57 protein-coding genes (2 of these 57 cut by a window edge) are annotated in these 55,343 nt (G+C 68.6%); 38 read left to right on the top strand and 19 right to left on the bottom strand.

Annotated elements, in window-relative coordinates; genetic code table 11:
• Both ACFWUU_RS39620 and ACFWUU_RS39615 read right to left on the bottom strand, forming a co-directional pair.
• Positions 1-27 carry the start of a GNAT family N-acetyltransferase gene (locus ACFWUU_RS39620; RefSeq protein WP_380183721.1) on the bottom strand. 555 nt of this gene lie to the left of the window's left edge, so the window shows 27 of its 582 coding nt (coding positions 1-27); the start codon lies at positions 25-27; its stop codon lies off the left edge, out of view.
• A gap of 4 nt (positions 28-31) precedes the next feature.
• Positions 32-1,051, bottom strand: coding sequence for an SIS domain-containing protein (locus ACFWUU_RS39615; protein WP_137256266.1), 1,020 nt, complete (start codon positions 1,049-1,051; stop codon positions 32-34).
• Between the two features lie 139 nt (positions 1,052-1,190).
• Between ACFWUU_RS39615 and ACFWUU_RS39610 the strand changes: the two genes are divergently transcribed.
• Positions 1,191-1,910 carry a GntR family transcriptional regulator gene (locus ACFWUU_RS39610; protein WP_130388014.1) on the top strand — a complete coding sequence of 240 codons (720 nt, stop codon included), beginning with the start codon at positions 1,191-1,193 and terminating at the stop codon, positions 1,908-1,910.
• A 207-nt stretch (positions 1,911-2,117) separates the two neighbouring features.
• Positions 2,118-3,143 carry a class II fructose-bisphosphate aldolase gene (gene fbaA / locus ACFWUU_RS39605; RefSeq protein WP_380183719.1) on the top strand — a complete coding sequence of 342 codons (1,026 nt, stop codon included), beginning with the start codon at positions 2,118-2,120 and terminating at the stop codon, positions 3,141-3,143.
• Positions 3,144-3,223: 80 nt separating this feature from the next.
• On the opposite strand, the gene ACFWUU_RS39600 is transcribed toward fbaA, so the two are convergent.
• The 3 genes from ACFWUU_RS39600 to ACFWUU_RS39590 are packed head-to-tail and all read right to left on the bottom strand — an operon-like array spanning position 3,224 to position 5,437.
• On the bottom strand, positions 3,224-4,195 hold the full coding sequence (locus ACFWUU_RS39600) for a type IV toxin-antitoxin system AbiEi family antitoxin domain-containing protein (protein ID WP_380183717.1): 972 nt from the start codon (positions 4,193-4,195) through the stop codon (positions 3,224-3,226).
• Positions 4,196-4,240: 45 nt separating this feature from the next.
• Positions 4,241-4,975 (bottom strand): N-acetyltransferase, encoded by a 735-nt coding sequence (locus tag ACFWUU_RS39595; RefSeq protein ID WP_380183715.1) that lies wholly within the window; start codon positions 4,973-4,975, stop codon positions 4,241-4,243.
• 12 nt (positions 4,976-4,987) lie between these two features.
• Positions 4,988-5,437, bottom strand: coding sequence for an HNH endonuclease (locus ACFWUU_RS39590; RefSeq protein ID WP_130442568.1), 450 nt, complete (start codon positions 5,435-5,437; stop codon positions 4,988-4,990).
• A gap of 144 nt (positions 5,438-5,581) precedes the next feature.
• On the opposite strand from ACFWUU_RS39590, the gene ACFWUU_RS39585 reads away from it, so the two are divergent.
• The 3 genes from ACFWUU_RS39585 to ACFWUU_RS39575 all read left to right on the top strand — a co-directional run bounded on the left by ACFWUU_RS39585 (position 5,582) and on the right by ACFWUU_RS39575 (position 8,116).
• On the top strand, positions 5,582-5,989 hold the full coding sequence (locus ACFWUU_RS39585) for a DUF3151 domain-containing protein (protein ID WP_380183713.1): 408 nt from the start codon (positions 5,582-5,584) through the stop codon (positions 5,987-5,989).
• 43 nt (positions 5,990-6,032) lie between these two features.
• Entirely contained in the window at positions 6,033-6,764 is a 732-nt protein-coding gene (locus ACFWUU_RS39580; RefSeq protein ID WP_380183711.1) for a 2-phosphosulfolactate phosphatase, read from the top strand.
• 152 nt (positions 6,765-6,916) lie between these two features.
• A complete protein-coding gene (locus tag ACFWUU_RS39575) occupies positions 6,917-8,116 on the top strand; it encodes an MFS transporter (protein WP_380183709.1) in 1,200 nt (399 codons plus the stop codon).
• On the opposite strand, the gene ACFWUU_RS39570 is transcribed toward ACFWUU_RS39575, so the two are convergent.
• On the bottom strand, positions 8,103-8,921 hold the full coding sequence (locus tag ACFWUU_RS39570) for a helix-turn-helix transcriptional regulator (protein ID WP_137256271.1): 819 nt from the start codon (positions 8,919-8,921) through the stop codon (positions 8,103-8,105). The two genes, ACFWUU_RS39575 and ACFWUU_RS39570, sit on opposite strands and share 14 nt — an antisense overlap.
• 57 nt (positions 8,922-8,978) lie before the next feature.
• Here ACFWUU_RS39570 and ACFWUU_RS39565 point away from each other — a divergent pair, with 57 nt between their 5' ends.
• On the top strand, positions 8,979-9,455 hold the full coding sequence (locus ACFWUU_RS39565) for a VOC family protein (RefSeq protein ID WP_137256272.1): 477 nt from the start codon (positions 8,979-8,981) through the stop codon (positions 9,453-9,455).
• 296 nt (positions 9,456-9,751) lie between these two features.
• Positions 9,752-11,032 carry an adenylosuccinate synthase gene (locus ACFWUU_RS39560; protein WP_137256273.1) on the top strand — a complete coding sequence of 427 codons (1,281 nt, stop codon included), beginning with the start codon at positions 9,752-9,754 and terminating at the stop codon, positions 11,030-11,032.
• A 24-nt stretch (positions 11,033-11,056) separates the two neighbouring features.
• On the opposite strand, the gene ACFWUU_RS39555 is transcribed toward ACFWUU_RS39560, so the two are convergent.
• Positions 11,057-12,934, bottom strand: a complete 1,878-nt coding sequence (locus ACFWUU_RS39555; protein WP_380183707.1) for a protein kinase — start codon at positions 12,932-12,934, stop codon at positions 11,057-11,059.
• Positions 12,935-13,024: 90 nt separating this feature from the next.
• On the opposite strand from ACFWUU_RS39555, the gene ACFWUU_RS39550 reads away from it, so the two are divergent.
• Together ACFWUU_RS39550 and ACFWUU_RS39545 are read left to right on the top strand one after the other, a co-directional pair.
• Positions 13,025-13,357, top strand: a complete 333-nt coding sequence (locus tag ACFWUU_RS39550) for a DUF1330 domain-containing protein (protein ID WP_380183705.1) — start codon at positions 13,025-13,027, stop codon at positions 13,355-13,357.
• Positions 13,358-13,434: 77 nt separating this feature from the next.
• Complete coding sequence (locus ACFWUU_RS39545) at positions 13,435-14,031, top strand: DJ-1/PfpI family protein (protein WP_380183703.1); 597 nt, start codon at positions 13,435-13,437, stop codon at positions 14,029-14,031.
• On the opposite strand, the gene ACFWUU_RS39540 is transcribed toward ACFWUU_RS39545, so the two are convergent.
• A complete protein-coding gene (locus ACFWUU_RS39540; RefSeq protein WP_137256276.1) occupies positions 14,020-14,721 on the bottom strand; it encodes an SDR family oxidoreductase in 702 nt (233 codons plus the stop codon). The genes ACFWUU_RS39545 and ACFWUU_RS39540 overlap by 12 nt on opposite strands.
• 89 nt (positions 14,722-14,810) lie before the next feature.
• On the opposite strand from ACFWUU_RS39540, the gene ACFWUU_RS39535 reads away from it, so the two are divergent.
• The 3 genes from ACFWUU_RS39535 to ACFWUU_RS39525 all read left to right on the top strand — a co-directional run bounded on the left by ACFWUU_RS39535 (position 14,811) and on the right by ACFWUU_RS39525 (position 17,174).
• A complete protein-coding gene (locus tag ACFWUU_RS39535; protein ID WP_380183701.1) occupies positions 14,811-15,395 on the top strand; it encodes a TetR/AcrR family transcriptional regulator in 585 nt (194 codons plus the stop codon).
• Between the two features lie 16 nt (positions 15,396-15,411).
• Complete coding sequence (locus ACFWUU_RS39530; protein WP_380183699.1) at positions 15,412-15,807, top strand: PPOX class F420-dependent oxidoreductase; 396 nt, start codon at positions 15,412-15,414, stop codon at positions 15,805-15,807.
• 170 nt (positions 15,808-15,977) lie between these two features.
• Entirely contained in the window at positions 15,978-17,174 is a 1,197-nt protein-coding gene (locus ACFWUU_RS39525; protein WP_380183697.1) for an alginate lyase family protein, read from the top strand.
• A gap of 51 nt (positions 17,175-17,225) precedes the next feature.
• Here ACFWUU_RS39525 and ACFWUU_RS39520 read toward each other — a convergent pair whose 3' ends face one another.
• A complete protein-coding gene (locus tag ACFWUU_RS39520; protein WP_380183695.1) occupies positions 17,226-18,032 on the bottom strand; it encodes a siderophore-interacting protein in 807 nt (268 codons plus the stop codon).
• Between the two features lie 115 nt (positions 18,033-18,147).
• Here ACFWUU_RS39520 and ACFWUU_RS39515 point away from each other — a divergent pair, with 115 nt between their 5' ends.
• From ACFWUU_RS39515 to ACFWUU_RS39480, 8 genes are read left to right on the top strand one after another with little or no spacing between them, the layout of a single operon-like run.
• Positions 18,148-19,221 carry a FecCD family ABC transporter permease gene (locus ACFWUU_RS39515; RefSeq protein ID WP_380183693.1) on the top strand — a complete coding sequence of 358 codons (1,074 nt, stop codon included), beginning with the start codon at positions 18,148-18,150 and terminating at the stop codon, positions 19,219-19,221.
• Entirely contained in the window at positions 19,218-20,255 is a 1,038-nt protein-coding gene (locus ACFWUU_RS39510) for a FecCD family ABC transporter permease (protein ID WP_380183691.1), read from the top strand. Before ACFWUU_RS39515 ends, ACFWUU_RS39510 begins: the two co-directional genes overlap by 4 nt.
• Positions 20,256-20,258: 3 nt before the next feature.
• Positions 20,259-21,158 carry an ABC transporter ATP-binding protein gene (locus ACFWUU_RS39505; RefSeq protein ID WP_380183689.1) on the top strand — a complete coding sequence of 300 codons (900 nt, stop codon included), beginning with the start codon at positions 20,259-20,261 and terminating at the stop codon, positions 21,156-21,158.
• Between the two features lie 13 nt (positions 21,159-21,171).
• A complete protein-coding gene (locus ACFWUU_RS39500; RefSeq protein WP_380183687.1) occupies positions 21,172-22,206 on the top strand; it encodes an ABC transporter substrate-binding protein in 1,035 nt (344 codons plus the stop codon).
• Entirely contained in the window at positions 22,203-23,192 is a 990-nt protein-coding gene (locus ACFWUU_RS39495) for a FecCD family ABC transporter permease (protein ID WP_380183685.1), read from the top strand. The genes ACFWUU_RS39500 and ACFWUU_RS39495 overlap by 4 nt, the downstream gene beginning before the upstream one ends.
• Positions 23,189-24,229, top strand: a complete 1,041-nt coding sequence (locus ACFWUU_RS39490; protein ID WP_380183683.1) for a FecCD family ABC transporter permease — start codon at positions 23,189-23,191, stop codon at positions 24,227-24,229. Before ACFWUU_RS39495 ends, ACFWUU_RS39490 begins: the two co-directional genes overlap by 4 nt.
• A 31-nt stretch (positions 24,230-24,260) precedes the next feature.
• Positions 24,261-25,412 (top strand): M48 family metalloprotease, encoded by a 1,152-nt coding sequence (locus ACFWUU_RS39485; protein ID WP_380183680.1) that lies wholly within the window; start codon positions 24,261-24,263, stop codon positions 25,410-25,412.
• A complete protein-coding gene (locus tag ACFWUU_RS39480) occupies positions 25,409-30,601 on the top strand; it encodes an AAA domain-containing protein (RefSeq protein ID WP_380183678.1) in 5,193 nt (1,730 codons plus the stop codon). Before ACFWUU_RS39485 ends, ACFWUU_RS39480 begins: the two co-directional genes overlap by 4 nt.
• On the opposite strand, the gene ACFWUU_RS39475 is transcribed toward ACFWUU_RS39480, so the two are convergent.
• The 4 genes from ACFWUU_RS39475 to ACFWUU_RS39460 all read right to left on the bottom strand — a co-directional run bounded on the left by ACFWUU_RS39475 (position 30,598) and on the right by ACFWUU_RS39460 (position 33,886).
• Complete coding sequence (locus ACFWUU_RS39475) at positions 30,598-31,803, bottom strand: glycosyltransferase (protein ID WP_380183676.1); 1,206 nt, start codon at positions 31,801-31,803, stop codon at positions 30,598-30,600. The two genes, ACFWUU_RS39480 and ACFWUU_RS39475, sit on opposite strands and share 4 nt — an antisense overlap.
• 90 nt (positions 31,804-31,893) lie before the next feature.
• A complete protein-coding gene (locus ACFWUU_RS39470; RefSeq protein WP_380183674.1) occupies positions 31,894-32,520 on the bottom strand; it encodes a hypothetical protein in 627 nt (208 codons plus the stop codon).
• Between the two features lie 112 nt (positions 32,521-32,632).
• Positions 32,633-33,004, bottom strand: a complete 372-nt coding sequence (locus ACFWUU_RS39465; protein ID WP_137256290.1) for an FKBP-type peptidyl-prolyl cis-trans isomerase — start codon at positions 33,002-33,004, stop codon at positions 32,633-32,635.
• A 21-nt stretch (positions 33,005-33,025) separates the two neighbouring features.
• On the bottom strand, positions 33,026-33,886 hold the full coding sequence (locus ACFWUU_RS39460) for an alpha/beta fold hydrolase (protein ID WP_380183672.1): 861 nt from the start codon (positions 33,884-33,886) through the stop codon (positions 33,026-33,028).
• Between the two features lie 94 nt (positions 33,887-33,980).
• Here ACFWUU_RS39460 and ACFWUU_RS39455 point away from each other — a divergent pair, with 94 nt between their 5' ends.
• The 11 genes from ACFWUU_RS39455 (at position 33,981) to ACFWUU_RS39405 (ending at position 43,669) form a co-directional block, all read left to right on the top strand.
• On the top strand, positions 33,981-34,688 hold the full coding sequence (locus ACFWUU_RS39455) for a hypothetical protein (protein WP_380183670.1): 708 nt from the start codon (positions 33,981-33,983) through the stop codon (positions 34,686-34,688).
• A gap of 48 nt (positions 34,689-34,736) precedes the next feature.
• On the top strand, positions 34,737-36,014 hold the full coding sequence (gene purD, locus ACFWUU_RS39450) for a phosphoribosylamine--glycine ligase (RefSeq protein WP_380183668.1): 1,278 nt from the start codon (positions 34,737-34,739) through the stop codon (positions 36,012-36,014).
• Positions 36,015-36,094: 80 nt separating this feature from the next.
• A complete protein-coding gene (locus tag ACFWUU_RS39445) occupies positions 36,095-36,583 on the top strand; it encodes a SigE family RNA polymerase sigma factor (RefSeq protein WP_130442519.1) in 489 nt (162 codons plus the stop codon).
• On the top strand, positions 36,576-37,190 hold the full coding sequence (locus ACFWUU_RS39440; protein ID WP_137256294.1) for a hypothetical protein: 615 nt from the start codon (positions 36,576-36,578) through the stop codon (positions 37,188-37,190). The genes ACFWUU_RS39445 and ACFWUU_RS39440 overlap by 8 nt, the downstream gene beginning before the upstream one ends.
• 15 nt (positions 37,191-37,205) lie before the next feature.
• The gene (gene purB / locus ACFWUU_RS39435; protein ID WP_380183666.1) at positions 37,206-38,642 is read left to right on the top strand and encodes an adenylosuccinate lyase; all 1,437 of its coding nucleotides are present in this window, start codon (positions 37,206-37,208) and stop codon (positions 38,640-38,642) included.
• 3 nt (positions 38,643-38,645) lie between these two features.
• Positions 38,646-39,002: a hypothetical protein gene (locus ACFWUU_RS39430; protein WP_380183664.1), complete on the top strand. Its 357-nt coding sequence runs from the start codon at positions 38,646-38,648 to the stop codon at positions 39,000-39,002.
• Position 39,003: 1 nt separating this feature from the next.
• Positions 39,004-39,396 carry a hypothetical protein gene (locus ACFWUU_RS39425; protein WP_380183662.1) on the top strand — a complete coding sequence of 131 codons (393 nt, stop codon included), beginning with the start codon at positions 39,004-39,006 and terminating at the stop codon, positions 39,394-39,396.
• Between the two features lie 63 nt (positions 39,397-39,459).
• On the top strand, positions 39,460-40,680 hold the full coding sequence (locus ACFWUU_RS39420; RefSeq protein ID WP_380183660.1) for a glycosyltransferase: 1,221 nt from the start codon (positions 39,460-39,462) through the stop codon (positions 40,678-40,680).
• The gene (locus ACFWUU_RS39415; RefSeq protein ID WP_380183658.1) at positions 40,680-42,674 is read left to right on the top strand and encodes a glycosyltransferase family 39 protein; all 1,995 of its coding nucleotides are present in this window, start codon (positions 40,680-40,682) and stop codon (positions 42,672-42,674) included. The genes ACFWUU_RS39420 and ACFWUU_RS39415 overlap by 1 nt, the downstream gene beginning before the upstream one ends.
• A gap of 2 nt (positions 42,675-42,676) precedes the next feature.
• Positions 42,677-43,108, top strand: a complete 432-nt coding sequence (locus ACFWUU_RS39410) for a hypothetical protein (RefSeq protein WP_380183656.1) — start codon at positions 42,677-42,679, stop codon at positions 43,106-43,108.
• Between the two features lie 138 nt (positions 43,109-43,246).
• Positions 43,247-43,669 carry a hypothetical protein gene (locus tag ACFWUU_RS39405; protein ID WP_137256301.1) on the top strand — a complete coding sequence of 141 codons (423 nt, stop codon included), beginning with the start codon at positions 43,247-43,249 and terminating at the stop codon, positions 43,667-43,669.
• Here the strand turns inward: ACFWUU_RS39405 and ACFWUU_RS39400 are convergent.
• Positions 43,653-44,231, bottom strand: coding sequence for a TetR/AcrR family transcriptional regulator (locus ACFWUU_RS39400; RefSeq protein WP_380183654.1), 579 nt, complete (start codon positions 44,229-44,231; stop codon positions 43,653-43,655). The two genes, ACFWUU_RS39405 and ACFWUU_RS39400, sit on opposite strands and share 17 nt — an antisense overlap.
• A 53-nt stretch (positions 44,232-44,284) precedes the next feature.
• Between ACFWUU_RS39400 and ACFWUU_RS39395 the strand changes: the two genes are divergently transcribed.
• The gene (locus tag ACFWUU_RS39395; protein ID WP_380183652.1) at positions 44,285-45,343 is read left to right on the top strand and encodes an FAD-dependent monooxygenase; all 1,059 of its coding nucleotides are present in this window, start codon (positions 44,285-44,287) and stop codon (positions 45,341-45,343) included.
• Positions 45,344-45,353: 10 nt separating this feature from the next.
• Complete coding sequence (locus ACFWUU_RS39390; protein ID WP_137256304.1) at positions 45,354-46,229, top strand: phosphoribosylaminoimidazolesuccinocarboxamide synthase; 876 nt, start codon at positions 45,354-45,356, stop codon at positions 46,227-46,229.
• On the opposite strand, the gene ACFWUU_RS39385 is transcribed toward ACFWUU_RS39390, so the two are convergent.
• From ACFWUU_RS39385 to ACFWUU_RS39365, 5 genes are all read right to left on the bottom strand, one after another.
• Complete coding sequence (locus ACFWUU_RS39385) at positions 46,226-46,714, bottom strand: hypothetical protein (RefSeq protein WP_380183650.1); 489 nt, start codon at positions 46,712-46,714, stop codon at positions 46,226-46,228. The genes ACFWUU_RS39390 and ACFWUU_RS39385 overlap by 4 nt on opposite strands.
• A 79-nt stretch (positions 46,715-46,793) precedes the next feature.
• Positions 46,794-47,414 (bottom strand): CDP-alcohol phosphatidyltransferase family protein, encoded by a 621-nt coding sequence (locus ACFWUU_RS39380; RefSeq protein WP_380183648.1) that lies wholly within the window; start codon positions 47,412-47,414, stop codon positions 46,794-46,796.
• Positions 47,411-48,736, bottom strand: a complete 1,326-nt coding sequence (locus ACFWUU_RS39375; RefSeq protein WP_380183646.1) for an FtsX-like permease family protein — start codon at positions 48,734-48,736, stop codon at positions 47,411-47,413. The genes ACFWUU_RS39380 and ACFWUU_RS39375 overlap by 4 nt, the downstream gene beginning before the upstream one ends.
• Positions 48,733-49,416 (bottom strand): ABC transporter ATP-binding protein, encoded by a 684-nt coding sequence (locus ACFWUU_RS39370; RefSeq protein ID WP_380183644.1) that lies wholly within the window; start codon positions 49,414-49,416, stop codon positions 48,733-48,735. The genes ACFWUU_RS39375 and ACFWUU_RS39370 overlap by 4 nt, the downstream gene beginning before the upstream one ends.
• The gene (locus ACFWUU_RS39365) at positions 49,413-49,934 is read right to left on the bottom strand and encodes a PadR family transcriptional regulator (protein WP_137256309.1); all 522 of its coding nucleotides are present in this window, start codon (positions 49,932-49,934) and stop codon (positions 49,413-49,415) included. The genes ACFWUU_RS39370 and ACFWUU_RS39365 overlap by 4 nt, the downstream gene beginning before the upstream one ends.
• A gap of 112 nt (positions 49,935-50,046) precedes the next feature.
• On the opposite strand from ACFWUU_RS39365, the gene purS reads away from it, so the two are divergent.
• The 5 genes in view from purS to ACFWUU_RS39340 are tightly spaced (at most 57 nt apart) and all read left to right on the top strand, a layout consistent with a single transcriptional unit that may run on beyond the window.
• The gene (gene purS / locus ACFWUU_RS39360; RefSeq protein ID WP_380183642.1) at positions 50,047-50,298 is read left to right on the top strand and encodes a phosphoribosylformylglycinamidine synthase subunit PurS; all 252 of its coding nucleotides are present in this window, start codon (positions 50,047-50,049) and stop codon (positions 50,296-50,298) included.
• Positions 50,295-50,966, top strand: coding sequence for a phosphoribosylformylglycinamidine synthase subunit PurQ (gene purQ, locus ACFWUU_RS39355; RefSeq protein WP_137256310.1), 672 nt, complete (start codon positions 50,295-50,297; stop codon positions 50,964-50,966). The genes purS and purQ overlap by 4 nt, the downstream gene beginning before the upstream one ends.
• 14 nt (positions 50,967-50,980) lie before the next feature.
• On the top strand, positions 50,981-53,020 hold the full coding sequence (locus ACFWUU_RS39350) for a hypothetical protein (protein ID WP_380183640.1): 2,040 nt from the start codon (positions 50,981-50,983) through the stop codon (positions 53,018-53,020).
• 1 nt (position 53,021) lies between these two features.
• A complete protein-coding gene (gene purL, locus ACFWUU_RS39345; RefSeq protein WP_380183638.1) occupies positions 53,022-55,283 on the top strand; it encodes a phosphoribosylformylglycinamidine synthase subunit PurL in 2,262 nt (753 codons plus the stop codon).
• A 57-nt stretch (positions 55,284-55,340) separates the two neighbouring features.
• Positions 55,341-55,343 carry the start of a DUF1707 domain-containing protein gene (locus ACFWUU_RS39340; RefSeq protein WP_380183636.1) on the top strand. The gene runs 492 nt beyond the window's last position, so only the first 3 of its 495 coding nucleotides appear in the window; the start codon lies at positions 55,341-55,343; its stop codon lies off the right edge, out of view.

Here is a 55,343-nt window from a genome sequence, read left to right as displayed (position 1 = left end):
TAGGGCCGGCTCGACCAGCAGCGGCACGGATTCAGTCCGTCTGGGTGACCTTGCGGAGGCCGCGCGGAGCGTCAGGGTCCAGGCCGAGCTTGCGGGCCAGCAGTTCGATGGCTCGCTGGGCAGGGATGACGAGGGCGAGCGGAGCGAGGGTCTCAGGGAGGTCGGGGCCGGCAAGGTTCACGTCGCAGCGGGAACCGAACGTGGGGTCGCCGCCGATGCCCAGGATCTTGCTGCCCTTCTCGCGGACAAGGCCGGCCAGCTCGGTCATCCCGGGGAGCGCGGGGCCGTCGCCCGCGGCGACCAGGATCGTGACCAGGTCGGCGTCGACGACGGCGATCGGGCCGTGCTTCAGGTCGGCGTACGAGAGTCCGCGCACCGGCTGCAGACAGGTCTCCTCGAGCTTCAGCGCAACCTCGAGCGTGGTGCCGAAGGTCAGGCCCCGGCCGCTGGCGAGCACGTCGTGCGCGCCGGCGAGCAGGTCCGCCGCAGCCTCGACCGACCCCGACAGCATCTTGGCCGCCGCGTCCGGCACCCGCGCGATGTCCGCGTCGAGCGTCCCCGGCCGCTGCGCGAGCGCGTCCACGGCAACCGTGATCGCGGCCAGCTGTGTCGTGTAGGTCTTGGTGGCCGGTACGGCGAGCTCCTTGCCGGCCTGCGTGATCAGGGCGACGTCGGCTGTCGACGCCAGCGGGCTGTTGCCGTCGTTCGTGATGCCGACGATCGCGGCGCCGTTCCGCTTCGCCCACTCCGCCGTGTCGACGATCTCCTGGGTCGCACCGGACTGGCTGACCGCGACGACCAGCGAGTTCGAGAGGTCGAGGTTCGCGCCGTACAGCGTGGCGACCGACGGAGCTGCCAGGGATGCCTGCCGCCCGGCGTGGATCTCGGTCAGGTAGCGGCCGTAGACCCCCGCGTTGTCCGACGATCCGCGGGCCACGAAGATCACGTTCCGGCGTCCGGCGGCCAGCCTGGTGATGTCGTGCCGCAGCGGCAGAACATGCTCGAACGTCGCCGCGAGCGCGGCCGGCTGCTCGGCGATCTCGCGCGCCATCTGGGTTTCGTTGGCGGGGACAGACACCACTGGGATCACTGGTCCTATCTGGTCTTAACAGGTATGCTGCGCACGATAGCAGTGAGCGGCGTCCCGGGGCACCCCCGAGATCCGCCCAGGTCTGGAGGATCGAGATTCCATGGTGGCGACGAAGCGGGCCCAGGTCCGATCGGTGCTGGAACGGCTGATCGATGTCGAGCTGCATCCCGGCGACCCGATCCCGTCCGAGCGGGCCCTGGTGGACAAGCTGAACGTCTCCCGGGTGACCGTCCGGCAGGCGATCAGCGACCTGGTCGAGTCCGGTGCGCTGGAGCGGGTGCACGGCAAGGGCACCTTCGTCACCGGCCCCCAGGTCGACTCCCAGCTGCACCTCACCTCGTTCTCCCGGGAGATGCGGGCCCGTGGCCTCGAGCCCGGGACCGTGGTGCTGTCGGCCAGCGAGATCGAGGCCTCCGACGAGACCGCCAAGGGCCTGCGGGTCGCCAAGGGCACCAAGGTGATCCGGGTCGAGCGGCTCCGCACGGCCGACGCGTCGCCGATGGCCTACGAGGTCGGCTATTACCCGTCCGCGCTCTTCCCCGGCCTGCTCGGCCGCGAGCTCGGCACCCTCTACGACGTCTTTGCCAGTGAGTACGACGTCGTCGTCACCTCCGGTGAGCAGACCGTCCGGGCGGACAACGCCGACGGTCATGTCGCCCGGGTGCTCGGCGTGGCCAGGCGGGCACCCCTGCTGGTCCTCGAGCGCACCACGTTCGCCGGCCGCAAGGTCGTCGAGCTGTCCTGGTCGGCCTACCGCGCCGACCGCTACCGGCTGCACATGGCCCTCACCCCCCGCGGCCCGCGAACCGGGTCCGCCTGACCGTCCCGGGAGCGACGTCTGCTCCCGGAGGACATCCGGACGCAACGAACTGGATCGGTCCTGTTCATCAACTGGTCTACATCCCTGCCGATCGCTCCCCGGCCACCGGGCCGGTCCGGCAGGCAGGCCGCTGGTCACGACGAAGTGCCGGGCGGCAATACTGGAGCCGAACCCACAAGAACTGTGTTGTGAGGAGTACCGCGAGACATGCCTATTGCAACCCCTGAGGTCTACGCCCAGATGCTGGACAAGGCCAAGCAGAACCGCTTCGCCTACCCGGCCATCAATGTCAGCTCCTCGCAGACGCTGAACGCCGCGATCCGCGGTTTCGCCGAGGCGGGCTCGGACGGCATCATCCAGGTCTCCACCGGCGGTGCGGAGTACCTGTCCGGTCCGACCGTGAAGAACATGGTGACCGGTGCGGTCGCGCTGGCGGCGTACGCGCACGAGGTCGCCAAGAACTACCCGGTGAACATCGCGCTGCACACCGACCACTGCCCGAAGGACAAGCTCGAGGGCTTCGTCCGGCCGCTGCTGGAGATCTCCGCCGAGCGCGTCGCGCGCGGTGAGAACCCGCTGTTCCAGTCGCACATGTGGGACGGCTCGGCGGTGCCGCTGACCGAGAACCTGGAGATCGCCAAGGAGCTGCTGGCCAAGACGGCCGCGGCGAAGATCGTCCTGGAGATCGAGGTCGGCGTCGTCGGTGGCGAGGAGGACGGCGTCGCCAACGAGATCAACGAGAAGCTCTACACGACGGTCGAGGACGGCCTGGCCACGGTCGAGGCGCTCGGCACGGGTGAGAACGGCCGCTACCTGACCGCGCTGACCTTCGGCAACGTGCACGGCGTCTACAAGCCGGGCGCGGTCAAGCTGCGGCCGGAGATCCTGGCGGAGATCCAGGAGGCGGTCGGCGCCAAGGTCGGCAAGGAGCGTCCGTTCGACCTGGTGTTCCACGGTGGCTCCGGCTCGACGCTCGAGGAGATCCGGGCCGCGGTCGACCACGGTGTCATCAAGATGAACGTCGACACCGACACGCAGTACGCGTTCACCCGGCCGGTGGCCGCGCACATGTTCAAGAACTACGACGGCGTGCTGAAGGTGGACGGCGAGGTCGGCAACAAGAAGGCCTACGACCCGCGCGCCTGGGGCAAGGCGGGCGAAGAGGGTATGGCGAACCGCGTCGGCGAGGCCTGCGAAAGCCTCCGCTCGACGGGCACGTCGCTGAACGGCTGACATCATCTGGGGTCCTCCTCAAAAGGGATCTCTTCGAAGGGCTCGCCACCGCGTGGACAGCGCGGCGGTGAGCCCTTCTGTCACATCCGGGCTCGGGCAAGGTCGAAGTGGCGGATGCCGGTGCGGCGGGCTGCTCGGGTGAACGTGGTTCGGATGCGGTCGGCCACGGTCGGTGGGTCGTCGAGGTCTGTCCAGGAGATCCGGCAGTGCTCGACTGGTTGCGGTCCATCGGGATCGGCTGCGGGTGGCTCGGGGAGTGGTTCTTCGACCGAGGGTTCGAATTCCTCGCACCAGAAGGGGAAACGGGCCTCGAACTCGACGACTGTGCGGTCGTCGGGGAACCAGAGTCCTTCGGTCGGGAAGTCCGGGTCGTCGGCTTCTGGGGGTGGTGTTGGGCTGGGTGTGGGCAGGCCTGCGGTCGCGAGGATCAGGCGGAGACGGGACTCGGCGATCGAGGCCGCGCCGGTGAGGTGATCCAGGACCGCGAGCGCACGCTTGTTGCCGTGGTCGAGCGAGGAGACCGCGTGTTTGAGCGTGCGCTTGCTGACGAGACCGGCGTACATGGCGGCGTCGGCGAGCACGACCGCTGAGGCAGGTGGTGCGGTGGCGGCCACCTCGGCGATCGCGCGGGCGGGTGAGGACATGCGCAGCCCGTTCCACAGTTGAAGGCCGGTGCCGACCGGATCGCGGATGTGGCGATGGACGCCGCCGCGTATTCGGCCGGATCGACCGTCGGGCGCTGTCACGTGGACACGGGTCAGGTCGAGACCCCAGACAGGTAAGGCATGTAGGGCAGCGGCGGATTGGTGGCTCGCGTAGAGGTTGGGTCCGCCGGCGCGGAGGACGCGGTACAGCTTGCGCAGGTGGAGGACCTCGTCGGTGACGAGCATGAGCGAGCGTTGGGCGGCATACGTCCCGCGCCGGATCCGGCGCCAGCCGCCGGTGGCCAGCAGGGTGTCGATGTCAGCGTCGGGGTAACCACAGGCACGCGCGTCGGCCCGGGTGAACACGCCACCACGGATCGACGCCATCACAGCAAGTTGAGGATTCATGCCCTAGAACTTGCCGCGATCCAACCTCGCTCGGACCGATGAGTTTCAAGCTGTGGAGAACTTGTGTCGCACCCAAACGTTGGGCTCGACGTAAACGGCCCGGTCGGCGGCAACATCGCAGTCCACGGGGACGAGGCCACCCGCGACCTCGACCGGACCGCTGCGATCGAACGAAAGCCCGGTCCACGAACGCCACTCGGCCAACGACCCTGCGATCACCCAGGACGCGGGCGCCACGCCGGCGATCTCCCCGCCGGCGCGGACGTGGGTGCGCAGCCACGGATCGCATGGCAGGCCGTCAGCGCGCGTCCTGGCGACGTACTCGGCCATTGAGGTCCGAGGGTCCAGGTGCTTGTGCGTCGGCCGCACCGGGGCATCCAGGACCTCTAGCCCGGCATCAGCGGCCGCCTCCCGCAGGGCAGTCAGCATGAGTCCCGCGATGCCCTCGTTCTGCCAGTCGTGCGCGACGCTGATGTTGAGGGCGCAAGCCGTGTCAGGTCGCACGCCGCGGCGTACGTCGGTGAAGGCCCAGACGACTGCCTGCTCCCATCCGCCAGCCGGGAAGTCCGAGCGACGGGCGAACTGGACGGCGTGGGCGTCGGCGACGACGCGGTCGCCCACAGTGGCGATCAGGCAGGTTGCGGGGAACGTCGCAGGGACCTGGCCGAAGTACGCCTCGGATACGCGGTTGTGGCGCATGAACTCGGGCCAGCCGCGTACGTCGATCTCCGCGTTCGCGAGCCCGGGGCGATCAGCGACGGTGGTGATCTCCACAGGCATGAAAAAAGCTCGTCATCTGTCTATGACGAGCTCGGCGCGGGTTGGAACCCAGGGTTGCCAAAGGAGCGGCATGTCGGCCTCGGACGGAGTGCGGTTGCCTTTCCGCTCGTTGCACGAGGCATGGGCGGCCACGGCATTCAGCCACTCGGTGCGGCCGCCCCTGGATCTGGGTTGGACATGGTCCATGGTGTCGGCGTTCTCGAGACCGCAGTACGCGCAACGGAACTTGTCCCGGCGGAGGACACCGTGCTTGCTGTACTTCATCCGGCCGGCTGCGTAGCGCCAATGCGTGACGACGTACCGGACCAGGCGCAGGACGCGAGGGACCGGGAAAGGGCCGATAGTTCGCTCTCCGTGCGCCTCTTCCACCACTGCGACCTCCCGCACCAGCATCCGGATGGCGTGCTGGATCGAGACGGTGTGCAGCGGTTCGTACGACGCGTTCAGGACTATGACGCTCATCCGGTGCCTCCTTCCGGCCGTAGCTGGGAACCACGGCGGTTTGACGCAGGGTCTCAAGCATCCGTGGCCGGTGGGTGAACGGTCAACGGATTTCGTCAGACGGTCACGTGCCGGTACGGCTGCGTGATCGGCGAAGATGTGCTTATGGAATTGAACAATCTGCTCTCAGGCCCACCCGAGACACTACTACCGGTCGACCCGGCCGCGGCGGAACTCGCCGACGGGGTCGCTCCGGCCGACGTCGCGGCCAAGTACCCGACGTCGTCGCTGGCCTGGGCCGTGCTTGCCGAGGGCGCCTTGGCGAACGGCCGGACCATCGAGGGTTACGCGTACGCGCGGACCGGATACCACCGTGCACTGGACCTGCTCCGGCGCAACGGCTGGAAGGGCCACGGACCTGTGCCGTGGGAGCACGAGCCGAACCGCGGGTTCCTGCGCGCACTGGCGGCGCTGGGCAAGGCGGCTGCGCTCATCGACGAGAAGGACGAGGCGGAGCGCTGCGCCACGTTCCTGCGCGACTCGTCGCCGGCTGCTGCCGACGCCCTGAGCTGAAACCTGGTTGTCGGGTTGGTTGCTCGGCGGGATGATCTGCCGGGTGATCAGCCCTTATGAGCAGGCCGGGTTCGGCGTCGGGTTCGACTGGGGTCCGGTCGGTGCCGAGGTCGTTGCCGGGGACATCGTCGCTGTGGTGGACGTGTTGTCGTTCACGACTGCGGTGACGGTGGCGGTCGACCTCGGGATCGACGTCTATCCCTATCGGTGGCGGGACGAGACGGCTGTTGCCTATGCCGAGCAGTGGGGCGCGAAGCTGGCGGTCGGGCGGTCCGAGGCCGGGCCGGGTGACGTGAGTTTGTCGCCCGCGACGATTCGGCAGGCGGAGGGCGTCCGCAGGTTGGTGCTGCCGTCGCCGAACGGATCGACGATCGCGAAGCAGCTCAGTGACGGTGGCGCGACGGTGATCGCTGTGTCGTTGCGTAACCGCCGAGCAGCGGCGGACTGGGTCAGGGAGCAGGACAAACGAGTTGTCGCGATCGCAGCAGGGGAGCGGTGGAAGGACGGGTCGCTTCGGCCGGCTGTCGAGGATCTGTGGGGAGCCGGTGGGTTCCTGAGCGCGCTCGACCAGGACGACCTGTCCCCGGAGGCGCGCGCGGCGGTTGCGGCGTACGACGCGGTGGCCGGTGAACTGCCGGAGCTCTTGCACGAATGCGCCGGCGGGCGCGAGCTGACGCAGTACGGGTATCCGGAGGACGTCGCGATCGCGGGCGAGGTGGACGCGAGTACGAGCGTGCCGGTGCTCGTGGACGGTACGATGTTCCGGTCAACCTGAATCAAGAACGAATGCCCGTTGACAGTGCCGGCAGGTGGCGAGCGTCCCCGCTTCTTGCCGAACATGGACGGTTCTAGGCGGACGGACAGACCGGCGAAGCTGGACGCCCACGGTCGGGTCCCACGCCCCTCCGGGCAGCGGAAGGTCACACCGTGCCGGCTCTCACCGGACGGATAGCCGCGCCCACCTACGCAGCGGTACTGCGTACTCCTGGCGCGTGGAAGTTCTACCTCGCAGCGGCCCCGGCACGGATCGGGATCGCGATGACCGGCCTCGGCATCGTCTGGCTGGTCCACGGATCGACCGGCTCGTACGCCGCGGCAGGAAGCGTCACCGGCGGGTTCGCCGTGGCCGAAGCGGTCGCCGGACCGCAGGTCGCCCGGCTCATCGACCGTTTCGGTCAGACCCGGATGTTGCCGGTCACGCTCCTCGCCCACGCGACGGCGATGGCGCTGCTCATCAGCCTCACCGTCTCCGACGCGCCGCTCTGGTCGCTCGTTGTAGCCGGTGTCCTCGCCGGCGGATCACTTCCGCAGGTGAGTGCACAGACGGCGGCCCGGTGGTCGTACGCGCTCCGCGACACCCCACTGCTCTCGTCGGCGTTCGCGCTGGAGGCGTTGAGCGTCGGCATCGCGTTCATGGTCGGTCCAGGGCTGGTCGGCATCGTCAGCTCGTCGACCAGCCCGGCAGCAGGTTCGATCCTCGCGACGAGCCTCCTACTGGCCGGCGGCTTCCTGCTCGCGATGCAGCGCCGTACGGCGCCACCGCCAACCGTGGCCGGCGAACATAGCAGCGCGAAACACCTACTGCACAAGCGATTCGCCGGCCTCGTCGGCACGAACATCGGCATCGGACTGTTCTTCGGCAGCATGCAGGTCTCCGTCACGGCCTTCGCGGTCTCGAGAGGTACGCCGGGCCTCGCCGGACCGCTCTACAGCATCACCAGCCTGGTGAGCCTGTTCGCCGGACTCGTGTACGGCGCACGCCGCTGGCGGACTGCTCCGGAGACCCAGTTCGTCATCGCCTTCGTCTGGCTGACGATCAGCTGCGTACCTCTGCTCGCCGCGCACACCCCACTGGTCGCAGCTGTCGCGTTAGCCCTTCCTGGCTTGGCGATTGCGCCGTTCCAGACCCTGTCCGCGGTGCTGGCCGAGTCGACCGTCCACCCTGCGATCCTGACTCAGGCATTCACCTGGCTGAACTCAGGCGGCGCCGCAGGTATCGCACTGGGCTCCGCCTTCGCCGGCTGGGTCGTCGACGGACACACCGCGCAGACCGGCTTCGTGGTCGCGCTGGCTGCTGCCGTGATGGCAACGATGATGGCGGTGACGGTGAAGCTCAGCGGTAGGTGATCTGGCGTTCGGCGGCGGCTCGGGTCGCGTACTCCAAAGGCGTCAGGCCGATCTGCTGCTTGAACTCCTTCGAGAAGTGGGCCTGGTCGAAGTAGCCGAGGGACGCGGAGAGTTCCGCCAGCTCGGTCACTTCGCCCTGGGCCAGCAGCTCGGCGCCGTCGTGCAGGCGGTAGCGCCGTAGGACCCATTTCGGGCCGACGCCGACGTACCGGCGGAAGAGTCGTTGCAGAGTGCGGATCGGGACGTCGAAGCGCTCGGTGATCTCGTCGACGCGGGCCACCGAGCGGTCGGCCGCCATCGTGGCGACGATCTCCCGGACCAGCTCGTACGACGGGTCCGGCGGTGCGAGGTGGTCGTGCAGGAACGCCTCGAACACCGCACGGCGGCGTCCGTCGGACTCGGCGGCGAATATCAGGTCGGCGAGACGGTCGCCATCGGGGAAGACATCTGTCAACGGCAGCACGAGGTCGCAGAGGGAACCCACATCGAGCCCGGTGATCGCGCCGAACCCGCCGGCCCAGAACTTCACCCCGAACGCCCGGCCGCGTCCGACGAGTTCGCGCTCGAACTTACGCGTGCAGACCCCGTTCACGAACGCGCCGCCCGGCTGCTCGAAGGTCACGTTCACACTCGGGAACGGCAGCACCTCGGCCGTGTACGGCTCGTCCAGATCCCACTCGACGATCCAGTACCACTCCACGAACCGGCCGGCGTCCGGGCCGGGTGCGAGGCGGTGCAGCGAACGGTGCCGGGCCTGCTCCCGTGGGTGCAGGATGCCTCGCTCGCTGTCCGCTGGCTGGGTCAAGGCTGGCTGTCGCTTTCTTACAAGACCGCTACGGCCCCCGGCGACTTCACTGGAGGCATGACGACGAACACGGTAAACCCCACCCCCGACGGTTATCACTCGCTGACCCCGTACCTCGCCGTCCCGGACGGTCCGAAGGCGATCGAGTTCTACCGGTCGGTGTTCGGGGCGGAGGTGATCAGCCGGCAGGACCTGCCGGACGGGCGGGTCGCGCACGCCGAGCTGAAGTTCGGCAACTCGATGCTGCAGCTGAGCGACGCGATGCCGGAGATCGGCCTGCGGGCGCCGACCGGCGAGTGGGTGCATTCCTCGCTGGTGCACTACGTGCCGGACGTGGACGCGACGTACGCGAAGGCGATCGAGGCCGGCGCGAAATCCGTCGAAGAGGTGCAGACGTTCCTGACCGGTGACCGCTTCGGCACCGTGATCGATCCGTTCGGGCATCGCTGGGCGATCATGACGCGGGTCGAGGACGTGTCCCGCGAGGAGGCCGAGCGGCGGATCAACGAGTGGCTGGCGACCCAGGCCCAGTAAATGAGGAAGCGGCCCGCCGGAACCGTCCCCTGCGGCAGTTTCGGCGGGCCGCTGACTAAGAGTGTGCACGCGATCACGCTAAATGGCAACCCATCGCTTGATGAAACAGCTACTTGAAACGTCTGCTTGAGGATTGTGGACAGGCCCGAAACGGTGGCGCCCGGTTCCGGTAAGCTTTGGTCGCAAGAGCCTGGATGCGTTGCCGGATGAATGTCTGGTGAACGTCTCCGGGCTTCACCGTTTCCAGCACCGACCGCCACGGGGTGTGAAGTTGGTGCGTGAAGAGGAGGGCTGAGATGCCCGCAATCGTGCTCGTCGGCGCCCAGTGGGGCGATGAGGGCAAAGGCAAGGCGACCGATCTGCTCGGCAACACGGGCGAGGTCATCGACTACGTGGTGAAGTTCAACGGCGGTAACAACGCCGGCCACACGGTCGTGATCGGATCCGAGAAGTACGCGCTGCACCTGCTCCCGAGCGGCATCCTCACACCGGGTGTGACCCCGGTGATCGGCAACGGGGTCGTGGTCGACCTCAGCGTGCTGTTCGAGGAGCTCGACGCGCTGCAGGCGCGCGGGGTGGACACGTCGCGACTCGTGGTCAGTGCGAGCGCGCACGTCATCCCGCCGTACAACCGGACTCTCGACAAGGTCACCGAGCGGTTCCTCGGCAGCCGGAAGATCGGGACCACGGGCCGCGGTATCGGTCCGACGTACGCCGACAAGATGAACCGGGTCGGCATCCGGATCCAGGACCTGTACGACGAGAAGATCCTCGAGCAGAAGGTCACCGGTGCGCTGGAGCAGAAGAACCAGCTGCTGGTGAAGGTGTACAACCGGCGCGCGGTCGAGATCCGCGAGGTGCTGGACGAACTGCTCGCGTACGCCGACCGCCTGCGGCCGATGGTCGCGGACACCAGCCTCCTGCTGAACAAGGCTCTGGACGACGGCAAGACCGTGCTGATGGAGGCCGGTCAGGCCACGCTGCTCGACGTCGACCACGGCACGTACCCGTTCGTCACCTCGTCCAACGCGATCTCCGCGGGCGCCTGCACCGGCACCGGCATCCCGCCGACCCGGATCGACCGCGTGATGGCGGTTGTGAAGGCCTACACGACCCGTGTCGGCGAAGGCCCGTTCCCGACCGAGCTGCTGGACGCCGACGGCGAGTGGCTCCGACAGCAGGGCTTCGAGTTCGGTACGACGACCGGCCGCCCGCGCCGCTGCGGCTGGTACGACTCGGTCATCGCCCGGTACGCCGCCCGCGTGAACGGCGTCTCGGACTTCGTGCTCACCAAGCTCGACACCCTGACCGGCCGCGAGAAGATCCCGGTCTGCGTCGCGTACGACGTGAACGGCGTCCGGTACGACGAGATGCCGATGACCCAGACCGACTTCCATCACTCGGTCCCGGTCTACGAGGAGTTCGACGGCTGGTCCGACGACATCACCGGCTGCCGCACGTTCGAGGACCTGCCGAAGGAAGCGCAGTCCTACGTCCGCGCGGTCGAGTCGCTCAGCGGCGCGCGCATTTCCGCCATCGGCGTCGGCCCGGAGCGCAGCCAGATCGTCCAGCTGTAAGCAGGACGTCCGGACTCCCCGTCGTCAGTTACCGATGATGGGGAGGTCCCGGATGAACGGCGCGTTGCGCAGGTCGCCGAGGGTCGGCCGCTCGATGTTCGGCGTCTGGATCGGAGTGCGCGCCCAGTCTGCGCCCGCGCCCTGCGTGGCCTGGTAGAACGTGATGCCGCCGATCGCCAGCAGTACGACGGCGATCAGCGCGGACAGCCAGTGCGCGCGGAACGTGTTGCGCGCTGTGATGTGGGCGCCTCGACGCAGCGAACTGCCGCCGGGGCCCCACCACGAGAAGAAGAGCGCAGTCAGCGCGGCGCTGCCGAAACCGACGGCCGACAACGGCTGCCAGTTCAGGTCGTACGTCGTGGCGGCGACCGCGGTGACGATGCCGCCGACAACAACCGCCGAGATCAGCGGCAGGATCAGGCACGGCAGCGTGATCAGGAAAGCCATCACCAGTTGCAGCGGGCTGGCGGCCGCGGCGACGACGCCGTCCGACTTGCCGGACCGTCCGCGGACCTGACGGCGGCGCATCAGCGCCGTACTCGAGCGGTCGACGGTCCGTGCGAGCACGAGCAGGATGACGGCGACGGCTGAGCCGATCACCGGGGTCAGCGCGATCAGTCCGGTCAGCGCGACCATGAAGCCGACGACGACCGCAGTACGTCGACCGGTCGGCGGGGCTTTGGTGGGTTGCGCAGGTTGAGCAGGCTGCACGGGAGCCGGCGGACCGGCCTGCTGGTACGGCTGCGGGTAAGGCTGTGAGTACGGCGCCGGCGGACCGCTCTGGTACGGCAGCGGCATCCCGGCCGGAGCAGCCGCGTTGGGAGCCGGGCTGTAGGTCGCGGGGTGCTGTGGGACCTCGGCGACCTGCTTCTTGGCAGCAGCCGCGTCCCGGATCTTGTCCCGGATCGGCGTGAACGCCGACAGCGGCGGGATGACCGGCGGCACCAGCCCTGCGACCTCAGTCGGAGTCGGGCCGTCAGGTTCTTCCTCCGTCGGCATGACCTTGGTCACGAGCCGAGTCGGCGGTACGGCGGCCACGGTCGGCGTCTCGCGCGGGGCGAGCGCGTCGCGGCCCTCGGAGTACCGGGTCAGACCGTCCATGATCTCGTCCTGCGTCGGCCGGTCGGCCTTGCTCGGTGAGAGCGCCGCGGCGAGCAGCGGCTTCAGTCGCGGGTCCAAACCCTCCAGGTCAGCGTGACCGGAATGCACGCGCGCCAGCACGGCCTCGAACGGTCCCTTACCGAAAGGCCGGCGTCCGGTCGCGGCGAAGGACACAGTGGCGGCCCAGCCCCACCAGTCAGCCGACTGCGACACCATCTCGCCCTCGATGAGCTCGGGCGCCAGGTATCCCGGCGTACCGATCACCAGGCCGGTCTGGGTGAGCCGGAGGTCGTCGGCGGCCTGCGCGATGCCGAAGTCGATCATCACCGGCTTGCCGTTGAACATCATCACGTTGCCGGGCTTCAGGTCGCGGTGGATCACGCCGACCGCGTGGATCGCCTGCAGCGATTCGGCCAGGCAGCCGGCCAGCGGCAGCCACTTGCGTGGGGTCAGCGGGCCGCGCTCGTCCACCTGCTCGTCCAACGGTCTGCCCGGGACGAACCGGGTCACCAGGTACGGCCGGTCGGCCTCCAGGTCGTGGTCGAGGATGCCGGCCACACCGGGGTGGTCCACCTTCTGGAGCGTGGTCGCTTCGCGCTGCAAGCGGGCCCGCGCGATCGGGTCGTGGGCGACGTGCGGCCGCAGTACCTTGACGGCGACCTCCTGGTGCTCAGGGCCTTCGGCGAGGTAGACGACTCCCATGCCGCCCTGGCCGAGCCGCCGGATCAACCGGTACGGCCCGAGCCGCTCGTCCTCCACCTCCTCCGCATGGGTGGAAGGCGGTCCCCCTGTGACTGACATGGCATCTACGGTACGTCGGGAGCAGACCAAGCCGTCGCGATGACGTCAGAGGTAATCGTGCGAATTCTCCCCGTGGTCAAGGCTGGAGCCATGACACAGAGAATGAAGGCCTACGCGATCGCCTACCTGCGCAACGTCCGGATGGGCGCCGACATCGTCGAGTACCTCGAGCGGATCGACGAGACGCTCGCGCCGTACGACGGTCACTTCCTCGTGCACGGCGCCAAGCCCGAGCAGATCGAGGGTGAGTGGGAGGGGGCGCCGATCGTGATCGAGTTCCCCGACTACGACCATCTGCGGGACTGGTACGAGTCGCCGGACTACCTCGAGATCCTGCCGCTGCGGACCGAGAACTCCGACGGCGTGGTGATCTTCGTCGAGGGTGTCGACCGCAAGCACAAGGCCACCGACGTACTGGTCTGAGACGACTGGCCAGATCCTTGCGAACATGGGCTTTGTGGCCACTGGCTGCCTTCGACCCGTCCCGGTTGGGTGGAGGTATGCGAATCGAGATCCTGGTGTTCGACGGTGTGGACGAGATGGACGTGATGGGACCGTTCGAGGTCTGGAGTCACGCGGCCCGGCGGCCCGAGTTCGAGCTGGCGCTCGTCGGGCTGGACGGGCCGGCCGAGGTGACCGGCCTGCATGGCCTGCAGTTCAAGGCACCAGAGGGCCTGGGGCAGCCGGATGCCCTGTTCGTCCCGGGCGGTGGGTGGATGAACCGCGCGGACAAGGGCTCGTGGGCGGAGGCTCGGCGAGGTGTGATGACGGCCCGGATCGCCGAGCTGGCACCGTCGCTGCAGTGGATCGGCTCGGTGTGCACCGGGTCGATGCTGCTCGCCGAGGCCGGGGTGGTGAAGGGTCGCCCGGCCACGACGAACCGTGGCGCCTGGGCCGAGCTGGAGACATTCGGCGCTGACCTGAAGACCAACCGGGTCGTCGACGACGGCACGCTGATCACCGCCGGCGGAATCACCTGTGGGATCGATCTTGCGCTGCATGTCGTCGAGCGCGAACTCGGTGCGGACGTCGCCGACGGGATCGCGGGTGCGATGGAGTACACCCGCGATCGCGACGTCTACATCTCAGCCGACTAGCTCGGGGTACAGCGCGGTCAGGTCGCCGGAGATCGCGGCCTTGGCGCCGCGGGCGGTGTCGTCGGCCAGGACCTCGTGCGCGCCGGACTCGATGCCGTCCAGGGCCTGCTTGGCGATGTCCTCGGGGCGCGACTTCGGGGCGGTGACCTGAGTCGTCATGTCGGTGTCGACGTACCCCATGTGCAGACCGGTGACGCCGATGCCGCGGTTGAGCAGCTCGACCCGGATCGCGTTGGTCTGCAGCCAGAACGCCGCCTTGGTCGCGGAGTACGCGCCGTGCCGGGCGACCCAGGACAGGGCCGAGTGGGCGTTCAGGATGTGGCCGCCGCCGTTGCGCTCGATGATCGGGACGAAGGCCCGGGTCAGCTGCAGCGGTCCGAAGAAGTTCGCGTCGAAGACGGCGCGGACGTCCTCGATCGAGCTGTCCAGGTAGGTGTCCGGCGAGCTGGCGCCGGCGTTGTTGATCAGGATCGTGACGTCCGGAGCAGCCTCTGCCAGGGCGTCGATCGAGGCCTGGTCGGTGATCTCGAGCGGCAGCGGTACGACGCGCGGATCGGTGCTCGGCTTCGGAGTACGGGCGGTGGCGTAGACCTTGGCCGCGCCGCGGCTCAGCAGGTCGTCGACGATCGCCTTGCCGATACCGCGCTGGCCGCCGGTGACGAGGACGACGGCGCCATCGAGTGTGGTCATCTTGAAACTCCCTTGGAGGAAACCGATCTGTTTCAATCACAGTAAACCGATCGGTTTCCGTTTTCAAATCCAACCGGTACCCTCGTTCCATGAGCACTTCGGCGACACCCCGTGAGCGACTGCTGGACGCCGCGGGGGAACTCTTCTACCGCGACGGCGTCAACATCGGAGTGGACGCGCTCTGCAAGGCGGCCGGGGTGTCGAAGAAGTCGATGTACCAGCTGTTCCGGTCGAAGGACGAGTTGATCGCGGAGAGCCTGGCCAGCCGTGGCCCGGCGTACCAGGCGCTGCTGCATCCGGGCGCCGAGGACGACCGGTCGCCGCGGGAGCGGATCCTGACCGTGTTCGAGCGCCAGGACGAGCTGGTTGCTTCCGGCAATTACCTCGGCTGCCCCTACGTGAGTACGGCGGTGGAGCTGAAGAACCCGGAGCACCCGGGGTCGGTGGTGGCGCGGCACTTCAAGCAGCAGCTGACCGACTTCTTCCACCGCGAGCTGGTGAAGGCCGGCGCCGAGGACCCGTCGACGCTGGCGATCCAGCTCACGATGGTCTTCGACGGCGCGAGCGCGCGGGCCGTCGTCCGCGCTCAGCCGCTGGGCGGTATCGGCGCTGTCACGGCCGCGGCTCTGCTGGACGCGGCCGGTGTGCACGTGGGCGAGCTTGCCCTCAGTTGAGCCTATTCTCGGCGGGGTGGAGATTCCTGCCGAGTTTCATGACCTGCTGTCCTCGAAGGCGATCGCGATGGTCGGGACGATCGGTCGGCGCGGCGAACCGCAGGTGACGCCGCTGTGGTTCCTCTGGGACGGCGAACGGGTACGCATCAGTCTGGTCGACGGACGGCAGAAGCTGCGCAACCTGCAGCGGAATCCGGCGATCTCGCTGGTCGTCGTCGACCCGGCCCGGCCGACGTACTACGTCGAGCTGCGGGGCCGGATCGACGACCTGGTGCCTGACCCGGAGCTGGCGCTCGAGCAGGCGGTCGCGACGAAGTACACCGGCAGCTGGACCGACGTCGAGCCGACCGGTACAACGCGGTACGCGACGAGCATCGTGGTCGAGAAGATCACCAGCCAACTGGGTCACTGACGGTGGGACAAACTCTCACTTTGTTCCGCTGACCTGGGAAAAGCCGGTCACCTGTTCCGTTCGGGCTGGAGTGTTGACGCCGTTACTTCACGTCGTCAACACTTTCGCAAAGACCCTGCGCTAGTGGGGGAAGCGCACGTGTCCACCGCCCCGAAAGACAGGACACCGCCATGAGAAAGAAATCTCTGGTTCTGGCTGCAGCCTGTGCTGCGTTGGTTGCCGGGACGCTCAGTAGCCCGGCTGTTGCCGCCTCGAACGCTCCGGCGAAGGTAGATGCGCCGGCTACGTTCACGCATCCCGGTGTTGGCGTGAGTCGGGCGCAGCTCGACTTCGTCAAGGCCAAGGTGCAGGCCGGCGCGCAGCCCTGGACGAACGCGTTCAACCAGGCGAAGAACAGCGCGTACGGTTCGCTGTCCCGGACGCCCACGCCGCGCGCGGTCGTGGAGTGCGGCCCGTACTCGAACCCGAACCTCGGCTGCACGAACGAGCGCGAGGACGCCATCGCGGCGTACACCGACGCCCTGCTCTGGTACCTGACCGGCAACACCGCGTACGCGCAGAAGTCGATCCAGCTGATGGATGCGTGGTCGGCGACCATCCAGGACCACACCAACAGCAACGCACCGCTGCAGACGGCCTGGTCCGCGTCCTCGTGGCCGAAGGCCGCGGAGATCATCAAGTACCTGTACGGCAACTGGCCGAACTCGGGCCGGTTCGCGACCATGCTGCGCAACGTCTACGTGCCGGAGATGATCAACGGCTCGAACTCCAACGGGAACTGGGAGTTGAGCATGACCGAGGCCCTCCAGGGCATCGGCGTGTTCCTCGAGGACAAGACCATCTACGACAAGGCGATCTCGCTGTACCGGCTGCGGGTTCCGGCGTACGTGTATCTGGAGTCCGACGGCGCGCTGCCGAAGACGGTGCCGAGCCAGAACCTCAACACCCGCGACAAGATCGTCAGCTACTGGCAGGGCCAGGGGACGTTCGTGACAGGCTTGACTCAGGAGACCTGCCGCGACTTCACCCACACCGGCTACGGCATCTCGTCGATCTCACACGTGCTGGAGACGGCCCGGATCCAGGGCATCGACATGTACCCGGAGTTCGGTGAACGGCTCCGCCAGGCGCTCGGGTTCCAGTCCCGCTGGGAGCGCAACCTCGAGCCGGTGCCGTCCTGGCTGTGTGGAGGCACGGTGAACCGCGGCCTCGGCCCGATCACCGAGGTCGGCTACAACGCGCTGCACACCCGGCTCGGGATCGCGATGTCGAACACCCAGGCACTGACCGAGTCCCGCCGTCCGGCGGGTTCGAACAACCTGTTCGTCGCGTGGGAGACGCTGACCCACGCGGAGAACCCGTCCTAGTTGAAGACCTCCGGGAGGGCTGAACCTCTGCCCTTCAGCCTTCCCGGATCCTCAGCAGTGCGCTTCGCCGCGCTTCCAGTAGCCCTGGAAGGAGATCGCGGCCTTCGGCATCCCGACGACGTTGACCAGGTGGCGGCGGACCGACTTGATCATCGAGGACTCGCCGGCGACCCAAGCGTAGTCCGGATCGAACGGCAGCTCCGCCGATTTGAGTGCCTCGAGCAACGATCCGTCGGTGACCCAGGTGACGTCGGCGTTCCCGGGCAGCGCCCGCACGTCAGCAGCATCCGGTACGGCGATGAAGACGGCGGCATGTACGTCGGCCGGCAGCTCCTCGAGGATGCCCGCCAGCGCCGGAAGCGCGGTCTCGTCCGCGACCAGGATCCGGCGCACGCTGCTCGCCGGCGGCACATAGTCGACGCCGGAGTGCAGCAGGCCCTTGATGCTCGTGGTGTCGACCGCGAACGGCAACAGCAGACCGATCGCGTCACCGACCTGAGCCTCGCTGACCCACGCCGACGCCGGTCCGTTGACCCCGTGCAGGACGAACTCGACGTCGAGCTCGGCGACCTCCGGCCGGAGCGCGCGCACGGTGTACGTCCGCATGATGAAACGCTCGTCGACCGGCTGCGCGCACCATTCGGCGTACCACTCGGGGCCGGACGGCAGCTTGATCGCGGTGCCGTTCGGCGGGGCGAGCAGGACCTTGATCCGCTGGTCCGGTCCGGCCGTCACCGCCTCCGCGATCCGCGGTGCGACGAACGTCACGCGACGCAGGTGCGGGCTCAGGTCATCGACGGCCGCCACGGTGGCCAGGAGCGAGTCGAACTCGATCGGTCGCTCGAGCACAGTCGTCATACTGTGGTTTCTCCATAAACTTCGCAGGGGAGACGCAGGGTGCGGACCCGAGGGCGGCCGGGTTATGGTGAGGCGTCTAGAGGTTAGCCTTACCTAAGAGGATCCCGAAAGTCCAATGCCCCCGCCTAGTGCTGTCGCCTCCGCCGACCCCGACCTGGCAGCCGCTCCCGCGCGTCCTCGACGCCGGGCCCGGCGGACCACGCTTGTCCTCGGACTGATCGGCTGCGTCGTGCTGCTGATCCTGGTGATGCTGCTCAGCATCGCGATCGGGTCGAAGCAGATCCCGCTGCCGACGGTGATCGATGCCCTGCGCCACTACAACGAGTCGAACACCGACCACGTGATCGTGCGGTCGCTGCGGGTGCCGCGGACGCTGATCGGGCTGATGGTCGGCGCCGCGCTCGGGCTGTCGGGTGCGTTGATGCAGGGCGTGACCCGCAACCCGCTGGCCGATCCGGGCATCCTCGGCGTCAACGGTGGCGCCGCGCTGTTCGTTGTCGGGGGCATCTACTGGTTCGGGTTGAGCACGCTGACGGCGTACGTCTGGCTTGCGTTCGCCGGCGCGGCGGCCGCGTCGGTGGCCGTGTACTTCCTCGGATCGCTCGGGCGGGAGGGCGCTACGCCGGTGAAGCTCGCGCTTGCCGGTGCGGCGCTGACCGCGATGCTCGGTTCGCTGACGACGGCTCTGCTGATCGGTGACGTCGACACGTTCGACCAGTTCCGGTTCTGGTCGGTCGGCTCGTTCGCCGGTCGCGGTTCGGATGTGGCGGCGCAGGTGGCGCCGTTCATCCTGGTCGGGATCGGGCTGTCGCTGTTCTGCGGGCGGGTGCTGAACGCGATGTCGCTGGGGGATGACGTGGCGAAGTCGCTCGGCCAGCGCGTCGGTCTGGCCCGGTTGTTCGTCGCGGTGGTCGTCGTACTCCTGTGTGGCGCGGCGACCGCGGCGGCCGGCCCGATCGGCTTTATCGGGTTGACCATCCCGCACGTGGCGCGGCTGGTGACCGGTCCGGACTACCGATGGATCCTGCCGTACTCGATGCTGCTCGCGCCGATCCTGCTGCTGGGTTCGGACGTGATCGGCCGGGTCGTCGCGCTGCCCGGCGAACTGCAGGTCGGGATCGTGACCGCGGTCCTCGGCGCGCCCTTCTTCATCATCCTGGTACGACGGCGGAAGCTGGCGGACCTGTGACGGCCGAGGCAGTTCACGTCATTGCCCGGGCGCGCGCCGCCCGGCAGACCCGCTCACTCGTCGTGATTGTCGGGCTGGCGGTCGTGGTGTTCGCGACCTTCTGCGTCTCGTTGTCGCTGGGTGACTTCAAGATCCCGGTGCTCGACGTGGTGAAGACGCTGTTCGGCGGCGGCGACCATGCGACCGAGTTCATCGTCAACACCCTTCGGTTGCCCAGGGCACTCACCGGCCTGCTCGTCGGTACGGCGCTGGGCCTGTCCGGCGCGATCTTCCAGAGCATCGCCCGGAACCCGCTGGCCAGCCCGGACATCATCGGCGTGACGTACGGCGCGAGCGCGTTCGCGGTCTTCGCGATCGTGACGCTCGGCCTGACCGGGGTCGCGGTGTCGGCGTTCGCGATCGTCGGTGCGGTGCTGACCGCGTTCCTGATGTACGTGCTGGCGTGGCGGCATGGGGTGTCGAGTTACCGGTTGATCCTGATCGGCATCGGGATCGGTGCGATCGCGACCAGCATCACGTCGTACCTGTTGACGAAGGCGCGGGTGGAGATCGCACAGCAGGCGCTCATCTGGCTGACCGGGAGTCTGAACGGGCGGGACTGGTCGAACGTACGGTCGCTGGCGATCACGTTGGTCGTACTGCTGCCGTTCATGGTGTTCCTCGTGCATCAGCTGCGGATCCTGCAGCTGGGCGACGAGACGGCGTACGGGCTGGGGTTGCGGGTGGAGGTGTCGCGGCTCGGGTTGATCGTGATCGCCGTACTGCTGGCCGCCGTGGCGACTGCCGCGGCAGGGCCGATCGGGTTCGTTGCGTTTGTCGCGCCGCCGATCGCGCGGCGGCTGACCCGGTCGCCGGGGCCGGCGATGATCGCGTCCGGGTTGCTCGGGGCGCTGGTGGTGGGGTTGTCGGATCTGATTGCACAGCACGCGTTCGGGGACACGCAGTTGCCGGTCGGTGTCGTGACCGGCGTGGTGGGTGCGCCGTACCTGATGTTCCTGCTGGCCCGGGCCAACAGTGTCGGAAGTGGTGGCTGAGAGATGGAGAACGTGGTGGAACACAGCTTGGCTGCCGACGGTCTTGCGGTCGGGTACGACCAGCGGGAGATCATCCACGACCTGTCGGTGCGGATCCCGACCGGGAAGATCACGGTCATCGTCGGAGCCAATGCGTGCGGCAAGTCGACACTGCTGAAGACGCTGGCGCGGCTACTGAAGCCGTCGCGCGGGACGGTGCTGCTGGACGGCAAGAGCATCCAGCAGATCCCGACACGCGAGGTCGCGACCAAGCTCGGTCTGCTGCCGCAGTCGCCGACCGCGCCGGAGGGGATCACGGTTGCGGACCTGGTCGGGCGTGGACGCTACCCGCGGACGCGGTGGATCCGGCAGTGGTCGAAGTCCGACGACGAGGCGGTCGCGGAGGCGATGACGTCGACCGACGTACTGTCGATCGCGGACCGGCCGATCGACGAGCTGTCCGGTGGCCAGCGGCAGCGGGTCTGGATCGCGATGGCGCTGGCGCAGGAGACCGACATCCTGCTGCTCGACGAGCCGACGACGTTCCTCGACCTGACGCACCAGTTCGAAGTACTCGATCTGCTCGTCGATCTGAACAAGTCCGACGACCGCACGATCGTGCTCGTACTGCACGACCTCAACCAGGCCTGCCGGTTCGGCGACCACCTGATCGCGATGAAGGACGGCGCGATCGTTGCGGAGGGCAACCCGACGGAGGTGATCACCGAGGACGTCGTGCAGGACGTGTTCGGGCTGGCCGTCAAGGTGATTCCCGACCCGGTCGCCGGTACGCCGATGGTCGTCCCGATCGGGCGCCACACGAGCCGGACCGACCGCGCCGAGCAACCGGCCGGAAGCACCGCCGCCCAGGCGTTGGCGGCTTCCGCGGCGGCCAACGGCGTCTGCCGCCCCATCGACCGCTGACCCAGGAGCCAGAGTGCCCAAGCTGAAGGCTGTACTGACCCTTGCCCTGATCGGCGGATTGGTCGCCGGCTGTTCTTCGGCCGCCGGCGAGACCGGCGGGACCCGCAACCCTGTGCTGGGCGCGTCCAAGGGTTCCGACGACGGGCCGACCGCTGCGCCGAGTGCGCTGGCCGACGGCATGGGCTCCGATGTCGGGAAGGACGGCGTCTTCCCGCGGACCGTCAAACACTTCAAGGGCAGTACGACGCTCAAGGCCGCGCCGACGCGCATCGCTGTACTGAGCACCGGGCAGCTCGACGACCTGCTCTCGCTCGGCATCGTGCCGACCGCAACCACGCGGGCCACGAACGCGGGGCTGGTGCCGACGTACCTGGGGACGGCGTTCCCGCAGCACAAGGCGAAGCTCGCGGCGATGACCGATGCGGGAACGCGGCAGGCTCCGAACCTGGAGACGCTTGCCGCCGCGAAGCCCGACCTGATCCTCGCCAACGACTCGCTCGGCGAGCTCTACCCGAAGCTGGCGAAGATCGCGCCGACGGTGGTGACGGCCGGCAACGGCATCAACTGGAAGCGCGACCTGTTGCTGGTCGGCGACGCCGTCGGCAAGGGGCAGGCCGCGAAGCAGCTGGTCGACAGCATCGCGGCCGATGCCGTCGCGCGCGGCAAGGGCTTCAGCGGGACCAGCATCTCGATGGTGCGGTTCACGCCCGACCGGACCCGGATGTTCGGCGTCTCGTCGTTCACCGGTTCGATCGCTGTCGACATGGGGCTGGGGCGGCCGGAGTCGCAGCAGTTCCGGGCGATCTCGGAGGACGTCGGCGCGGAGAGCATCGACGTCGCTGACGGCGACTGGATCTTCTACTCGGTCCAGGGAGACGCGGCCAAGACGGATGCGGCGAGTGTGCTGGCCGGACCGTTGTGGCAGTCGATGAAGGCGGTCAAGGCGGGTCATGCGGTCAACGTCGACGACGATCCCTGGTACCTGAACGCGGGGCCGGCCGCGGCGCGTCTCGTCGTACAACAGCTCGCCGAGCACCTCGGCAAGTGAGGTCACGCGTCGCCTGGCCGCTGGTAGCGGTGGTGCTGGTGGCCGGAGTCGCAGTACTCAGCCTTGCTGTTGGGACTCGGCCGGTGCCGCTGTCCGCCGTGGTCGATGCGCTCTTCCATGGTGGCGGCAGCCGGGACGCGCTGGTTGTTCGGTCGCTGCGGATTCCCCGGACCGAGGTCGGGCTGACTGCGGGTGCTGCACTGGGACTTGCCGGGGCGGCGTTGCAGGCGGTGACGCGTAACCCGCTGGCTGATCCGGGGATTCTCGGATTGAGTCAGGGCGCGGCGGCCGGCGTGGTGTTCGCGATCGCTTTCGGGCTGGCCAACGGGTTCAGCGGGTATGTCTGGTTCGCGTTTGTGGGTGCCGTTGTCGCTGCGTGTCTCGTGTACGCGATCTCGGTGCGGGGGCGGGGTGGTGCGTCGCCGGTGAAGCTCGCGCTGGCCGGTACTGCGCTGTCGGCGATGGCTGCCGGGGCTACGACCGTCGTACTTACGTCCAGCTCGGCCACGCTCGACCAGTTTCGGTTCTGGCAGGTGGGGGCGTTGAGCGGGCGCGATGCGGGGACTGTGGGACGGATGCTGCCGTTCCTCGTGGTCGGGGCTCTGCTTGTGCTGCTCTGCGCGCGTGGTCTGGATGCGCTTGAGCTGGGCGATGACACCGCGCGGGCGCTGGGGCATCGGGTGCAGGTCGTGCGTGGATGTGCCGCGCTGGGTGCGACTCTGCTGACGGCCGCGGCAGTTGCGGCTGCCGGTCCGATCGCGTTTGTGGGGCTGGCCGTGCCGCATCTGGCTCGTCGTCTGGTCCCGAGCGGCCACCGGCACATGCTCCCGTTGTCTGCCTGCCTCGGAGCTGCATTGCTGCTGGCCGCGGACGTCGCCGGACGAGTCGTCCGCGCTCCGGCGGAGGTTCCAGCTGGAGTCATGACGGCTCTGGTCGGCGTACCGGTGCTGGTGTTCCTCGTACGCCGGAAGGTGGCCGGCGCGTGAGCACTCTGCCCGGTGGGGTCGCTGTGCTGCGACCTCGACCTCACCTGTCGTTTCTGCTGCACCGCCGTTCTGCTGTGGTCGCTGTGGTTCTCCTGGTACTGCTCGTTGTGGTGATGGTTGTCGCGGTGTGTGTCGGGCAGACGTTCATCTCGCCTGGTGAGGTGTGGCGGACTGTGCACAGCGGCGGACGGTACGACCTGGTCGTCAACGAGTTGCGGGTGCCGCGGGTCGTGCTCGGGGCGCTGGTCGGTGGTGCGCTCGGGGTGGCTGGTGCACTGATCCAGACTGTGACGCGCAACCCGCTGGCCAGTCCGGATGTGATCGGCGTCGGGCATGGCGCAGCTGCGGCGACCGTGCTCGCTTTGGCGAGCGGAGTGGTGCGGTCGCCGGGCGCGATGCCGTTCGTCTCGGTCGCGGGCGGTCTGGTGGCTGCGGCGATCGTTTACGTGCTCGCTTGGCGGCGTGGGATGCACGCCAACCGGTTCGTGCTGATTGGAGTCGGCATCGGCGTTGCGCTGTCAGCCATCGTGCAGCTCTATCTCACTGACAGTCAGCTCGAGGCTGCCGAGCAACTGAAGCTATGGCTCACCGGGAGCCTCAACGGACGCGGCTGGGAGCAGGCCTGGCCGTTGGCCGTCGTACTCGCGGTATGCCTGCCCGCACTGGTCTGGGCCGGCCGGGCGGTGCGTCCGCTGGGCTTGGACGACGACACCGCGGCCGGTCTCGGCGTACGTGTGCAGCGGACTCGCCTCGGGCTGACCGTCCTCGGAGTCGTCCTCGCCGCTACTGCGACTGGGGCTGCCGGGCCGATCGGATTCGTTGCATTGACCGCTCCGCAGCTCGCTCGCCGGATCACTCGTACGCCGCAACTCCCGCTGCTGGGGTCCGCGTTGACAGGCGCTCTGGTGCTGGTGGCTGCCGACCTTGCGGCGCGGACGTTGCTGCCGCCGGTGGAGATTCCGGTGGGTGCGCTGACCGCGCTCGTCGGAGCGCCGTATCTGCTGTGGTTGCTGGGTCGGTCCAACGAACGTCGTTGAATAGTCGGTGGGGCTGGCTAGGGTGACCCACATGTTGTCCGTCCTTGGGTATCACCGGGCCGTCCTGGCGGTTGTTCGCCGGGTGGATGAGCGCGCCTGGACGGCGTTGCACGGTGAGCCGGAGGGCGATCTCGGCGACGTGCTGTTGCGGAATGCGTACCGGCTGGAGGAGGACGCGCATCCCGTCGTACACCGGGCGGGGCGACGCGCGGCCGAGGCGCTCGGGGTGGCGGCGGAGGTCGAGTACTTCCAGGTGAGTGGGGAGCCCAACGCGGCGTACATCCACCAGGCGAAGCCGGTCATTCTCTTCCAGGGGCCGTTGCTCGATCGGCTGGACGAGGACGAGTTGACCGCGGTGATCGGGCACGAGCTCGCGCATCGGCTGTTGTGGGAGGCCGAGGACGGTGGGTACCTCGCGGTCGACAGGCTGCTCGACGCGGCGGCCGGTGACGCGCGGACACCTTCGCAGTACCTCGAGACGCATCGGCGGTGGTCGTTGGCGACCGAGCTGTTCGCGGACCGCGGTGCGCTGACGGCTTGCGGTGAGCTGCAGACGACGATCCGCGCGCTGTTGAAGCTGGAGACGGGCCTGAGTACGGCGGACCCCGCGGCGTACCTGCGGCAAGCCGAGTCGCTGGACCTGCGCTCGGGGAGCCGTGGGACCACGCATCCTGAGGCTGTCGGACGAGCCTGGGCGTTGAAGAACTGGGTCGACGGCGAGTACGTCGAGGAGCTGGTCACCGGGCCGCTCGACGTGGATGCGCCGGACCTGCTCGATGCCGTGGTGTTGCGTGAGCTGAGTCGCGACTTTGCTGCCGTGATCGCGCAGAGCGAGGGCCTGCGGACCGATGCGGTTGCCACGGCTGCGGCCGGCTTTGTGGACGTTCCTGGCGAGCCAGCGGGAACTGTGCGGTTCGACGAGCCGTTGACAGTGCGTCCGGTGGATGGGGCGCCGATGCCGCGACCGAGACCGCTGGCGGCGGCGACCACGCGGTACCTGTGCTATCTGCTGCTCGATCTCGCGACCGCCGACCCGGATGTCGGCGACGCCGGACTGATCGCGTCGCTGGCCGTCGCCCGGCGGTCAGGGCTGCCGGGGTACGTCGACGTCGCGGACGACGAGCTGGGATGGAGCGACAAGCAACGGGCGAGGTTTGTGCAGGCTTCGGAGGTGGTCGGATGAGCGCTGAGGATCTCGTTGCGCTGGCCGTCTCCCAGGGCGGACTGGGCAACGACGCGTTGCTGGCTGCGGTGCTGCCGCTGTTCCACGAGACGGCCGCGGTGCACGAGCGCGGGCTGGTTGCGCCGCTGCGCGGTCTGGATCGGATCGTCGTCGACGAGCAGAACCGGCTCGGCTTCGCGCCCGCGGACGCGGGCCGGCCGACGCTGGCTGTGAGTGAAGTCGATGCGCGGCAGGGATCGAGGCCGACGGCGGTTGAGGTCGTCGCGCACCGGCAGTCCTCGTTGGACCTGGGCGAGAGCGGTGGTCAGGACAAGACGGTCGTGCCCGAGCCGGTGCCGGAGGCGATCACGGCGCCGACGCTGGTGGCCGGCTGGCAGAGCTGGGAGCACGTCGTCGGTCACCACGACCAGCTCACCGACATCTTCAGCCTCGGGCAGTTGCTGCTCGGGCTCGGCTGCGGTCTCGACCTGTCCCGGACCGCGGACGTCGCCACGCTGATCGATGCCCGAGGCAACTTGTACAAGCTCGATCCGGATCTGCATCCGGTGATCGTCTCGGTCGCCGCGCAGATGGTCGAGCCGGATCGGCACCGGCGGGCGCAGGACCTGCACTCGTTGATCGAGCAGCTCGAGAACTACCGCGACCAGCCGTTGGACTTCGACGTCGAGGCGATCGTGCGGGGCGCGGCGGATCGGCGTACGGCGGTGCTCGGCGCGCTGCGGGACAGGCTGTTCGACCTGTCGCGGCGCAATCGGCTGATCAACTTCCGGCCGACGGCGCAGACGCTGAACCTCACCGAGGTATCGGTGCCGCTGATGCTCGACGTACGGACGATCCGCTCGGAGCAGCTGTTCACCTGGCGGGACGAGCTCGCGGCCGACCTGCTGAAGAAGGCGCAGCCGCTGGGGAAGTGGATCCGGTACGACGAAGCGCCGTACGCCGCGAACACCTTGGACAAGCTGATCTCGACGGCTCGTCGCGACCGGGCCGACTACGGGCAGGATCAGCTGCGGCTGGTGCCGGCGTTCCTGCGGTGGCACGACCTGAAGAACGATCGGGATACCCGGATCGCGTCGCCGTTGGTGCTGGCGAAGGTGGACCTGACGCGGAAGCGCGGCGTGCGGGACTCGTACACGTTGCGGGTGACTGATCCGATCGCTGAGGTCAATCCGACGCTGCGGCATAGTTTGCGGGTCCTGTACGGGATCGCGTTGCCGGAGACGGTCGATCTGTCGTCGCCGGGTGCGCTCCGGGAGTTGCACGAGCGGCTGGCGAAGGAGATCCAGGCGACGGAGCCGGGGTTGCAGCTGCATCTGCGGGAGAAGCCGCGGATCGATCTTGTGCGGCAGCGGGCGATGACGCGGTTGCGGACGTACAACCGGCGGCGGCGCGGGAATGTGGCGACGGGGTTCGGCGGGAAGCAGTATCCGTATTCGTATCGGCGTGCGGACTATCAGCCGTTGGGTGTGCAGATCTATCGGACGCAGATTGCTGAGCAGACGTTGCCGTTGGGGATCGCGCTGGGGGAGGCGCCGCGGCCTGCGCGGGCGCTGGAGACTGACGTGTATTCGTTGGACACCGAGGGTGGGCCGTACTCGTGGGATGTTGATCTGTGCGCGGTTTCGCTGGCGAACTTCAACTATCGGACGTTGGGGCTGGTGCGGGACTACGACGATTTGCTGACGAGTGGGGAGTCGGCGGCGTCGTTCGAGCAGCTGTTCTCGGATCGGCCGCGACCGATCGGGAGTACGCCGCCGGAGCTGGCGCCTGCTGATCGGCATCTCGTCGTACCTGCTGATGGGTCGCAGGTGGCGGCTATTGCTCGGGCTCGGCGGGGTGAGAGCTTTGTGATCCAGGGGCCGCCGGGGACGGGGAAGTCGCAGACGATCACTAACCTGATCGCGGACTTCGTGGCGCGAGGGAAGCGGGTGCTGTTCGTTTGCCAGAAGCGGGCTGCGCTGGATGTGGTGCATGCGCGGTTGGCGAGCCGGCGGTTGGATGGGTTGTGTGCGCTGATCCATGACTCGCAGGCGGACAAGAAGGCGTTCGTCCATGGGTTGCGGGAGACGTATGAGACTTGGCTGTCCGCGGAGGACGACTTCGATGCGTTGGTGACGCGCCGGGCCGAGTTGGTAGCTCGCGTCGACCGCCTCCTCTCCACGGTCGAGTCCTTCGAACACCAGCTGACGACGGGCGCTCCGCCGCTCCGAACCCTCATCAACCGCCTGGCCGAGCTGCATGATCACGCGTGGTCTCCCGCCGAGGCCGCCGCTGGGCCGGCGTCTTCCGTGGGTGGAGTGGTGCCGAGCGTCGCGGAGTGGTGGAGTGCGCGTGACGAGGTGCGCGAGGTCGCCCGAGAACTGGCCTCGGCGGATCCGTCCACCGGCGGCGTACTCGCCCGCAGCTCACTCGCCTTCGTCGCCACCAAACACTGGAACGAAACCGACGTCACCCTCCCCGCCCGCGACCTCCGCACCCGCTGGGACGCGGTAGCAACCGCCTTGGCGCCGCTGGATGAGCCAGCCGCGCCGGCGCGTGCCGGCGAGGCGGGCGACGCGGGAGGTGCACACGCGGGTACGGCGGGGCGCGAGGATGTGGGCGGCGCGGCACCTGTGGGGGACGCATACGCGGGAACTGCGGAGCGTGCGGATGCGGGCGGCAGGGCAGCCGCCGGGGGTGCACACGCGGGCGGTGTGGGGGTGCGGGAGGTTCGGGGGCTTGGTTGGCTGGGGCGGGTGGTGGAGCCTCTGGTGGGGGTGGATCGGGTGGGGGCGATTGTGCCTCGGTCTGATGGTGCTCGGGAGTTGGGGGCTGCTGGGGGTGAGCGGAGGCGGTTGGTGGTGGCTGAGGGGGCGGCTTGGACAGAGGCTGGTGGGTGGAGTGAGCCGCTGGCTCCAGCTGATGCGCGGGCTGCTCTGAAGGTTGCTCAGGGCAAGGAAGGTGGGGTTTTCTCGTTTCTGAGTGGGGATTGGCGGCGGGTGAAGAACCTGGTCCGCTCCCGCTTCGACGCGACGAACCGTGCCGTGCAACCATCCGTCACCGACACCCTCACGGATCTGGTCGCAGCGCACTCCGCATCGGCCGCCGTCCAACAGCACGTCGAGCAGACGCGGCGGGATTGGGGTGTCGACGACCCGCGTGAGCTGATCGACCAGCTCGCCGCCGCCCGCAAGGCCGTGCCCAACTGGGAGTTCGTACTGCGTGACGGCGCGCCCGCGCAGCTCTCCCGCCTGGCCGACGCCCTCGACGAAGCCGAAGAACCGACCCAAGACCTGCTCGCCGACCACTGGGACACGCTGACGGTCGACGGCCTCCGTGACCTCGCTGACCGGCTCATCGCCGAGAGCCCCGTCGTACGCGCAGTCGGCCCCAAGCTGCGCGACCTCGCCACCGCCCCGCCCGCCGTACTCACCGCCCTCCGCCAACTCGACGCCACACCCGACCAGCTCGAGTACGCCGTCTGCGCCGCCGAATGGGAACGCGCCCGCGCAGCCGCACCCCTGCAGCTCTCCTCCGCCCGAGTCGACGCGATCGTCGGCGAGCTGAGCATGGCGTACGACGACCTGACCGAGCTCAACGCCCAGGTCGTCACCGCCCAGGTCCGCCGCCGCTTCCTCGCCGAGGTCGCACACTCCGAGCAGAGCGTCACCGGGATGTCGCCCGACGACCGCGAACGGAAGAAGACGTTCGCGACCGGCCGCCGCGAGCTGGAACACGAGTTCGGCAAGGTCATGCGGTACCGCTCGATCCGCGACCTCGCCTCCGGCGCACCCGGCGAGGTGGTCTCGGTCCTGCGGCCGGTCTGGCTGATGAGCCCGTCCTCGGTCTCAGAAACGTTGCCGTTGACAACTTCATTCGATGTCGTCGTGTACGACGAGGCCAGTCAGATCCCTGTGGAGGAAGCGATCCCGGCCCTGCACCGGGCGCCACAGGTGATCGTCGTCGGCGACCAGATGCAGCTGCCGCCGACGCAGTACTTCCGCGTCCGCACACCAGACGAAGAGATAGCCGAGGACGAGACCGCCGAGCAGGTCGGGATCGCGCTCACCGAAGACAGTTTCCTCTCGATCAGCGCACTACGCCTCGCATCGACGATGCTCACGTGGCACTACCGGAGCCGTTCCGAGGCGCTGATCTCGTTCAGCAACTCGGCGTTCTACCAGGGCAAGCTCGCGACCGTCCCCGATCGACTGCCACCGCATGCGGCACCGCCGTGGACGGTGCGGTCGGATTCGCCGATGGTGTCCGAGGTCTGCGACAGCATGCTGGCAGGAAGCATCACGGCGGTGCGGCTCGTCGACGGCGTCTACACCCGCCGTACCAACCCCGCCGAGGCGCGCTGGATCGCTGCCTTGGTGCGCGAGGCGCTGATCCGGCAGACCGGGAAGAGTCTGGGCATCGTCGCCTTCTCCGAGGCCCAGCAGGGGGAGATCGAGCGGGCGCTGGACGAGCTGGCCGAGGCGGATCCGGAGTTCGCGGCGCTGTACGAGGCGGAGCAGATCCGCACGCACGGCGAACAGGACGCCGGCCTGTTCGTGAAGAACCTGGAGAACGTGCAGGGCGACGAGCGCGACATCATCCTGATGAGCGTCTGCTACGGCACCGGCCCGGACGGCCGGATGCTGATGAACTTCGGCCCGATCAACACCTCCGGCGGCGAGAAACGTCTGAACGTCATCTTCAGCCGTGCCCGCGAACACATGGTGATTGTCAGCAGTATCGAGCCCGAGGCCATCACCAACACCTACAACGACGGCGCCAACACCCTCCGCCGCTTCCTCGCGTACGCGACCGCGGTCTCCCGAGGGGACCACGTCGCCGCGAAGGCCGCCCTCACGCCGTACACCGTCAAGGCGCCGGCCTCAGCTCGACCGAGTGCCGTCATCGAGCAGCTCGCCGCCGCGCTCGAAGCCCGCGGCGTGCAAGTGGACACCGCTGTCGGTGAGTCCGTGTTCCGCTGCGATCTCGCACTCAAGCTCCCCGAAGACGCCGGCCACCGCCTCGCAGTACTCGTGGACACACCCGACCGCGTCGCTTCCGACACTCTGCTCGAGCGCCTCACCACACACCCGAGTGCGTTGACCACCACCGGTTGGCGGGTCCACCACGTGCTCACCACGGACTGGACCCGCTCACCGGAGACCGTCATCTCACATCTTCTGGACGCCCTCCACCGGCAGGTCGACTAGCCGCCGATCAGAAGCCGTCCGGCTACCAGAGCTCCGTCGGTCTTGATCTCCCCGCCGACCTTCACCGCCTGCGCCCGCGTCTCCGGACTCAACGCGATCTCGAGCGCAGCAGTCAGCGAGTCGACCGTAGGCGTCGCGCGTTCGTGCGCGGCCCCGATCCCGAGCGCGGCAACCCGGGTCGCCCAGTACGGCTGATCCGCGATCAGCGGTACGACGACCTGTGGCGTACCGGATCGGGCAGCGGTTGTCGTGGTCCCGGCGCCGCCGTGATGCACGATCGCCGCGACCCTCGGGAACAACGCCTGCTGGTTGACCTCCCCGACCACGAAACAGTCCTTGCCCTCGTCGGCAAGGTCCAGCTCTGCCCAACCGCGGCTGAGCAGGACGCGGCGACCGTGCGCACGGCACGCCTCGATGGCCGTCCGAGCGATGTCCTTCGGCGCATGCGCGGCCATGCTCCCGAACCCGACGTACACCGGTGGCTCGCCGGCCTCCAGAAACGCCTCCAGCTCGTCAGCCAGCGGACGGTCGTCACGCAGCAGCCACGCGCCCGTTTGTACGACGTCGAGGTCGGTCATGCCCTTCGACGGACACAGCAGCGGATCCGCGGCGAGCCAGGGGTGCTCGGTGAACACGTAGTCCCGAACGTTCTCCACCGGCGGGAGACCGATCTCCGCGCGGTGACTGTTCAGGGACGGGCCGTACAAGGCGTTGACGCGCTCGGCGTCCTGCTGCCACAACACGCGTCGATCGGTCTCTCCTTCCGGCGACGGTGTACCCGGGCGTGCTCCCGGCGAGGAATGCTGCGACGGGATGCCGCCCAGATGGAAGGTCGCGAGCACGTACCGGATGCCGAGCTTGTCGGCGACGTCCCGCGCACCGGCCGGCATCAGCCCGGTCGCCACCACCGCCTGGGCGCCTTGCGCCACCCGGCCGAGCGTCTCGAACCGCGCCGCCACCAGTCGTGGTGCCAGCTCGAATGCAGCGTGGCCCGATGGTGGTTTCGGCGCCGCGACCACCGACTTCACCGACGGCCCGAGCGGCTCCATCGGTACGCCGGCCCGCTCGAGCAGCGCCTCGAAATCGTCGTCCGGCGGCGCGCAGACCGTTGCCTCCGCTCCAAGCTCTCGTAGCGCTACCGCAAGTCCTGCCAACGGCTCCACATCGCCGCGCGATCCCCACGTTGCCAACACAAAACGCACTGGCCAATCTCCGTTCCCCGAGCTCCGACGAGCTGATCAGCCCACCATTCTGCGAGCCGAACCGGGGCTTGCGGCAAGTCCCCTGTGCCGCTATACGTTGGAAGTAGAGGGTGATTGACGCAGCTGATAGACGATCAGTCCGGCGAGTAGTGCGCCGAGCGTGCCGAGGGCCAGGTCGCCGAGGGTGTCGGTGTACGCCGTCTGCAGTTCGGGGGAGTTGCGGACGAAGGTGACGTACTCGCCCAGCTCCCACACGACCGCAGCGGTGGCGCCGAAGCCGAGGGCCACGAAGGCGGTGAGGCCTCGGGACAGGCCGCGCGGTGCAAAGGCGAGCAGAACGCCGGCGGTGAGGAAGCCCCACAGGATGAAGTGCATCGCATCGTCCCACCAGTTGACCGTGTCGAACAGGTTGAGCCGGTTGCCGATCAGATCGATCAGCCACGGCAGCGTCATCAACAGGTCCGCCAGCCACGGGAACGTGCGGTGGAGTTTGCTGCGCGTGCGCCCGTAGGCCCACCACCACAGCGGAAGGACCATCGCGCCGATCGGGTACACGACCAGGCGGGCGGTCGAGGCCTTGCCCTTGATCCCGCTCAGGTCCGGCCAGATCAGGGCCGAGAGCAACAATGCGAACAGCAGCACCTTCGCGGCCAGGGCGGCGTACCGCAGCCAGTTGGCCCGCGTCGCGCGGACCGTGGTCACAGCCATCGTCGTCATGCCTCCCAGTCAATCGGGCCGCTGGGCGAGGCGGATGAGTACAACTACGCGAAGAACCCCCGCGATCTCCGTCATTGTGACGGAGATGCGGGGGTTCCGGACAGCGCTCGGTTCAGCTGACGCTGACGAGGTCCACGACGAAGATCAGGGTCTCGCCCGGCTTGATCGCGTTGCCGGCGCCACGGTCGCCGTACCCCAGGTGCGGGGGGATGACCAGCTTGCGGCGGCCGCCGACCTTCATGCCCTGGACGCCGGTGTCCCAGCCCTGGATGACCTGGCCGACGCCGAGCTGGAACGCCAGCGGGGCGCCGCGGTTGTACGACGCGTCGAACTCCTCGCCGGTGGAGTGGGCCACGCCCACGTAGTGCACATTGACCCGCGAACCGGCCTTCGCCTCGTCGCCGTCGCCAACGGTGATGTCGGTGATCTCGAGATCCGCCGGGGGCGGACCCTCCGGAAAGTCGATCTCTGGCTTCTCAGTCATACCTTCCAGCTAACCAGATCGTCAGTCGAGAATCTGGCGCAGGGTGGTGGCGAACTCCTCCGGCTTGCCCGGCTGGCCGTATTCGTTACCGAGGAAGCCGCCGTGGCCGCTGGGGAACGTGACCGGCTCGAGCCCGAGCCGCTCCGCCGCAGCCTTGCCGCCGCGGGCAGCCATCTGATTGCCCGACTCCTCGCCGACACCGATGACGATCCGCTCCTTCGCCTTGGCCAGCGCGTCGAAGTCCGGCTGGTACGACGTGCAGCCGCGAAGGTTCTGCCCGAGCAGCGCGTCGTTGCGGGAGCCGTCGTCCTCGGTCGGCAGGCCGAACATGGCCGGATCCGGTGCCGGCTGCTGCGTGTAGTCGGCCGGGACCTCGCCGTCGTACCCGACGAAGGCGATGAACTTCGCCATGCCGGCGCCCATGCCGTCGCGCTGGTACGTCGCGTACATGTCGGCGACCACGGCCAGGGCGGCCTCGCTGTCGGGGAGGATCGCGGCCAGCGGCGGCTCGTGGGCGACCAGGGTGTTGATCAGGTCGGGGCGCTTCGCGGTGAGGGCCAGCGCGTTCACCGCGCCGCCGCTGCTGGCGAAGATGTCGACCGGGCCGGCGTCGAGGTGCTCGATGATCGCGGCGAGGTCGGCGGCGTGGTCGTCCGGGGACAGCTCGGTGATCTCACCGGTGCGGACGCTCCGCTCGACGCCGCGCGGGTCGTACGTGACGACAGTGCGGTCGGCGAACTGCGAGGCCAGGGTCGGGAATCCGCTGGCGCCCATCGGCGAGCCGATCATCAGCAGCACCGGGCGGTTCGCCAGGTCGCCGCGAACGTCGTACGTCAGCGTGGCTCCGGGCACGTCGAGCGTCTGGGTCACAGGCTCTGGCATCACAGCTCCTCTGCGGGGTCGGACTCGTGATCGAGAGCCTAGACCGCTCCGGCTGCACGGAACAGGAACTCAAGGTGCACTATTGTCGCACTCTGTGATCACTCGGCTCGCTGTGTTGGCCGGCCTGGCGGCGGTCCTGACGTCGGCTGTCGCCGTGGCAGCGCCGGCCGAGAACTATGCGCAGTACTCGTTGATGTTCGAGAAGTCGGCCGGGCAGTACTACGCCGGCGGCACGGCGGCAGGCCAATGGGCCTGGATGCCGCTGAGCGCCACCGAGTCCGACATCTCCTGGGGCGATCCCAAGGCCTGGCCGCCGAAGTCCGCCGAGCACTTCATCCACGACGGCGACTGGGTCCTCCTGGACGGCTACAACGACGGCGCCGGCCGACCACTGACCCAGATCCAGCGCGTCACCAGCGAAAAGCTGGGCGACGCCAATTGCAACGACCTGAAGCCGATCCCGTCCGCGGGCGGCCGTCAGCACTACGTCCGATGGACCATCCCCACCACCGGCTACTGCCTCGACGCCACCGGCACCATCAAGCCCCCCAACGGCTCCACCACAGTCACCTTCCGCCACCTACAGAAGTGGCTCCCACCCCACCCCTGCAACAACCCGTACTACAAGTCCCAAACCTGCATAACGCAGTACGAACAGTGGTGGGACAACAACCAGCACCCGTACGCCCTGCAGCTGACCCGCACAGTCGAACTGGCCCGCGGCCTGGGCATGGCCTTCACCAACCACACCACCGTCCCCCTCACCTGGAACGCCGACGGCCGCTACTACTGGCACTACTGACGCTGCGCGGGTCGGACCAGTCCGGAGTACACGCTAGGCTGATCGCCCGTGAAGGTTTTGGTGATCGGGTCCGGTGGGCGTGAGCATGCACTGGCCTGGGCGTTGACGCAGGACCCCGAGGTCGAGCAGGTGGTGGCGGCTCCGGGGAATCCGGGGATCGCGGCGCTGCGGCCCGCGCACGACGGGCAAACGATCGTTTGCCGGTCGATCGATATCGAGGACCACGACGCTGTCCTCGCGCTGGCACAGGAGATCGAGGCGGACCTGGTCGTGGTCGGACCGGAGGCGCCGCTCGTCGCCGGACTGGCCGACCCGCTGCGGGACGCCGGGTTCGCGGTGTTCGGGCCGTCCGGGGAAGCCGCGCAGATCGAGGGGTCGAAGGCGTTCGCGAAGGACGTGATGGCTGCCGCGAGCGTGCCGACCGGGCGTGCGTACGTGTGCACGACGCCGGAGGAGGCTGCGACCGCGATCGACGCGTTCGGTCCGCCGTACGTCGTGAAGGACGACGGGCTCGCCGCGGGCAAGGGGGTTGTGGTCACCTCGGACCGCGAGGAGGCGCTCGCGCACGCGGCGCAGTGCGGGCAGGTGCTGATCGAGGAGTTCCTGGACGGCCCCGAGGTCTCGCTGTTCGCGATCACCGACGGCACCACGGTGCTGCCGATGCAGCCGGCGCAGGACTTCAAGCGCCTGGCCGACAACGACGAAGGCCCGAACACCGGCGGCATGGGCGCGTACACACCGTTGCCCTGGGCACCGGACGACCTGGTTGCCGAGATCACCGAGAAGGTCCTGCAGCCGACCATCGACGAGCTCCGCCACCGCGGTACGCCGTTCAGCGGTCTCCTGTACGCCGGTCTCGCGCTGACCTCACGCGGTGTCCGCGTGATCGAGTTCAACTGCCGCTTCGGCGACCCGGAGACGCAGGCGCTGCTGCCGATGCTGAAGACCCCGCTCGGCGGTCTCCTGCTCGCGGCCGCCACCGGCAAGCTGGCCGACCAGGGCGACCTGAGCTGGCGCGACGCCGCATCGGTCGCGGTGGTCGTCGCCGCGAAGAAGTACCCGTCCAGCCCGCGCAAGGGCGACCCGATCGCAGGCGTCGAGCAGGCCGAGAGCGACGACGTCCGCGTCTTCCACGCCGGTACGGCGCTCGACGACGAAGAGCTTGTCACGTCCGGCGGCCGCGTACTGGCGGTCAGCGCCGTCGGCAAGGACCTCGCCGAGGCCCGTCAACGCGCATACGCCGCCGTCGGCCAGATCCGCATCAAGGGCTCCCAGCACCGCACCGACATCGCCCTCAAGGCCGAACGCGGCGAGATCACGCTCTGACAACTCCCCTCCACCCCCGGCCTGTGAGAAAGTCATACGCTCGAGGGAACCGGATCAATGGGTCGGGGGTGTAGGTGGTTATGGAGACGGAGGGGCTGCGGGAGTTCTACCGCGCGCACCAGCCACGGCTGGTCGGGGTGATCTCGTTGCTCACCGGGTCGCGGGCCGAGGCGGAAGACATCGTCCAGGAGGCGTTCGTCCGGCTGGTGCCCCGGTGGCAGAAGGTCTCGCGGTACGACTCTCCGGAGGCCTGGGTGCGCCTGGTCGCCGTACGGCTTGCCGCGAACCGGCACCGTGACGGCAACCGGTTCACGCAACTGTTCCACCGGCTGCCGGCGGAACACGTCCCGGACCCCGCCGACAGGTACGCCGGTGATCTCGAGCAGGCCCTCGCCGGCCTGCCGATGCCGACCCGGCAGGTCGTCGTCCTCCATTACGTCTGTGACCTGAGCGTGGCTCAGGTGGCGGACACGCTCGGGATCGCGGAAGGCACGGTCAAATCGCGCCTGTCCCGCGCCCGGGACGCCCTGTCCGATTCATTGCTGTTGAGGAGTGACGACCATGCCTGATCTGCAAGAGGACCTGCAGGCCCTGGCGGACCGCAAGGCTGCCGATTCCGCCGGTGACTTCGACTCCGTCCTGACCGCGGCCCGTTCCCGCAAGCGCCGCCTGACCGCCGGCCTGACCGTGCTCGGTGCGGCCGTCGTGGTCGGCGCCGTCGCGGTCGTCCCCACGCTCCGGCCGGCGCACGACGCGCCTGTAGCCGACAGCCCGGTCCCGACGAACATGATCGCGCCGCCCGAGGTGTCCGTCCAGCCGAACCCGGCGCCCGTCGAGAAGGCCGGTCCGCTCACGCTGACCTCGGCGAAGGCACTGGTCGCCGGTGGCCAGGTCGTCGCGTCGTTCCCGGACAAGCAGGTCCGGCACGTGACCTTCACGCTCGCGTCGGCGGCCAAGCCGGACGTGCCGCTCTACACGCTGGTGGCCAAGGTGCCCGGCGACGCGTCCACGCCGTACTCGATGAAGGTGAACCCGGGTGAGTCCGGGATCGCGATCCCGCAGTACACCGGCGCCGGGCCGTACACGCTGGCCCTGCCGAAGGGGCTCGCCGCCGGTTCGTACCAGGTGTGCACCCTGTCCGGCGCCAAGCTCTGTGGTCTGGTGACCGTCAAGTAGTAGCCGTCTGGGAGAATGGGGCTCGTGACCAAGCCCCTGATCCCCAACGTTCTCGCCGCGCGCTACGCCAGTCTGTCGATGGCGGAGCTGTGGTCACCGGAGCACAAGATCGTGCTCGAGCGGAAGCTCTGGGTCGCGGTGCTGAAGGCCCAGAAGGAGCTCGGGGTCGACGTTCCGGACGGGGTCGTCGAGGACTACGAGCGGGTGATCGACCAGGTCGACCTGGCGTCGATCGCGGCCCGGGAGCGGGTCACGCGGCACGACGTGAAGGCGCGGATCGAGGAGTTCAGCGCGCTCGCCGGGCACGAACACATCCACAAGGGGATGACGAGTCGTGACCTGACCGAGAACGTCGAGCAGCTCCAGATCCGCGCCGGCCTCGAGCTGGTCCGCGACCGCGCGGTGGCAACCGCCGTACAGCTCGGTCAGAAGGCGGCCGAGCACGCGGCGCTGGTGCTGACCGGCCGCTCCCACAACGTCGCCGCGCAGGCGACCACGCTGGGCAAGCGGTTCGCTTCGGCCGCGGACGAGCTGCTGGTCGCGATCGCGCGGATCGAGGAGCTGATCGAGCGGTATCCGCTGCGCGGCATCAAGGGCCCGGTGGGTACGTCGCAGGACATGCTCGACCTGTTCGGCGGCGACGCGACCAAGCTGGCCATGCTGGAGACCACGATTGCGCAGCACCTGGGCTTCAGTCACACGCTCACGAGCGTCGGCCAGGTGTACCCGCGGTCGCTCGACTACGAGGTCGTCTCCGCGCTAGTGCAGCTGGCCGCCGGGCCGTCGAGCCTGGCGACCACGATCCGGCTGATGGCCGGGCACGAGCTGGTCACCGAAGGCTTCAAGGAGGGCCAGGTCGGCTCTTCGGCGATGCCGCACAAGATGAACACCCGGTCATGCGAGCGGGTCAACGGACTCGCCGTCATCCTCCGCGGGTACGCGTCGATGGCGGGGGAGCTGGCCGGCAACCAGTGGAACGAGGGCGACGTCTTCTGCTCCGTCGTACGGCGGGTCGCGCTGCCGGACGCGTTCTTCGCGCTGGACGGGCTGTTCGAGACGTTCCTGACCGTCCTGGACGAGTTCGGGGTGTATCCGGCCGTCGTGTCGCGCGAACTTGAGCGGTACCTGCCGTTCCTGACCACGACCAAGGTCCTGATGGCCGCGGTCAAGAACGGCGTCGGCCGGGAGACCGCGCACGAGGTGATCAAGGAGCACGCGGTCGCGACCGCGCTCGACCTGCGCAAGGGTCTGGCCGGCAACGACCTGTTCCAACGCCTCGGCGCCGACGGCCGGCTCGGCCTCACCGAGGAGCAGATCGTCGGCATCGTCGGCGAGCCGCTGACGTTCACCGGCGCGGCCGTCGCCCAGGTCGGAGCGGTCGTCGCGAAGATCGACGACCTCGCGAAGCGCTACCCGGAGGCCGCCGCCTACACCCCGGGTGACATCCTCTAACCCGTGTTCGCACCGCTCACCTGGTTCCTGGTTGCGCTGTCGCTCGCCGCGGCGGTGTTCGCCGTCGTACTCGCGGCGCGCGACAAGCGGATCAACTGGACATTGCTCGGCATGCTCGGGGTGATCGAGGTCGCGCTGGTGGCGCAGCTGGTCGTCGGCATCGTGCAGCTGAGTGGGACCGACCGGGACGTCTCCGGGCCGTTCTTCATCGGCTACCTGATCGGCTCGCTGATCATCCTGCCGATCGGGGCGTTCTGGGCGCTGGCCGAGAGCAGCCGCTGGGGTGCCGGCGCGCTGGCCGTCGCCTGCGTCGTGATCCCGATCCTCGAGCTCCGGCTGTACGACGTGTGGACGGCCTGACATGACCGATCCCGCAGCGACCAAGCACGGCCCGGGCCGGATCCTGATCGCGGTGTACGGCGTGTTCGCGCTGGCCGCGACCGCCCGCGCCGGCGTACAGATCGCGACGAAGTTCAGCGACGCCCCGATCGCCTACGTGTTGTCGGCCGTTGCCGCGATCATCTACTGCGCGGCGACGTTCGCGTTGGCCAAGGCAACGAACGTGTCCCGCAAGGTCGCCACGACAGCGATCGCGATCGAGCTGATCGGCGTCCTCGCGATCGGCGCGTTCAGCTACGCCGTACCGGACGACTTCCCGGATGCGACCGTGTGGTCGCACTTCGGGCAGGGCTACGGGTTCGTGCCGGTGGTGCTGCCGGTACTCGGACTGCTCTGGTTGCGTCGCACTCGGTAACTGCCAGGAAACTGCCAGCCACACGCAGGGGCTGCCACAGGTTCGCCGGACAGCATCGGTGACATGCAGATTCCAGGTCATCCTCGGGTCGAGATCGTCGTACCCGTCAAGAACGAGGAGAACGACCTCGGACCGAACATCAGACGGTTGCGGGAGTTCCTCGACACCGCTTTCCCGTTCCCGGCCGAGGTCTGCATCGCGGACAACGGAAGTACGGACGCGACATATGAGATCGGCATGCTGCTCGCGAGCGAGCTGCCCGGGGTCCGGATCGTCCGGCTCGAGCAGTCCGGCCGCGGCCGCGCGCTGAAGCAGGTCTGGTCCGCGAGCAGCGCCGAGGTGCTCGCGTACATGGACGTCGACCTGTCCACCAACCTGAACGCCCTGCTCCCGCTGGTGGCGCCGCTGCTGGCCGGGCACAGTGATGTTGCCATCGGCACCCGGTTGGCGAAGAGCTCGCGGGTGGTCCGGCGGCCGAAGCGCGAGTTCATCTCGCGCTCGTACAATCTGTTGCTGCGGGCAACCTTGAGTGCGCACTTCTCGGACGCGCAGTGCGGGTTCAAGGCGATCCGTGCCGATGTCGCGCACGAGCTGCTGCCGCTGGTCGAGGACACCAGCTGGTTCTTCGACACCGAGCTGCTGGTGCTGGCCGAGAAGGCCGGGCTGCGGATCCACGAAGTACCGGTGGACTGGGTCGACGACCTCGACTCCCGGGTCGCGATCGCGAAGACGGTCGGCGAGGATCTGCGGGGGATCGCTCGGCTGATGCGCAGCCGCGTCGACCTCGAGCCGGTCCGGCAGAAGTACGGCCGCCCGCGGATCCTCGATCCTCGTACGGCGATGGCGGCCCGGGTACTGCGTTTCTGCGCGGTCGGCGTGCTGAGTACGGCGGCGTACGCGCTGCTCTATCTCGTGCTGCGCCAGGGCATGCCGGCCCAGGTGGCGAACCTGCTGGCGCTGCTGATCACGGCGGTCGGCAACACCACGCTCAACCGCCGGATCACGTTCGGCGTACACGGCGTCGAAGGTCGCTGGCGGCATCAGCTGCGCGGCCTGGTTGCCTTCGGCATCGGCTGGAGCCTGACCGCGGCGTCGCTCTGGCTGTTGCACACGGCAATCGCCGCTCCGCACCAAGCGGTGGAGATCACCGTGCTGACCATCGCGAACCTGGCCGCCACCGTGGTCCGGTTCAGCCTCTTCCAGACGTGGGTCTTCGACGACGACGCGCCTACCTTGCCCGCCTTCGAACCCCCTGCGGTTCTCGACCAGACCCGGAGCAATTGATGACTACCCTGACCGACCCCGTCGAGGCGACGCGGCCGCGGGCGATCAGTACGCAGTACACGCTGGGCCGGGACAAGGTCCTGTACGGCGGGCTGCTGGCGCTGACCGCGATCGCGTACCTGTGGGGACTGTCCAAGAACGGCTACGCCAACGAGTACTACGCGGCCGCCGTGCAGGCCGGGTCGACGAGCTGGAAGGCCTGGTTCTTCGGGTCGTTCGACTCGTCGAGCTTCATCACCGTGGACAAGACCCCCGGGTCGTTGTGGGTGATGGGGTTGTCCGCGCGGATCTTCGGCTTCAACAGCTGGAGCATGCTGGTGCCGCAGGCGCTGATGGGCGTCGCGAGCGTCGGTTTCGTGTACGTGTCGGTACGTCGGTGGTTCTCCGCGAACGCCGGGCTGCTGGCCGGCGCGATCCTCGCGGTGACGCCGGTCGCGGTGCTGATGTTCCGGTTCAACAACCCGGATGCGCTGCTGATCCTGCTGCTCTGCGCGGGTGCCTGGGCCGTGACGCGGGCGATCGACTCGGTGAAGCACTCGGCGCGGTGGATGATCCTGGCGGGTGCGCTGGTCGGGTTCGGGTTCCTGACGAAGATGCTGCAGGCGTTCCTGATCCTGCCGGCGTTCGGGCTGGCGTACCTGGTGGCCGGGAAGCCGGCGCTCGGGAAGCGGCTGATCCACCTCGTGCTGGCGACGGTCTCGCTGATCGTGAGTGCCGGCTGGTGGGTCGCGATCGTCGAGCTGCTGCCGGCTTCGGCGCGGCCGTACATCGGCGGGTCGTCGAACAACAGCATTCTCGAGCTGACGCTCGGGTACAACGGGCTTGGCCGGTTGAGCGGCAACGAGACCGGTTCTGTCGGCGGCGGTGTCGGCAACCCCGGCTGGGGTGGCGCGACGGGCCTGCAGCGGCTGTTCGGTGGTGAGTTCGGGTCGCAGATCTCCTGGCTGATGCCGGCTGCACTGCTCGCGACCGTCGTACTGATCGTCGCTGCGGGCAAGGCGCCGAGGACGAACAAGACTCGCGCTTTCGCCTTGCTGTGGGGCGGATGGCTCGTCGTCACCGGGCTGGTGTTCAGCTACATGCAGGGCATCATCCACCCGTACTACATGATCGCGCTCGCGCCGGCCTTCGGTGCCGTGATCGGTGGAGCGATGTCGATCCTGTGGCGGCGCCGGGCCGAGTGGTTGCCGCGGGCAACTCTTGCTGGCGGCGCGCTGTTGACTGCGGGGTGGAGCTTCGCGTTGCTGAACGGGACTCCGACCTGGCACCCGTGGCTGCGTTGGATGGTGCTGATCACCGGTGTGCTGGCGGCCGGGTTGGTGCTGCTGCTGCCGGAGCTCACGCTGCATCGGACGGCGGCTCGACGCGCCGGGATCGCGGCTGCGGCGGTGCTGGCATTCAGCGCGCTGGCGGGACCGACGGCGTACTCGTTGGACACCATCAGTACGGCGCACGCGGGAGCGATTCCGACGGCTGGTCCGGGCGGGATGGGTGGAATGGGCGGCGGACGTGGTGGCTTTGCGGGCGGGCGGATGGGTACTCCGCCCGGGCAGACCGGGACTGGTACGACGGGGCAGCCTGGGACTACTACCGGGGGTGGAATGCCTGGTGGTGGGTTCCTTGGTGGGGGCGGGACCAGCGGAGTCTCGAGTGAGCTGGTGACGCTGCTGCAGCAGGGCGCGAAGGGGTACACCTGGGCCGCCGCCTCGGTGACCGCGAACGGTGCCGCGCCGCTGCAGATCGCGTCCGGCGAGCCGATCATGGCGATCGGTGGCTTCAACGGGACCGACCCGGCGCCGTCGCTGGCCGAGTTCAAGCAACTGGTTGCCCAGGGCAAGATCCACTACTTCATCGGTGGTGGCGGAATGGGTGGCGGCTTCGGCGGCCGCGGTGGGACCTCGAACGAGATCTCCACCTGGGTCTCGGAGAACTTCACCGCCCAGACCGTCGGCAGCACCACCGTGTACGACCTCTCCACCGGAACAGGAGCATGAATATGACGCAACCCCAAGAAGCCCAGTGGCAAGCCGCCCGAGCGGCCCAGGCCGGGCCTGCACCGCAGCCGCCGACCTCGCCGCAACCGCCGACAGAACCTGCAGCGGAGGCAACTCCAGGTACGAAGCGGCCCAGCAACGTGATGCTCGCCGGGGCCGGGTCTGTGCTTGCGGTGCTGGCTTTCCTTGGTGGGATGGCCGTCGGGCACTCGTGGGACGGGACGAGCACCCAGCAGAACCAGTTCGGTGGGCCAGGTGGCTTCGGCCGCGGATTCCAGGGACAGGGCAACGGTCAGGGAACCGGGCAAGGCACAGTCCCCGGCCAGGGTCAAGGGCAGGGAACCACCGGTCAGGGCCAGGGAACCCAGCAGGGTCAGGGAACGCTTCCAGGGCAGGGAACCCAGCAAGGGCAGGGGACGACGCAGAACGGGTGAACCTGACTTGAAGTAGGCAGCCCGGCGGGTCATGAGCGGACACTCGGCCCGCCGGGCGTTGTTTCTGGACGATCGTCAAGCGGTAAGACGACACGCGGAATGGTTCACCGGCCCACGGGGTGGGGTAGGGATGGGGGCGTGGAATGGTCGAACGTCACCTGGTTCCTGACTGCGCTCGGCGCGGTCGTCGTCCTGATCACGCGCGTCCGGCTCGGTGGAACGGTGGTGGACGGCACCGCTCACGGCGCCGGCCGGCACGGGTTTTCTGCTGCCCTGTTGCGGTTGCACACCGTCGTGGGTGTGATCACGCTGCTCGGCTGGGTCGTTGCCCTGGTCACCGGTCGGCGGGAGATCGCGTTCGTGATGCTGGCCGGGTGGTGGTTGCTGACCGTCATCGGACTGTTGCTTCTGGCCCGTTGGTTGCCGAGTGGAGGCAAGCATTCCGAGGACACGCAGAGTGATGCGTGGGGCTCCGGCGCGGGCCTGTCCGTCCTCGGCCACGTCGGCATGCTGGTCGGCGTCTGCTACTTCACCTTCGTCACGATCACCGATCGCCTGTGAGCCCTGCGATCAGGGCCACGACAGAACGCCGTACGGCGGCCTCGAACGCTTCTGGTGAGAGCGTTGCGCCCGCGCCCGCGACGCGGTCGTACATCAACCCGTCCATCATCGCGGCCACCGGCCACGCCGCCGCCTCCGGCTCGGGTACGCCGAGCCCGTCGAGCAACTGCGCGAGCATCGCGCGCAGTTGCAGCCCGCCCTCGGTGATCGCCGCCCGTAGTTCGGGCTGACGACTCGCCTCCAACGACAACTCGTACCGCGCGACCAGATCGTCCGGCCGATCGCGCGCCATCCCTGCCGTCATCCCGATCAACAGCTCGACCGGATCCGCGCCGGCCGGTGGCATCGCGCTCACGTCCCGGGTGAGCATCCGGCTCACGCACGCTGTGAGCAGAGCGTTCCGGGTGCGCAAGTAGTACGACGTCGATCCCGGCGGCAGGCCGGCCTCGGTGTCGACCGCGCGGTGGGTCAGCCCGCGCAGGCCGCGCGTCGCGACCAGATGGATCGCGGCGTCGGCGATGGCGTCCTGGCGATCCGCACCTCGCGGAACCTGCTTCGTCACGCCGGTCAGTCTCGCACTTCCCAACCAAACTCTACAGATGTAGAGTCAGGTTCATGAGTACGGCGATCGTGGTCGGAGCGGGTATCGGAGGGGTTACGGCTGCTGTCGCGCTGCAACGGTGCGGCTGGCAGGTCACAGTGCTGGAGCGTGCTCCCGAGCTTGGTGAGGTAGGGGCCGGTATCTCGGTCTGGCCGTCGGCGGTCGCTGTGCTCGAGGAGCTCGGGGTGAAGGGCGTCGAGAAGGCGTCGGTGCAGTCGAAGCCGGCCGGCATGCGCAGGCCCGACGGCCGCTGGGTCGTCAGTGCGGCCGAGCTCGGCGTCGAGCTGCCGGTGATGATCCACCGGGCGCAGTTGCACGACCTGATCACGGCCGAGTTCGGTCCGGCCATCACAGTTCGGACCGGATACGAAGTACGGACCGTCACCCAGGACGCGGACGGCGTCACGGTCAACGGTGAGCTTCACGCCGATCTCGTGGTCGCCGCGGACGGGATCCGGAGCGTGGTGCGGGGAGCGTTGTACCCGCAGTACAAGGGCCCGCGGTACTCCGGGTTCTCGGCGTACCGCGGGATCGCGGATGTGGAGCTGGACGACGGCGGTGGGGAGACCTGGGGCCGTGGGCAACTGTTCGGGTTCGCGCGGCTGATCGACGGGCGGTACTACTGGTACGGGACGGCGAACCAGCCGGCCGATGCGGCGAGTGAGCCGACCGTGTTCAAGAGCTGGCACGATCCGATCCCGAGGCTGATCGCCGGCAGCGAGAAGGTGCTGCAGAACGACATCTACGACCTGACGCTGCCGCTGGTCCCGTTCGTCCAGGGCGGGATCGTCCTGCTCGGCGACGCGGCCCACGCGATGACGCCGAACCTCGGCCGCGGCGCGTGCTCTGCGATCGAGGACGCCGGTGCGCTGGCGCGGCACCTGCAGGCGAGTGAGCTCAATCAGGCGTTGACGGCGTACGACGCCGAACGGCGACCCGCGACGACCAAGCTGGTCAAGCGGTCGCGGGGTCTCGGCCGGCTCGCGCAGGTCGAGAATCCGCTGGTGTGCGGGCTCCGTGACGGCCTGTTCGCGCTAGGGGGCAAGGTAATGGCGCTGCGCGCCCGCAAGTAGGCTCGCGGCTGTGATCACTACGCCGCAGGCGCCGGAGATCCCCGGCGCGAAGCACATCCACTCCGGCAAGGTCCGGGACCTGTACGAGCTGGAGTCCGGCGATCTGCTGATGGTGGCGAGCGACCGGATGAGCGCGTTCGACTGGATCCTGGAGTCGCTGATCCCCGACAAGGGGAAGGTGCTCACCGCGATGAGCCTGTGGTGGTTCGAGCAGCTGGACGTGCCGAACCACATCATCTCCACGGATGTGCCGGCCGAGGTCGCGGGCCGCGCGGTGGTGTGCGAGAAGCTGGCCATCTACCCGGTCGAGTGCGTGGCGCGTGGCTACCTCAGCGGCACCGGCCTGCTCGACTACAACGCCACCGGTGCCGTCTGCGGCATCCCGCTGCCGGACGGCCTGGTCGAGGGCTCCCGGCTGGACGACCCGATCTTCACCCCGGCGACCAAGGCGGAGCTCGGCGAACACGACGAGAACGTCTCGTACGACGCGGTGGTGGCAACCGTCGGCGCGGACACCGCGTCGACGCTGCGGGACACCACCCTGGAGATCTACGCGTGGGCGCGGTCGATGGCCGAGGATCGCGGGATCATCCTGGCGGACACGAAGTTCGAGTTCGGCGCCCGCGCGGACGGGACGCTGGTGCTCGCCGACGAGGTGCTCACCCCGGACTCGAGCCGCTTCTGGCCGGCCGACCAGTGGTCCCCGGGCAAGCAGCAGCCGTCGTACGACAAGCAGATCGTCCGCGACTGGTTGCAGTTCGAGTCCGGCTGGGACCGTACGTCGGGGGAGGCGCCGCCGCCGCTGTCCGACGAGGTGATCGAGCGCACCAGGGCGGCGTACATCAACGCCTACGAGCAGCTGACCGGCCGTAAGTTCGACGCTTAGAACGCGCTGACGCCCAGCGCGAGCAGGATGAAGCGGGCACCGCGGCCGGCCAGCACCGACAGGGTGAAGACCACGGTCCGCATCCGCGAGGCGCCGCCGATCAGCGCCACGCCGTACAGCGGTGGGACGCCGACGAAGGCGCTCAGCAGCGTCACCGGGATGCCCCAGCGGCTGTCGCTCATCGCGTCCAGGAGGCGTTTGGTGACGTCGCGGTTCCACTGGATGAACCGGCCCCGGCGGGTGTCCAGGTTGACCGGCTTGGGTTCCTTGGTCTTGCGGGCCGCGTAGCCGGGGCGGTACCGGACGGCGAGGAACATCGCGACCTTGCCGATGGTCTGGCCGACGGAGATCCCGGCCGCGGCGACGACCGGGTTCAGGGCATGGGTGGCACCGACGGCGAGGACGTACGTCTCGGCATTCATCACCGGTACGACGGCGGACCCGATGCCGAAGCCCACCGCGAGTACCAGTTGCCACACCCACATGACTCCGAGGCTATGCGCCATTGCGGCCATTCCCACGCATCTCAGGCCCACCTTCGGGGGTAGACCAGGGTCCACCCCCTCATCGCGGGTTGCCCGGGGCGGCGAGCCAGCGGCCGCAGAGGATCATGATCAGGCGGTACGACGAGACCACCTTGACGACGAGCGCGGCGATCGCGACGACGTACGGCAGCCACTGCGCGCCGGTGTGGCCGGCCACGACCAGCGAGACCACCACGGCGCCGGTGTTCAGGGCCTTGGCCGGCTTGGACCAGTTCCAGAGGAAGATCGGCCGGTCGACCTTGTAGAAGTAGTTCGGGCTGAGCATCCACGGCCAGAGCAGGAACGAGAACGTCAGCATCGTGTCCAGTACGCCGAACTGGGCCAGGTAGATCGCCAGCGGGCCGATCGTCTCCGGATACGTCGCCATGAACGCGGCCGCGAGCAGGAACGAGCAGGCCCGGTCGCAGACGATGTCGAACACCGCGCCGGACAGCGACTCCTCGTTCCGCTTACGGGCGACCCAGCCGTCGAGACTGTCGCCGAACCAGTACGAGAAGTACCCGAGCACCAGCCAGGCCAGGTCGCCGGTACGGAACGCGAAGGTGGCGACCGTCATCGCGATCAAGGTCCGGACCAGGGTGATGCGGTTCGGCAGGCCCAACAGCAGCGCAGGCCGGACCGCTAAAGGGGTCGTGCTCATGCGGCCCTCAGATTCTCGGGATCCAGTGCGTCCCGGAGTTGGTTGCGAAGGAGGTAACCGGCGGCCATGCCGCCGAGATGGCCGAGCAGCCAGCCGCCGGCCGTGAGGGCAGCCGCGATCAGCAGCGTGCCTGGCTCGAATGGATCGACCGCGCCGCCGACCACGCGACCGAGGCCGATCAGGGTGCCGAGCAGCAGACCGGTCGCAAGCGCCGGTGCGGCGACCGCAGTCAACTGGCGGCGGATCACCCGGCGCAGGAACGCCAGGTCCACGCCCAGTGCGGTCAGGCTGGCGAACTGGCGACGATGGTCGACCAACTGGTCCGCGACACCGACGATCAGCGCAGCCATCGCGGTCAGCGCGACCAGGGCGAGTCCGGCGATCGTCAGCCCGAAGCCAGTGGTGTAGAACGCGGCATTGCCACCCCGGTCGTTCACGGCGTGGACTCCGGCGATCGCGTTGGCCATGGTGCCGACGAGAAAGCCGCAACAGCCCAGCAGCATGCAGATGCGGGACGCCGGGCGCGAGTCGGTGACCAGTCGCAGGCCGGTCAGCATGTACGCCGGATCGCTCGACCGCTGCAGCCGCAGCCCGACGGCGCGGATCCACAACGCCGACATGCTGAGGAAGAGCAGTGCGATCCCGGCGAGCGCGATCGTCGACGCGATATAGCCCAGGTACCGCGAGGTCGCCAGACCGATCACGATCAGCACCGGCCCGGCGATGATGCCCGTACGACGCTGCGCCGCGGTCTCCGGCGTGGACGGCAGAGGACCGTCCCGGTGCAACAGACTGCCGATCACCGCACCAGCTGCCGTCATCGCAATCACCACGGGGATCCACAGAGCTGCGTCCAGCACCTCCGCGCCAGGCAGGATCCGGGCCATCCGGGGGAGTGCGCCGAACAGCAGGCTGAGCAGCAGGTACGCCGGTCCGGCGAGCAGTCCGCCGACCAGCCCCGCGATAGCTGCATCGGTCACGGTCAGCTGGCGCAGCTGCTTGCGAGAGGCACCTGCCAGTCGCAGCGCGTCCAGTCGCCGTTCGCGTGCCGCCGTACCCAGGCGCAAGGCCTGCACTGCGAGGCCTCCGGTGAGTACGGCGAGAATGATCAGGATCGCGATCAGTCCGGAGCGGAGGCCGGGCTCGGCGACGTAGTTGCTGTAGATGTCTTCGCTCAGCGGGCCCTTGCCCAGGCGCGCGATGCGCAACGCGCCAAGCAGTAGAGAGCCGCTGAGTGCCAGGGTCGCAGTGGCTAGCTTGACCCGGCTGCGGTCGGCCAGCGTCCGCGAGCGGGACAGCTGCACCAGCGTCTCGAGCGTCATCCGAGCGACACCTCGTGCTGGATCAGGCCGTCGCGCAACCTGATCTCCCGGTCCGCCGACGAGGCGACGACGTTGTCGTGCGTCACCATCAGCAGCGCAGCGCCGCGGTACCGGGCCGCCTGCAGCAGTACGTCGAGCAGCTCCTGCCCGGCGCGGCTGTCCAGACTGCCGGTCGGCTCGTCAGCGAGTACCACGGACGGTCCGGTGACCAGTGCGCGCGCCAACGCGGCACGCTGCGTCTGGCCGCCGGACAGCTCGGACGGAACCGCGTCGGCGTCGTCGGCGATCCCCACCTGATCCAGCCAGTGCCGCGCGGCCACGTGGGCTTCGCCGCGCTCGTGGCCGTCCAGCAGGAGCGGCAGCGCCACGTTGTCGATCAGCGGCAGCTCCGGCACCAGCTGCCCGAACTGCAGCACGATGCCGACCTTCGTACGTCGGAGCGCCGCACGCTGCTCCTCCGGCAGAGTGGTCAGGTCCTGACCGTCCACCCGGACCACGCCCGCGTCGGGGGTGAGGATGCCGGCCGCACAGTGCAGCAGGGTGGACTTGCCGCAGCCGCTGGCCCCGGTGACCGCTACTACCTCACCTGGCTTGAGCTTGAGGCTGACTCCGCGGAGCGCAGTGTTCCGCCGGTACGAGTACTCGACGCCCTCCAGCTCCAGCACTGGTTGTCCACTCATCTGTGAGCCCCCCTTTGCTCTGAGATGCGGTCCAAGGCGCTGTCCAGCCAGCGCAGGTCGGCGTCGAGATGGGCCACGATGTACTCGCGGACCAGTGGTGAGGTCGGGTCGTCGTCGGCAGGCGTCTCGCGCAGCTCGCGGATCCGGCGCAGGTGGCTGGCGCGCTGGCGGGCGAGAAAGCCGGCCGCGTCCCCGCCGGTGCGGATCGCCGCCACGAGCTTCCGCAGTACCTCGTCGGCGCTGCCCCAGGCCGGTGGGACCGGGTCGGTGAGCCAGTCGGCCAGGTGGTCGCGGCCCTTGCTGGTGAGCGCGTAGACGGTCCGGTCGGGGCCGCCGCCGGATGTCTTGTCGACCACCTCGACCAGGCCGTCGCGCTCCAGTCGCCCCAGCGTCGTGTACACCTGGCCGAAGGCCAATGGCCGGCTGTCGGGGAACCACGCGTCATGGCCGCGCTTCACGTCGTACCCGTGGGCCGGGCCGGCGGACAGTAGCCCTAACACGAGCTCTGCGGTGGCCATATCGGTGACTATACACTGCGTGTATGTACTGAGTGAATAGTCTCGGATGCGGCATTCTGGTGCTCGCTCGGTAGGATTCAGGCGTCACCCCGGAACGAACCTGGAGTAGTCAGTGGCTCGCGTTGTCGTCGACGTCATGCTCAAGCCCGAGATTCTCGACCCGCAGGGCAAGGCGGTGCACGGCGCGTTCAGCCGGCTCGGCTTCGACGGCGTGGCCGACGTCCGGCAGGGAAAGCGCTTCGAGATCACCCTGGACGGTGAGGCGACCGAGGAGCGGGTCGCCGAGATCCGCAAGGCCGCGGACACCCTGCTGGCCAACCCGGTGATCGAGGACTACACGCTGCACGTGGAGAACGGACAGTGAAGATCGGGGTCGTCACCTTCCCGGGTTCGCTGGACGACGCGGACGCCCGGCGGGCCGCCGCGGTGGCCGGTGCCGAGGCGGTCGCGCTCTGGCACGGTGATGCGGACCTGCACGGCGTGGACGCGGTCGTCCTGCCCGGCGGCTTCTCGTACGGCGACTACCTGCGCGCCGGTGCGATCTCCCGGTTCGCCCCGGTGATGGAGACCATCATCAAGAAGGCCGGCGAGGGCCTGCCGGTGCTGGGGATCTGCAACGGCTTCCAGGTGCTGTGCGAGTCGCACCTGCTGCCCGGTGCGCTGATCAAGAACCACCACCGCAAGTTCATCTGCAAGGACCAGCCGCTGCGGATCGAGAACAACCGCACCGCCTGGACCAGCGACTACGACGCCAACCACGAGATCACCATCGTGCTGAAGAACCAGGACGGTTCGTTCGTCGCCGACGAGGCGACGCTGGACCGGCTGGAGGGCGAGGGCCGCGTCGTCGCCCGCTACCTGGACGAGAACCCGAACGGCTCGTACCGCGACATCGCCGGGATCACCAACGAGCGCGGCAACGTGGTCGGCCTGATGCCGCACCCCGAGCACTGCGTCGAGACACTCACCGGCCCGACCACGGACGGCCTGGGCTTCTTCACCTCGGTGCTGAAGGCCGTCGTCGCCTCCTGATGAGCCTGACAGGGGTGCGGTCGCTCCTGGCCCGCACCCTCTTACTGGCGGCGGCGGTCGTCCTGGCCGGCACTGGTACGGCGGCTGCACAACCCAATGACCTGATGGCGAAGGTCGTGGTGATCGGCGTACCGGGGCTGAGCTGGAGTGACGTGCAGGCTTCGCCGGAGCTGACCGCGTTGGTGAATCAGTCGCATGTCGGATCGATCTCGGTGAAGACGGCCGGGCCGCACACCTGTCCGGTCGACGGGTGGCTGACGATCAGCGCCGGTACGCGTGCCTGGGGCAACGTTCCGGACCAGCCGTGTGGTGACCTGCCCGCGGTCACCGACGGCAAGATCGCCGGCTGGCAGTCGTACGTCGACCGCCAGGCCGAGCACCACACCGGCGCTCCCATCGGCCGCCTCGGCATCAGCCGCGACCGGATCTGCGGATTCGGCCCAGGCGCAGCGATCGCCGTAGCGAAGCCCGACGGCACCGTTGCCAACTGGAGCCCCGACTTCGACGCCTCCAAGCTGGCCAGTACTGCGTGTGGCGACGCGATCGTCGATGCCGGCGCCATGCCGCTCCGCGAAGGACGCGAGGAAGCACGCAAGCATGTAGCCGATCTGGTGGCGCAAGCCAGAGCCGCAGGTGGCTGGGTGCTGCTCGTCGGAGTCGGCCAGGAGACCGCCGACGCACACCAGCAGACGCTGGTGGCGATGCAGCTCCCTCCGGACAACGGTCCGCGCTGGCTGACCAGCGACTCGACCCGCCGCCCCGGCATGATCCAGCTGACCGACATCACCGCCACCGTCCTGCGTGGTGAGGCCAAGCCGGTCGACCCAGCCGGTTCCGAGAAGGCGGGTCCGCTCGACGGCGCGGAGATCCACTTCACCGGCGGCCTGCACACCGATGCCGAAGCAGTGATCGAGGACCGCCTCGACGCCAACCAGCGGTTCGAGCAGCCGCGGCCGGTGTTGTTCGTGGTGGCGTTGACGATCGTCGGCGCCGAGGTGCTCGCCCTGGTGTGGTTCCTGATCAGGCGCAGCCCGGCGTCCCGTCGTACTGCCGTGTTTACGCTGCTCATGCAGGGCGGGTTCTTCATCGCTGTCTTCCTGGCGCAAGCGACGCTCTGGTGGCGGTGGCCGTCGCCCGGATTCTCCTTGTACGCCGTGACGATCGGCATCAGCGCTTTGTCCGCAGTCCTGGCGCAGGTGTTCCTGAAGCGGTACGCGTACCTCGGGCTCGCGTTGGCGGCGTACCTGCTGCTGTTGGTCGACGGAGTGCTCGGTACGCCGATGCAGGTCGGCAGCATGTTCGCCGACGGGCCTGTGATCGGTGGGCGGTTCTACGGCTTCGGCAACTCGACCTTCGCCACGTTGGCGGTCGGTGCGCTGATCACGGCCGGCTGGGCCGCGCAGAAGCTGATCGACAAGAGCAGGGTGCAGGCCGCACTCGCAGTACTGGTCATCGGCGGTGCTGCGATCGTCGTGGACGGCAAGCCGGGCTGGGGTACAGACTTCGGCGGCATCATCGCGCTGACCCCGGCCGTGCTGCTGATGGCCTGGTTGACCTGGAAGGGCACCATCTCGCTGCGCGCGCTGATCGGCGTGGGCGTTGCCGGCGTACTGGCGGTGTCGTTGGTCGCCTTCCTCGACTACCTGCGTCCGCCCGAGCAGCGCAGCCACTTCGGCACGTTCGTCGCGCGGCTGCTCGACGGCGACGTCAGCGACGTACTCATCCGCAAGCTCCAGATGGCGGTCCAGTTCTTCAGCGGACCGGCCGGCTGGGGGATGCTCGTCGGAGTCATCCTCTGCATGCTGGCGACAGTCCTGCCGGACCGGGTGCCCTCGGAGTCCTACCGCGAGTTCTACCGCAGCCTGCCGATGGTCCGGCCCACGCTGCTGGCCATGTCGACCTGTGGTCTCGTCGGCATGCTGTTGAACGACGCCGGGGTCGCACTGCCCGCGATCATGATCGGCTTCGCCCTCCCACTGCTGGTGGCTCATCTCATGGCTTCCCGGCAGCCCGCTACCGTTTCACCTGAGTCCCACCTAGTGCAGGAGTCCTAACGTGTCCACCGACACCGTCAGCAATGCCACCAACACGCCTGAGGTCGAGCAGCCGTGGGCTGAGCTCGGACTGAAGCCGGACGAGTACCAGCGGATCCGGGACATCCTGGACCGGCGTCCGACCAGCTGTGAGCTGGCGATGTACTCGGTGATGTGGAGCGAGCACTGCTCGTACAAGTCGTCCAAGGTGCACCTGAAGCGGTTCGGCGAGATCCCGCAGGAGACGCCGACCGGGAAGATGCTGGCCGGTATCGGTGAGAACGCCGGCGTGATCGACATCGGCGAGGGGTACGCCGTCACGTTCAAGGTCGAGTCGCACAACCACCCGTCGTACGTCGAGCCGTACCAGGGTGCGGCGACCGGCGTCGGCGGCATCGTCCGCGACATCATCGCGATGGGCGCCCGTCCGGTCGCAGTGATGGACCCGCTGCGCTTCGGCCCGCTGGACGCTCCGGACACCAAGCGGGTGCTGCCGGGCATCGTGTCCGGCGTCGGCGGCTACGGGAACAGCCTCGGCCTGCCGAACATCGGCGGCGAGGTCGTCTTCGACCCGACGTACCTGGGCAACCCGCTGGTGAACGCGCTCTGTATCGGCGTGATGCGGCACGAGGACCTGCATCTCGCGAACGCGACCGGCGTCGGCAACCAGATGATCCTGTACGGCGCCAAGACCGGCGGTGACGGCATCGGCGGCGTGTCGGTGCTGGCGTCGGAGACGTTCGCCGAGGGTGGTCCGACCAAGCGGCCGGCGGTCCAGGTCGGCGACCCGTTCATGGAGAAGCTGCTGATCGAGTGCACGCTCGAGCTCTTCGCCGCGAACGTGGTCGAAGGCATCCAGGACCTCGGCGGCGGTGGCCTCTCCTGTGCGACCTCGGAGCTCGCCAGCGCGGGCGACGGCGGCATGCGGGTCTCGCTGGACAAGGTGCCGCTGCGGGACGCGTCGCTGTCGCCCGAAGAGATCCTGATGAGTGAGTCGCAGGAACGGATGATGGCCTGCGTCACCCCGGAGAACGTCGAAGAGTTCCTGAAGATCTGCGCGAAGTGGGACGTCCAGGCCGATGTGATCGGTGAGGTGACCGACACCGGGCGGCTGGAGATCGACTGGCACGGCGAGCGCGTCGTCGACGTACTGCCGGAGACCGTCGCGCACGAGGGTCCGGTCTACAACCGCCCGTACGCGCGGCCGGACTGGCAGGACGCGCTGCAGGCCGACGGTGCCGAGAAGTTGCCTCGGGCAAGCAGTGGCGCGGAGCTGCGGGACACCCTGCTGCGGTTGGTCGCCTCGCCGAACCTCTGCGACAAGTCGTGGGTGACGGACCAGTACGACCGGTACGTGCTCGGCAACTCGGTGCTCTCGCAGCCCGAGGACAGCGGGATGATCCGGGTCGACGAGACCAGCGGTCTGGGTGTCGCGGTCTCGACCGACTGCAACGGACGGTTCGCCAAGCTCGACCCGTACACCGGCGCGAAGCTGGCGCTGGCCGAGTCCTACCGGAACGTGGCCACCACAGGTGCCCGGCCGGCAGCAGTGACGGACTGCCTGAACTTCGGCTCGCCGGAGGACTCGGGCGTGATGTGGCAGTTCACCGAGGCGATCCGCGGTCTGGTCGACGGCTGCATCGAGCTCGGCATCCCGGTCACGGGCGGCAACGTGTCGTTCTACAACCAGACCGGCGAGACGCCGATCCTACCGACCCCGGTAGTCGGTGTGCTCGGTGTGATCGACGACGTCACCCGCCGTACGCCGATCGGGTTCACGGCCGAGATGGAGGGTCACCAGCTGTACCTGCTCGGTGAGACCGAGGAGGAGCTGTCCGGCTCGGAGTGGGCGAACGTCATCCACGGTCACCTCGGCGGTCGCCCGCCGGCGGTCGACCTCGAGGCCGAGAAGCAGTTGGCCGACATCCTGATCAATGCGTCGCGCGACGGGCTGATCGACGCGGCGCACGACGTCAGCGACGGCGGTGTCGCACAGGCGCTGGTCGAGTCCGCGCTGCGCGGCGGTGTCGGTGCGCGGGTGTGGGCGCCGGACGGGCTCGACCCGTTCCTGTTCCTGTTCGCGGAGTCGGCCGGGCGCGCAGTGGTCGCCGTACCGCGGACCGAGGAGGTGCGGTTCACCGACATGTGCACCGCGCGCCGTTTCCCGCACGCCAAGATCGGCGTGATCACCGGCGACGCCCTCGACGTACAGGACCAGTTCGAGGTCCCGCTGAGCGAACTGCGTAGGGCGTGGACGGCCACGCTGCCGTCCGTCCTGAACTAAGCCCCTGGTGCTCCTCCGGTCGTCTGGCACACTCGGTGGGGACGAGTGAGGTGATGGATG

It is taken from the genome of Kribbella sp. NPDC058693, from assembly GCF_042715335.1.
Classification (GTDB): Bacteria; Actinomycetota; Actinomycetes; order Propionibacteriales; family Kribbellaceae; genus Kribbella; species Kribbella jiaozuonensis.
The sequence above is the reverse complement of the archived record's forward strand: the minus strand, read 5'-3'. Positions and strand labels throughout refer to the sequence as shown.

Bases quoted from the DNA above. Each gene is read 5' to 3' on its own strand.
- ACFWUU_RS39615 (WP_137256266.1), bottom strand. From the start codon at position 1,051: ATGGCGCGCGAGATCGCCGAGCAGCCGGCCGCGCTCGCGGCGACGTTC.
- ACFWUU_RS39610 (WP_130388014.1), top strand. From the start codon at position 1,191: ATGGTGGCGACGAAGCGGGCCCAGGTCCGATCGGTGCTGGAACGGCTG.
- fbaA (WP_380183719.1), top strand. From the start codon at position 2,118: ATGCCTATTGCAACCCCTGAGGTCTACGCCCAGATGCTGGACAAGGCC.
- ACFWUU_RS39600 (WP_380183717.1), bottom strand. From the start codon at position 4,195: ATGAATCCTCAACTTGCTGTGATGGCGTCGATCCGTGGTGGCGTGTTC.
- ACFWUU_RS39595 (WP_380183715.1), bottom strand. From the start codon at position 4,975: ATGCCTGTGGAGATCACCACCGTCGCTGATCGCCCCGGGCTCGCGAAC.
- ACFWUU_RS39590 (WP_130442568.1), bottom strand. From the start codon at position 5,437: ATGAGCGTCATAGTCCTGAACGCGTCGTACGAACCGCTGCACACCGTC.
- ACFWUU_RS39585 (WP_380183713.1), top strand. From the start codon at position 5,582: ATGGAATTGAACAATCTGCTCTCAGGCCCACCCGAGACACTACTACCG.
- ACFWUU_RS39565 (WP_137256272.1), top strand. From the start codon at position 8,979: ATGACGACGAACACGGTAAACCCCACCCCCGACGGTTATCACTCGCTG.
- ACFWUU_RS39560 (WP_137256273.1), top strand. From the start codon at position 9,752: ATGCCCGCAATCGTGCTCGTCGGCGCCCAGTGGGGCGATGAGGGCAAA.
- ACFWUU_RS39555 (WP_380183707.1), bottom strand. From the start codon at position 12,934: ATGTCAGTCACAGGGGGACCGCCTTCCACCCATGCGGAGGAGGTGGAG.
- ACFWUU_RS39550 (WP_380183705.1), top strand. From the start codon at position 13,025: ATGACACAGAGAATGAAGGCCTACGCGATCGCCTACCTGCGCAACGTC.
- ACFWUU_RS39545 (WP_380183703.1), top strand. From the start codon at position 13,435: ATGCGAATCGAGATCCTGGTGTTCGACGGTGTGGACGAGATGGACGTG.
- ACFWUU_RS39540 (WP_137256276.1), bottom strand. From the start codon at position 14,721: ATGACCACACTCGATGGCGCCGTCGTCCTCGTCACCGGCGGCCAGCGC.
- ACFWUU_RS39535 (WP_380183701.1), top strand. From the start codon at position 14,811: ATGAGCACTTCGGCGACACCCCGTGAGCGACTGCTGGACGCCGCGGGG.
- ACFWUU_RS39525 (WP_380183697.1), top strand. From the start codon at position 15,978: ATGAGAAAGAAATCTCTGGTTCTGGCTGCAGCCTGTGCTGCGTTGGTT.
- ACFWUU_RS39520 (WP_380183695.1), bottom strand. From the start codon at position 18,032: ATGACGACTGTGCTCGAGCGACCGATCGAGTTCGACTCGCTCCTGGCC.
- ACFWUU_RS39515 (WP_380183693.1), top strand. From the start codon at position 18,148: ATGCCCCCGCCTAGTGCTGTCGCCTCCGCCGACCCCGACCTGGCAGCC.
- ACFWUU_RS39505 (WP_380183689.1), top strand. From the start codon at position 20,259: ATGGAGAACGTGGTGGAACACAGCTTGGCTGCCGACGGTCTTGCGGTC.
- ACFWUU_RS39485 (WP_380183680.1), top strand. From the start codon at position 24,261: ATGTTGTCCGTCCTTGGGTATCACCGGGCCGTCCTGGCGGTTGTTCGC.
- ACFWUU_RS39480 (WP_380183678.1), top strand. From the start codon at position 25,409: ATGAGCGCTGAGGATCTCGTTGCGCTGGCCGTCTCCCAGGGCGGACTG.
- ACFWUU_RS39470 (WP_380183674.1), bottom strand. From the start codon at position 32,520: ATGACGACGATGGCTGTGACCACGGTCCGCGCGACGCGGGCCAACTGG.
- ACFWUU_RS39465 (WP_137256290.1), bottom strand. From the start codon at position 33,004: ATGACTGAGAAGCCAGAGATCGACTTTCCGGAGGGTCCGCCCCCGGCG.
- ACFWUU_RS39460 (WP_380183672.1), bottom strand. From the start codon at position 33,886: ATGCCAGAGCCTGTGACCCAGACGCTCGACGTGCCCGGAGCCACGCTG.
- ACFWUU_RS39445 (WP_130442519.1), top strand. From the start codon at position 36,095: ATGGAGACGGAGGGGCTGCGGGAGTTCTACCGCGCGCACCAGCCACGG.
- ACFWUU_RS39440 (WP_137256294.1), top strand. From the start codon at position 36,576: ATGCCTGATCTGCAAGAGGACCTGCAGGCCCTGGCGGACCGCAAGGCT.
- purB (WP_380183666.1), top strand. From the start codon at position 37,206: ATGGGGCTCGTGACCAAGCCCCTGATCCCCAACGTTCTCGCCGCGCGC.
- ACFWUU_RS39425 (WP_380183662.1), top strand. From the start codon at position 39,004: ATGACCGATCCCGCAGCGACCAAGCACGGCCCGGGCCGGATCCTGATC.
- ACFWUU_RS39420 (WP_380183660.1), top strand. From the start codon at position 39,460: ATGCAGATTCCAGGTCATCCTCGGGTCGAGATCGTCGTACCCGTCAAG.
- ACFWUU_RS39415 (WP_380183658.1), top strand. From the start codon at position 40,680: ATGACTACCCTGACCGACCCCGTCGAGGCGACGCGGCCGCGGGCGATC.
- ACFWUU_RS39410 (WP_380183656.1), top strand. From the start codon at position 42,677: ATGACGCAACCCCAAGAAGCCCAGTGGCAAGCCGCCCGAGCGGCCCAG.
- ACFWUU_RS39395 (WP_380183652.1), top strand. From the start codon at position 44,285: ATGAGTACGGCGATCGTGGTCGGAGCGGGTATCGGAGGGGTTACGGCT.
- ACFWUU_RS39385 (WP_380183650.1), bottom strand. From the start codon at position 46,714: ATGTGGGTGTGGCAACTGGTACTCGCGGTGGGCTTCGGCATCGGGTCC.
- ACFWUU_RS39380 (WP_380183648.1), bottom strand. From the start codon at position 47,414: ATGAGCACGACCCCTTTAGCGGTCCGGCCTGCGCTGCTGTTGGGCCTG.
- ACFWUU_RS39375 (WP_380183646.1), bottom strand. From the start codon at position 48,736: ATGACGCTCGAGACGCTGGTGCAGCTGTCCCGCTCGCGGACGCTGGCC.
- ACFWUU_RS39370 (WP_380183644.1), bottom strand. From the start codon at position 49,416: ATGAGTGGACAACCAGTGCTGGAGCTGGAGGGCGTCGAGTACTCGTAC.
- ACFWUU_RS39365 (WP_137256309.1), bottom strand. From the start codon at position 49,934: ATGGCCACCGCAGAGCTCGTGTTAGGGCTACTGTCCGCCGGCCCGGCC.